Origin of the sequence: Paenibacillus sp. 22594 (assembly GCF_052044425.1) — a bacterium.
Taxonomy (GTDB): domain Bacteria; phylum Bacillota; class Bacilli; order Paenibacillales; family Paenibacillaceae; genus Paenibacillus_AQ.
This window is the reverse complement of the sequence record NZ_JBQENA010000004.1, coordinates 57,672-115,342: the sequence shown is the minus strand read 5'-3', so window position 1 is coordinate 115,342 and position 57,671 is coordinate 57,672. Positions and strand designations below refer to the sequence as shown.

Here is a 57,671-nt window from a genome sequence, read left to right as displayed (position 1 = left end):
AGACCGCAAGCTCCATTCCGATGGTAAGCAAGCGCTCCTTATGTATGGTCTGATCGTTTCCGAACAAGACCGGCCGCAGAATCCCCCCTGAGTCTGTGTCAAAGTCGGCCACCTGCAATACCAGTTCAGCTTCACCATCGACTGTGTTGAAAAATACTGGATAAGGAACAGCCCGGGCTGTGTATTCTTGTGCCTTTTCAGCAGGGAAGCCTGAGTGCCCTTCTGTCTTGCCGTTTACATAAAGGACTGAGGAAGAATTTATTTTGGGGAAAATCATCCCAATCCGCTGCTCCGGCTGCTCCGTCAGAATCTTCAGGCGATAAGTGCCATAGCTGTAAGCTCCATGGTCATGCTTCATCGCTTTTTTCCAACTGCCTGGAACGTGAATGTAGCTGCGTTTAGTCTCCGGAGAAATAACTGTATGGGTACGGCTGGCGGGAGCAAGCAGTGTACCGGGGTAGAGTTCCCACTCGCCACCCAAACTGTAAATTTTGTCGTCCGAGAACGGGGTGCCGCGCAAATCCAGTACACCCTGTAACGCCTTAAGCGGGACCGGGAGGGGATGAATGCCGATCCACAGGAAACGCAAGCCGGTAAGTCCTATCAGGAAAAGTACGATTACCACAATAAGTTTTTTCTTTGTCATAGTGTTACATAGTTCGACAAACTCAGGGGTATCCCTTCAAAAAAAGAGTATTCTTGTTGTAGGATATAGAATAGAGGATTTGAAATTACCGGGATTAAAAAAATAAAATAAGTTGCAGGGGTAGTCAGAGGCCCGGCGTCTAATATTATGAAGCTGAAGGAGGGGAGAACGACTTGGAAGAGGCAGAATGGATATCAGCCGTGCTAGACGGGCAGCATCAGGCATTTGGGCATTTGGTGTCGCGTTATCAAGGCATGGTGTATCGGGTATGTATCAAGATTACAGGAGAAGCCGAGTCGGCCAAGGATATGGCCCAGGAAGTCTTTATCAAAGCCTACAAGGCACTCCCTTCCTTCAGAGGGCAATCCTCATTCTCCACATGGCTATACCGGATTGCTTACCGGACCTGTCTGGACTGGAAACGGGCCAATGACAGGGAATGGAAGCACCGTAGTACGGCGGATTATACAGAGAATGATTGGGTGACATCGCAGACGCCTGAGCATGTGCTGCTCCGCAAGGAAGCTTCGGAGGAGCTGGGCGAGAATCTGAACCATCTCACAGAACCGTACCGGTCGGTCGTGCAGATGTATTATTTTCAGCGACACTCATATCAGGAGATTGCCGAGCAAAAAGGCGTTTCGGTAAAAACGGTAGAGTCACAGCTGTACAGGGCCAGACAGATGATGCGCAAAAACGGGGAGGAATGGCGATGAATTGTGCAACAGTCAAAGAATGGATGCCGCATTATATCGAAGGCTTGCTGTCTCCGGAAGCGGAGCTGAGAATCCGTCTGCACATCGAGTCTTGTCCCGATTGCGCACAGTGGCTGGAGGAAGCAAGAGAAATGTCTGCGCTGTGGAATGAAATGGAGAATGGACAAGAGTCCTTCGACACACTTGATTTTCCGGATATTACTGCCGGTGTTATGGGACAAATTGAACAACTGGAATCGGGTCGCCGGGAAAGGGCGGTCAGAGCAACTATGGCAAGACGCCGCACTGCTCCCAAAACCTCTTGGGTACACTATGGGGTCGCGGTTGGCTTGACCTTCCTGCTGCTGCAGCTTGGTGTGTTCAAGGATATGGCCTACGGTATTACTGAGATTAATGGACATATGTCCACATCGGTCAGCGCTTGGCTTAACCCTGACGGTTCAAATAAATAATTTATTTAATACATTAGCAATTCAAATAGGAGGATATGTTATGATCAAAAAAAGACGTTGGCTCACCTTTCTTCTGGCTATGATTCCGGGAATCGGACATCTGTATTTAGGCTTCAAAAAATTGGGGCTTGAGTATATGATTGGAGCAGCATTGTGTATTATCTTTATCCCCTCCATGCCAACGGTATTCCCGTTCGCTCTGGCTGCTCTGTGGTTCTATCAATTATTTGATGCCCTTCAGAAAGCAGCCTGGATGAAAATAGCCGCCGAAGAGCATGAGCGCATGATGTTCCACCCGGATAGCTACGGGGTGCCCTGGAGTATGGGGATGCCTGCCAGTCCGGCTTACCCGAACGATGAAGTGAGTCCGGTCTGGGTCGGTTTCGGCTGTGTAGCTGCAGGCATTCTGCTGCTGATCATTACCACCTTTCCGGGGCTCTGGGATTTACTCACCGATATGAATATCGGATCCATCCTACTGTCGCTGGCTCTGATCGGCTACGGGCTAAGAATGCTGAAGAAAAATCCAAAGGTATAGAGAAATGGGGAAATGAACGATGGCGAGATGGAAGATCGGCAGTTTTACCGCAGCCTTGGGCTGCATCATGTTGGGGGGGATTATTGCACTGGCCCAATTTGATGTGGTTACTTACCAGGCGCTTGCTTATCTCTGGCCTGCACTACTTATACTGTTCGGGCTGGAGACACTGCTCCGGATATTTATTAAGTCCGATGCCAAAACCCGTGTCAGCGGCTGGGCTATTGTCCTGATCGTGGTATTGGTCGCAGCAAGTGGAGCCCAGAGGGTGCTGGCCGACGGCTCGCTCAGCGGGATTTTTGGAGGAACACAGCTTGTGCCGGTAACTGGAACAGTGGATGTGCAGGCAGGGATCAAAAAAGTGAAGATTGAACTGCCACACGGTAAGGTTAAGCTGAGCGGTGTGGACGGAAATACGCTTGACTATGAGGGGAAACTGGAAGTGCCGGGGAAATCGGAAAGTGAAGGGTCAAGCGCACTGGAGCAGAAGTGGTCAGTTATAGCCGAAGGAGACACCTTGACCATGAAGCTTGAAGGTGATTCCGGCTGGCTCTCCAACATTCATATTGGATTTAATCTCAAAGATCCCTATATAAATGTCAACCTTCCCAGCAATCTTGCAGTAGAGGTTGAAACCAGTGACGGATCGATTGAAGCTGGAAACTTGAAGTCTGGTGTTGAAATGGACACTAGTAATGGAAGACTGGACATTCATGATGTAGCCGGCGGTGTAGATGCGCACACCAGCAACGGGACATTAACTGTGCAGAATGTGCAGGGTGAAGTGAAGCTGGTCAGCTCCAATGGTGCTCTGAATCTTGGCAATATCGACGGTTCACTATACGCCAAGAGCAGCAACGGCAAGATCACGATTAACTCGGCGATCACCGGCGAATGGGAGTGCTCCTCCAGCAACGGCAAGATTGTAGTGGGCCTGCCGGCTGTTACCGATGCAACAATTACAGCAGATACCAGCAACGGTTCACTCAAGGGGAATGTCAAATGGGATGGTGACGATAACAGTCACGGAACTGCTGTGCTCGGGAGCGGGACGCACAAAGTCTCCTTGTCTACGAGTAACGGATCAGTGACGGTAGATACGGCAGAATAACTGGGAGTTTAAGTTAAGTATTCGTGGTGCTGGAAAAGTAGACCGGATACGGATAAAAAGAGCTGTTGTGCATGGCAGAATGACTGCCATGCACAACAGCTTCTTTTTTGCGGTGTGAAGTGAGGGATCAGCGCCCCATATATTGCTTCTGCTTGTTAACCAGCGCTTGCTCCTGCGGTCGCGAGCGCGACTTGAACTCCATGGAATTCGGTCCTACCAGGCATAGGCCTTCGGTGCTGCGCCGCCCGGGCCAGGGAAAATCTCGTCCAGACGCTTCAGTACGGACTCGTCCAGAACGACTTCAAGGCTGCGCAGCGCGCTTTCGAACTGCTCCAGCGTTCGCGGCCCGATGATTGGTGCTGTGACTGCCGGATTCGCCAGCAGCCAGGCCAGAGCGATATTGTCCTGCGGTTCGCCAAGCTCAAGGCTGAGTTCGGCAAAAGCCTCAAGCTGGTTCTTGTACTGTTCGACCCGATCCGCGTTCCCGCCGCTGCGGCTGCCCTCAATTTTCTTGAGCGCATTGCGTCCCAGCAGTCCCCCGTCGAGCGGACTCCAGGGGATAATCCCCAGACCGAGGTTCTGGGATGCAGGAAGAACCTCCAGCTCCGGAAGACGGCAGGTGAGGCTGTATTTATGCTGCTCCGATACAAGCCCCAGGAATCCCCGGGCTTTGGCTTCCTGCTGGGCTACTGCGATATCCCAGCCGGCAAAGTTGCTGGAGCCGACATAGCCGATTTTCCCCTGGCTGACTGCGAGCTCAAAAGCGCTCCATAGCTCGTCCCACGAGACACTCCGGTCTACATGGTGCATCTGATACAGCTCAATGTGATCGGTCTGCAGACGCTGGAGCGAGCCTTCCAGGTGCCGCCGGATAATATAAGAGGAGAGACCGCTTTCATCATTAGGGCCGTCAAGCTTGTCGCTCATGGCGCCATAGACTTTGGTGGCCAGTACTACCTTTTCCCGACGACCGCCGCCCTGCTTGAACCAGCGTCCGATAATCGTCTCGGTAAGTCCGGAATTCTCACCCCAGCCATACACATTGGCTGTATCAAAAAAGTTAACCCCCGCATCCAGTGCGGCGTCCATAATGCGGAAAGCTTCCTTTTCATCCGTAATGGGGCCGAAATTCATCGTTCCGAGACAAAGACGGCTTACCTTCATACCGGATTTGCCAAGCTTTGCGTACTGCACCTCACAACAACTCCTCTAAATGTAATGGCCAAGCGGATTAGTTAATAAGTACATACTTATTGTAAACATCTTAAGAAACAAGAGCAAATGAACAGACAGGCCCAGCCGGAAGGGGAATAGCTAACGCACAGTCAGCTGGCCCGTCTTCATTTACATTGCGTTATAGGCTGGGCCTATCACTCCCATAGAATCTATATCTTTGTCCTTTGGGCCTAGGTATGATACAACAATATACAGAAGAACTATGTCTGCGAGCAGCAGAAATCAGAGGAGTGACGGGAATGAGCGAGGTCAAAAAAATCGCCGTAATAGCCGGGGACGGAATCGGACCTGAAGTTGTGGCAGAAGCATTGAAAGTATTGAAAAAAACGGAAGATTTGTTCGGCTATGCATTTGAAACCGAGCAGGCACTCTTTGGCGGAATCGCTATTGATGAACGGGGAACTCCGCTTCCGGAGGACACACTGGAGATCTGCCGCAAGGCGGATGCCGTGCTGCTGGGTGCGGTCGGTGGACCAAAATGGGATAACAACCCGAAGGAACTGCGTCCGGAAACTGGGCTGCTGGGTATCCGTAAAGCGCTGGGACTATTCTCCAATCTGCGTCCGGCTGTCGTTTTCGACTGCCTGAAGGATGCCTCAACGTTGAAACCGGAAGTGCTGGAAGGTACGGATCTTATGGTGGTCCGCGAGCTGACCGGCGGCATATATTTCGGAGACAAGCTGCGCCGTCAAGGTGAATTCGGCGAAGAAGCTGTGGATACTTGCGTATATAACGTTACGGAAGTGGAGCGCATCGTGCGCCAGGCCTTTGAAATTGCCGGCAAACGCCGCAACAAGCTGGCAAGTGTCGATAAGGCGAATGTTCTCGAGACTTCGCGCCTCTGGCGTGAGGTTGTGAACAGAATTGCTCCGGAATATCCGCAGGTAGAGTTAGAGCATGTGCTCGTTGATAACTGCGCTATGCAGCTGCTGCGTCGTCCTGCCAGCTTTGATGTTATTGTGACTGAGAATATGTTTGGAGATATCTTGAGTGATGAAGCAGCGATGCTGACCGGTTCGATCGGCATGCTCGCATCGGCATCGCTGGGCGAAGACAGCTACGGTCTGTATGAACCGGTACACGGCTCTGCGCCTGATATTGCCGGACAAGGCCTGGCAAATCCGATTGCTACGATTCTGTCGCTCGCTCTAATGTTCCGTATGACCTTTGGTTATGAGGCAGCGGCAGCGGCCATTGAAGCTGCAGTGGCAGAAGTGCTTGATGCCGGACACCGCACCAGTGATATCGCTGTAGACAAGAGTAAGGCTATCAGCACTACAGAGATGGGTGATCTCATTGTCGCCGCTATCCGTACAGCCTAGGATGTAATCCAGCGGTTCTCCTTTTGAAGCAGAAAAACAAAAAACTTCACAGAAAATTGCTTATTTATAATAATTATAAAAAAGTAATGACTGTAATATTGACTTTGATTTTGTACGATGATACCATTTGTTGTATAGCAACAAGTATTCACCAACTCATCCAATCAAGAAAAGCATATTGCACTGGAAGTGGATTTCAACAATTGTTTTTCTTACATACTCAAAGGAGGATTTAAGCAATGGCAGAACGTTTGGTAGGTAAACCAGCCCCAGATTTTACAATGGAAACCGTAACGGGCGACGGTAAAGATTTCGGTAAGGTAAGCTTGTCCGACTATCGCGGCAAATGGCTTGTATTCTTCTTTTATCCGCTTGATTTCACCTTTGTATGTCCTACAGAAATTACAGCATTAAGCGATGCAGCAGCTGATTTCACGGCACTTGATACCGAAATTCTTGGTGTTAGTATCGATTCGGTACACAGCCACAAGGCTTGGATCACCACACCTAAGGATTCGAACGGTCTTGGTCCCATCAACTTCCCGCTGGCATCTGATATCACGAAGAAGGTTGCCAGCGATTATGGCATCCTGATTGAAGAAGAAGGTATTGCACTGCGCGGCTTGTTCATCATTGATCCTGACGGTGAACTGAAGTATCAGGTAGTTAACCACAATGATGTAGGCCGCAGTGTAGAAGAAACTCTTCGTGTCCTGCAAGCCTTGCAGTCCGGCGGACTGTGTGCCATGAACTGGAAACCCGGCGACAAGAACCTGTAAGCAGCGGTTCAGTTAAGCACCGATCTTTGAGATATTTAAAGAACCTCCTTGCGGGAGTAATTCCCGGCGAGGGGGTTTTTTGCACCAAATCATCCATATCCAGCGGGACTCCCGTTTGAAAATGGGCGCAAAGGTTAATATATAGCTCCATGGAGAGGAATCTCCACTGCGATTGTGTAATATAATAGTAAATCAATGTAAAATACCAAGGAGGGTGAACAAAAATGAGCTTTTGCTGTGGAGCGAGTATGGTTGGAACGAAGGGAACCCTAAAGCATTATCGCACGCAAGTCCATAATGTTCCCCTGCTTTTTTGCCCGGTGTGCCATCGGGTAGAGGTACATTATAAAGTTGAAAATGAATATGAAATCTTGGCCGAATATGCCCATGGTGACGGTGTGACAGATGTTGATTTCCAGGATTATGTGATGGAAGACGAGGAAGCTATTTTCGAGAACGTCATCAATGTAGAAAGTGAAGATCCACTGCACATCGTGCGAAGCCAGATTGATATGGCCCTTGACCTGCTGGCCGTAGCCAAGCAGATCGAAGATACCAAATGGGAACGGGAGCTTAAGAAACGTCTGGCTGTTATGAGTCAGCGGCGCCACCGCTTGCAGCAAAAAGCCTGAAAGAAACAGACTGTTATTGCAGCAGCCTGATATGTAGATCCAAGAGCCTTCGCTTTAGCGGAGGCTCTTTTTGCAGTCACTGAAGCTAAAAGAGGAACGAAACTGGTTTCACAGTAGGAATAAGTGTGTCTTTAGAATCATTTTAGGAATAATTTTGCAATTCGACAGTTTCTCTGATTGCGTTGTCTGCTTCTCTTGGATATGATTGGAATATAGTTGAAACGGTTGGATAATATAATACGATTTCCGAATGTTCTGGCGGCTTCGTCATATACTCATATACATAGTAATTTGATGTCGCTTAAGCGTCTTCGTCAAATGCAGTAAAAGGGGGAACTTCGTATCGTGATAAGCCAATATCAGGAAAGCTTGCTTCTGCCGGCAAGAACGTTTCAAACTGGACCGATGAATTCTACATATGAGGATGTACTCGAGCAAATGGACAGCGGAATTATGCTTTTTGATGAAGAAGGGGTACTAACATTTGTGAATAAGCAAATGTATGCCATTCTGGGACTGAGCAGACATTCACTGTTAGGCTGCACTATGATTCATTTATTGTCAAATATCCAGATGAACCGGTTCAAGAAGAAACAGGTATTGCGCGGATATCGTGAAATGATGAAAAAAGGTAAGCCAAGCTATGAGTTTGTAGATGAATACGGCCGGTATTGGAAAGTTACTTTATGCAGTGGTGAGCAAATGAAAGGCTGCTATCTGTTCACGTTCAAGGAAATCTCCGATTACAAGCTGATTGAGCAAACAGCATATCAGAACGACAGTCTGGTGATGCTGGGCAAATTATCAGCCTCGATTGCTCATGAAATCCGTAATCCACTTACAGCGATCCGCGGTTTTATTCAATTGCTGCATCCCCATCTTCATCAACTGGGCAAGGAGGAATACGCCAAGATCATATTAGCGGAGATTGATCGGGCCAATGATATTATTCATGAATTTCTCATGTCCTCCAAACCCTCAGTGCCTCAGGTTGCCATGATTTCTGTGTCGGGGCTGCTTAAGGAAGTTGTCCTGCTTACCGAAAGTGAAGCATTAATGAAAGGCTGTGAGATCCAGCTTCAGCCGTTTCAGGAGGATATGATCATCTCTGGCGATATCAAACAGATGAAGCAGGTCGTTCTTAATATGATAAGAAATGCGATGGAAGCGATTACTGAAAAAGTTGATGACGCTATAGGCAGGATCGAGCTGGGTGCACGCAGAGAAGGTGCAGAGGTTCGCATTTTTATCTCTGATAATGGCAAAGGGATGGATATCTGCACCTTGGACAGGTTGTTTAATCCTTTTTTTACCACGAAGGAAAACGGGACTGGACTTGGTTTGTCTGTTAGCGACCGGATTATCAAAAACCATGGGGGATGCATTTCGGTCAGCAGCCGGGTTAACGAGGGGACATGTTTTGTCATTTCACTGCCGCTAATTCAGTAATTCAATAACACACTCGTTTACTATAAAATAGGATTCATGAGAGGCTGATTCCCGCGCAGCGCATCTGTGTGGGAGATCAGCCTCGCTGTGTTATTGTGGGATAACCATTATTGTGGATTATAGACAGGAGGGATTATTATCGAGATTCATTGGAGCAGTGGCATCCCGTCAAAGTCACTTCAGGGTGATGCCTTATGCATCATTATTTCAGAGGCAGAATGTGAAGGGGGCAATATGGCTGCTGGATGGTTCGGTCAGACAAGTATTCTGGCTAAAGCCGGGTTATTCGCCGGCAAGCTGAACCAAACCTATGCTATCCCGGTAGAAGGGTCGCCTGAGTTACCTGTTATCATTCTGGCAGGCAGCGGGAGCGGCCTTTTGCAAGCGGAGGAACTCCGTCTTCTAGCCGCGCAGGTCGCTCGTGTTGCACTCAAGCTAAAGGCTAGCAGACTCCTTATTCAGGTGCCTGACACCTTAAGCCTGCTGACTGCTATTGGAGCTGAAGAGGCCAGTCAAGCACTCGCGGAGGGGGTTATTCTAGGTGGCTACCTCCGGACGCATTATAAACGGGAACAGCCAGTCTACACCGGTCTTGAGTCTGCTGCGCTGCATATGGAACGGATAGCGGAGACCGCAGAGTCTGATGAATGGATTCGTGGGATTAAGCAGGGAAAGGCATTTGGTGAAGCGACCAATTTGGCACGCCGTCTTACCAATCTTCCGGGCAACCTACTGACTCCTTCAGCACTTGCAAGGGCGGCGATAGAAATTGCTGAACGGCACGGATTCCCTGCAGAAGTACTCGATGAACAGGAGATCGGACAAAAAGGCATGGGGGGCCTGCTTGCGGTCGGCAAGGGAAGCGTGCATCCACCGCGGATGATCGTAATCCGATACCAGGGGGCTAGCCAATGGGAGGATGTTACAGCAATTATAGGCAAAGGCGTTACTTTCGACACCGGTGGCATTTCTTTGAAAAGAGCGCCGGGTATGGAAGACATGATCAGCGATATGGGTGGGGCAGCAGCGGTGCTCGGGGTCATGGATGCGCTTGGGGCGTTGCGTCCCCGGATTAACGTGGTGATGGTTATTCCTTCCGCTGAGAACATGCCTGCACCTAATGCCTTCAAACCGGGAGATATCGTTACCTCGATGAGCGGACGAACCATTGAAATACTAAATACCGATGCGGAAGGCCGAATTGTACTGGCGGACGCACTCACCTATTCCCGGGAGTGGGGCGCAGTGCGGATTATCGATGTAGCGACCCTGACAGGTGCTGTACTATCGGTTCTAGGTGATATTGCCACAGGCGCTGTAACCAATAACGAGGCAATGATGGAGGAACTAGAGACGGCTTCGATTAGAGCTGGAGAGAGGATCTGGAAGCTGCCAGTGTATCCCGAGTTTCGGGAAATGTTGAGGAGCGAGGTGGCTGATATCCGCAATGCGGCTGGGAGATACGGTGGAGCCACAACGGCAGGATTGTTCATCGGTGAGTTCGCAGAGGGTCTGCCATGGATTCATCTGGACATTGCCGGAACGGCATTTCTCTCCAAGGAACGCGGAGTGAATCCTAAGGGAGCAACGGGGGTAATGGTGCGCACGCTTTTACAATATTTACTTCATTTAAACCCCTACGAAGCAGAACGTTCTGCAAATACAGTCGAAGGCTAGCCATTTCCAAATCGATTATAGCCAAAAGCCGCGAGACCTCGATTACAAGGTCTTGCGGCTTTTGGCAAAGATATAAGAATTCGCCTATTCTGCAGGGTAGCTATAATAACCTATAAGCGTTGTCCAATCTGTTCAACTTCCGGCTAGATGTTCTTTTTGGCTCTCATCTGGGAAGTGATGGTTTGAATGCCATTCATGACCTTGTTACGCGCATCCTTGTTTCTGAGCAGGTAGGCTGCTCCAAGTGCTGCTGTAGTCCATAACGTCTTTTTGGTATTCATGTGTATTCCCTCCTTGGGTGGTCTGGCTGTAGTTGCTTATTAGTAACATACCCGCATCCCAGGGATCCTAAACGAAGCTGCTTGCATTGGCTGGTCAAGCCTTGGCCGAATGTTTGGTATCTACAGGTCCTCCGCTGCAGGAGAAAGGAGAATCGGATGAAGCGGCTGCGCAGGTCTTGCTTTTATCACAGCCGGCGCAAGCGCCCTGTTTGCCCTTCTGCACGTGACGGTAGATCATCCAACCGGAGTAACCAAATACAAGCGCTATAATTAGTATATTAATAATCATTGCTGTTCCCCGCTTTCGCTCAAATTACTCTTGGTTAACCAGACTTTAAGACAATCCGAGTAAGCTGCCGCCTTGAAAAATGACCAGTGCAACAATATACGCCAGCGCAACGGAGTAACCTATGGAGAAAAAGGTCCATTTCCATGAAGCAGTTTCTTTCTTAATTACCCCCACAGTAGCCAGACAAGGAGTATAGAGCAGGATAAAGGCCATGAAGCTGACCGAGCTGAGCGGTGTGAAGACCTGTGAGATTTGGCCCTCCAGTCCGGCAGCATCCGGGGCGTGGTAGATGATATTCATGGTGGACACCACCACCTCTTTGGCCAGGAAACCTGGAACCAGCGTGGAACCGGCCTGCCATGTGCCAAATCCAAGCGGATGCAGCAGCGGCGCAATCATTCCGCCAAACTTAGCCAGGAAACTGTTGTCCATGTCCACATTGAATCCGGTAGGACCGGCATAGGACATCAGCCAGATGATAACCGAACCGGCGAGAATAATCGTTCCGGCTTTGCGCAGGAACCCTTTACCTTTTTCCCACGTGCTGCGTCCAAGGGTCTTCATTTGCGGCATGCGGTAAGGAGGCAGCTCAATGATGAATACGGAGGATTCATTCTTGAACAGATATTTTGAGAACAATTTGCACAAAATAAGTGCGAACACCACGCCCAGCACATACATCGTAAGCACTACAGTGGCCTGCTGGGCCGGGAAGAATACTGCCGCGAACAGCAGATATACCGGCAGCCGGGCGGAACAGGACATAAGCGGCATCAGGAGTGTGGTCAGCATGCGGTCTTTAGGCTGTTCGATACTGCGCGCAGCCATAATAGCAGGCACGTTGCAGCCGAAGCCGATAATAAAAGGAATAAAGGCTTTACCGTTCAGGCCCATGCGTTCCATCGTACTGTCCATCAGCAGGCAGACACGAGCCATATAGCCGGAGTCCTCAAGAAAAGAAATCATGAGGAACAGAATAAAAATCTGCGGGACGAATACCACTACGCCACCAACCCCGCCAATGATTCCGTCTACGATAAGCGCATGTGTAAATCCTGATGCACCAATCGTCTGAAGCAGTGAATTTGCTCCATCGCTGAGCGGGCCGGAAATAAAGCCATCCACCATATCAGACAAAGGACCGCCGATCCAGTCAAAGGTTGTCTTGAACATGGCGTACATGAAAACGATGAACAGCGGGAGGCCAAGGAAACGGTGAGTCAGGACAGCATCCAGTCGTTCGGTCAAATTATGCGGCTTAAGAAGCGTGGTATCCATTGCAGCTGCACATAGTGAGCGGATAAAGTCCATACGGACCGAACGAATCCACTGAGGCAGCGTCAACGCCAGCTTACGGCTTTGCAGTTCGCTCTGACAGCTGTCGCAGATAGCCATAAGTCGGGAAGTATCCATGCGCTTTTTGAGTAATTCAAGAACCACCGGGTTCTGCTCCATTAATTGAAGGGCAATCCAGCGCAGATTAGGCAGACCCTGAATAGCCTGTAATTCTTTTTCAATAGAAGTGATGGCTTCCTCGGCCAATTCACCGTATTCCAGTTTGAAGGTTACCCGGGGAATAGCCGAGGTTTTCTCCAGAATGCTGAGCACTTGTCCGCTACCTTTGCCGGTTCTGGCAATCAGCGGCAGGACGCTAATACCAAGACGTGATTGCAGCACCTCAGGATTGACCGAGATGCCACGGGCTTTGGCTACATCGATCATGTTGAGCCCCAGGACAGTAGGTTTGCCGTATTCAAGCAATTGAAGGGTGAGCAGCAGGTTCCGTTCAAGCTGGGAGGCGTCAACGATATTAATGAGGGCTTCCGGGGATTCCTCGATCAAATATTGCGTGGCCACACCCTCATCACGGGAGAGCGGGTGCAGTGAATATATGCCTGGAAGATCTATAAGCTTGCCGGCACCATTCTTCAGGCTTCCGACTTTTTTCTCTACCGTTACGCCCGCCCAGTTACCCACATATTCGTAGGAAGAGGTCAATGTATTGAAAAGTGAGGTCTTACCAGTATTAGGATTCCCCACGAGAGCTATTGAACTCATGAAACGTTCACCTCGATCATGGAAGCTTCCTTCCGGCGGATGGCGAACAGTTGACCGTTGCATTCTAAGGTAATGGGACCAAGAAAAGGCCCTTTTCCTTTCAGACGGATCATAACGCCTTCAGACACCCCGAGATCAGCCAAGCGGCGCCGCAAGATGGGATTCATTCCTTCAATTCGTTGGATGGAGCCCGTTGAGCCCGGTTCTAAGCGCAGTAAGGAGCAGGATGTAGAAGCCATTTGTAATCCCCCTGAGAGAGATTGATAATCAATCTCAATTGTTTTCTTGTACTGTAGCATTTTAGGCGACTTTTTACAGTGATATTTGTCATAGCGAAGACTTGGCTAAAAGGGTTATGTAGATAATCTGAAATTTCCTTTACAATTGTTTCTTTGCTCAGTATGATTGAACGATAATGACTGCATAGGAAGTTATCCTGGCGGGAAAATGAAGGTTATAGTTGAAGGGAGAACACAATGGTCAAGAGTAATCAGAGCAAAATTGTCGACTGCACCATCCGTGATGGCGGACTGGTAAACAACTGGGATTTCAGTGTTGAATTTGTTCAAAATTTGTATGCCGGTCTGAATGAAGCCGGTGTTGATTATATGGAGATCGGGTATAAGAATTCGCCCAAGCTGCTTAAAGGAGCTGAAGGGGCAGGGCCTTGGCGTTTTTTGAATGATGATTTTCTGAGAAAAGTTATTCCGCAGAAGGGTCATACCAAGCTCTCCGCACTCGTGGATATTGGACGGGTGGATGAGAATGATATTTTGCCCCGCAGTGAAAGTATGCTGGATCTGATCCGTGTAGCCTGCTACAGCAAGGATGTGGACAAGGCACTGCAACTGGTGCAGACCTTCCATGATCTAGGTTATGAGACTACCATTAATATTATGGCATTGTCGAATGTTATGGAGAACGAATTGCTGGAGGCTTTTGAACAGATTCGCGAGAGTGTTGTAGATGTCGTGTATATTGTGGATTCATACGGAAGCCTGGACCATAAAGACGTTCATTATTTGGTGGAGAAGTTCCAAACTCATCTGCCGAATAAGCGTTTGGGCGTACATACCCATAATAATCTGCAGCTGGCTTTCTCTAATACACTAGTAGCTGCCGAAAAAGGTGTAGAACTGCTGGATGCTTCCTGCTACGGGATGGGACGTGCTGCGGGCAACTGCCCAACCGAACTGCTGGTTACTCATTTGAAGAATACCAAATACACGCTCCGTCCTGTAATCGATATTGTTGAACGACTGATGATTCCTCTTCGTGAGAAGGAAGAATGGGGCTATATCATTCCGTACATGATTACGGGAACACTGGATGAGCATCCGCGTTCTGCAATGGCACTGCGTGCATCTGAAGAGAAAGACAAAGCCGTTGAATTCTATGACAAGCTGACCACGTCTGAAGTCAATTTTGGAGATAAATAAAGGCTTCATAAGGAGCACTGAACTCTTCAACAGGGTGAAGTGCTTTTTTCTTTGTTTTATTTGTTTTATAAGAAGCTGAATGTAACTTTAAGGAGCTATCAAACCGATATTTATACATAGGACATTACTATATCCATTCACTTATTATAGATATCAATTTCAGACGCGAGGGACCTATGAGACAAGAAGAGAAAAAGACCATTCATGCGGCGATTATAGGGGCCGTACTGTTCCTTCTGATTCAAATTTTTCGGACGCCGCTTGGGAATATAGAAGATAAAGATATGCTGTCTGCACTCTATCTTATCATTGGCTGCTGCAATGTGGCCTTCGCATTTGCGATTTTTGCCCAGGGCTGGCTGTTTTTTGCTAACCGGCTGTCCAAAGCAAGGCTGTACACTTCTGCTCTTTTTTTGGGTGTCTGCATTTTAGACTTTTTGCATACGCTAAGCTTTGCAGGCATTCCTGCGATATCTTCCTATATAAATGCAGAACAATCCCTATGGTTGCTCACCTTCTCCCGTTTAGCCAGTGCGCTGGGGATTTTACTCATTTTCAGCAGAGCGGATAAGCCGGTAGCCGCTGCAGACAAGTATAAGGTATTCCGGTTTTCTTTTATGATGATTTTGGCGGCTTTAGCTGTGTTTATTTTTGGCTACATGATCGCACCATGGATATCGGGATATTTATGGGTCTCAGGACTGCAGCATTTAACGGATTTGGTTGTTCTTTTTGTATACCTGCTTGCGGTGGGGCTTATTGTATACCCTGGCAAAGTCGACAAGTCGGCCTCCCTTCTGATTATTATCCGCTCCTTAATCTTTTTTGCCCTCGGACAGGTATTCTTCATGAATCCGCTTAGCCTAGGGGAAATGGATCACTTGTTTGGCATGTTTAGCAGTGGAGTCGCCTATTACCTTCTGTTAAAGGGCGTATACCGGCTTACAATTGAAGAGCCTTTTCAAGAAAATGAGGAGGCTGAAGCCCGGATTAACTATTTGGCATACCATGATGACCTGACAGGGCTGCCGAATAGACGCCGCCTTAAGCAGCGGATGGAAGAAATCGTGATCCAAGGAGAACAGGATAAAAGTCGCGGATTCGCTGCACTAGTGATTATGAATATTAACCATTTCAAGAATATCAATGACTCGCTTGGCCATTACGCCGGGGATCTTTTGCTTCAACTGGTCTCGAAGCGCATCGGAAATGATGTGAAGTTGAATGAAGAACTGTACAGCATGGGAGCGGATGAGTTTGCTTTTCTAATGTCCGACCGGACAGGTGTAGAGAATTGTCTGATTCGGGCGGATGAACTTTTGAAGTTATTTGAAACACCGGTAGAGCTGGAATCAGGAGAATACCACATTTCACTCAGTCTGGGCATGAGTATTTACCCTGGTGACGGAGATACGGCAGAACAGCTGATTCAGAATGCAGATACTGCTGTGCACAATGCCAAGGACCAGGGGGTTGAAATCCGCCGGTACATACCAGCTATGCAGATGAAAGCGAAGGAACGTTTGAAGCTGGAGAATGATCTGCGCCGGGCACTGGAGCGGGACGAGTTCTACTTGGTCTATCAACCGCAAGTTCAGCTCGATTCGGAAGAAATTGTGGGCATGGAAGCACTGCTGCGGTGGAATCATCCGAAGAGGGGACTGGTATCTCCCGTGGACTTCATTCCCATTGCTGAAGAGAGTGGACTGATTGTTCCGATCGGGGAATGGGTTCTAAAAACAGCATGCCTGCAGAACAAAAACTGGCAGAACGCCGGATACCGGCCGATTTGCGTCTCGATTAACCTGTCCATGCGCCAATTTTTGCAGCCGAATCTGGCCGGTAAAATCGATGCCATTCTAAAGGATATCGGGCTCGACCCGTGTTATGTTGATCTGGAGATTACAGAGAGTATGACACTGGACAAAGAAACTGCATTCGATCAATTGAACCGTTTGAAGAGACTCGGAGTTTTTATCAGTATTGATGATTTCGGGACCGGATATAGCTCCTTGCATTATCTGAAGGATATGCCGATTGACCGGCTAAAGATCGACCGATCCTTCGTATCAGAAGTTATGGAGGACAGCAATAACGCAGCTATCGTATCGACTATAACGTCTATGGCCCATCACTTGAAGTTGAAAGTAACAGCGGAAGGTGTGGAAAATAAGGAGCAGTTGCAATTCTTACGCCAGCAGCATTGCCATGAGGCGCAAGGTTACCTGTTCAGCAAACCGATTAAGGCTGCCGAATTCGAATTGTTTTTTCTGAAGTCCTCGCTGGGAATGCCCTCTTAACAAGTAGGTGAATTTTGAAGGGTTGCATTTTATTCTTGGGAATGATACAATATCTTTTGTCTTCACAACCCAATGCGGGTGTAGTTCAATGGTAGAACTTCAGCCTTCCAAGCTGATAGCGTGGGTTCGATTCCCATCACCCGCTCCAAATTTCAAACTCCGAAATCCTTGTTATGCAAGGGTTTTTTATTTGTGTATTTTTGGGTTAATGTTTAACTACTTCATACCGGTAAAGCAGAAAATGGGGCATATCAAAATAAAAAGCTAGGGTCTCCGCGAAATGCTGGAAGCCCTGGCTTTTATCATACCCGACTGGGCGTGCCTAGACGGTCTTCAGGAACTCGACAATGGTCAGCAGGCCTTTATCGAAGTTCTCGAGATTGAAGTGCTCATCCGGTGCATGAAGGTTCTCGTCATCCAGACCAAAACCCATCAGCACCACCGGTGCTTTTAGAATACGTGAGAAGCTTTCCATGATCGGTATGGACCCGCCGTCTTTGGTGAAGAGAGCGCGGGTGCCGTATACTTTGCCGTAGGCATCAGCCGCCGTCTGCAGGATTGGATGGGAAGGGTCGATGTTGAAGGCGCGGGCTTTCTCCATCTGCTTCACCTGGACCTTCGCTCCTGCCTGGATATTGGAAATAAGGTGAGCTTCGACAGCATCCAGAATATGCTGGGGGTCCTGGTCACCGACAAGGCGGCAGGTAATTTTGGCATGGGCTTCTTTAGGGATAACGGTCTTGCTGCCTTCGCCCTGAAATCCGCCGTAGACACCGTTCAGTTCAAGCGTTGGCCGGGCACCAACCCGCTCTACGAAGCTGAAGCCCTCTTCGCCATACAGCTGCTCCAGGCCAAGACTTGCTCTGATTTTGTCTTCATCTACGCCTTGCTTGGCAAATTCTTCACGCAGCAGCGGAGATAGCTCAGGAACACCCTCATAGAAGCCCTCAACGGCGACACGGCCCTTGTCATCATGAAGCGAGCTTAATAAAGAGACCAGCGCATGAAGCGCATTCGGCACCCCGCCGCCGTATGAACCGGAGTGAAGATCGGTCAATGCTGTGTTTACGATGACTTCCAGCGAGCAGAGGCCACGAAGGCCGGTGCAGATGGCAGGGCGTCCGCGTTCCAGCAGGGAGGTATCGGAGACCAGCACGGCATCCGCTGTCAGCTTGTCCTTGCTGGCTTCCAGGAAAGGCGGCAGATTGACGCTGCCGATTTCTTCCTCACCTTCAATACACAGCTTGATATTGACCGGCAGGGTGCCTTCCTGCTTCAGGATGGCTTCAATGGCTTTGATGTGCATGAATACCTGGCCTTTATCATCGGTTGCTCCGCGCGCATACAGCTTGCCGTCACGGATTTCTGGTTCGAATGGTGGTGTTGTCCATAAGTTAAGCGGATCGACCGGCTGCACATCATAGTGGCCGTAGACCAGAATGGTTGGTTTGCCGGGGGCATGAAGATAATCAGCATAGATCACAGGGTGGCCCGCAGTGGGATGAAGCTCAATATTCTCCAGCCCGGCGCGCTTTAGTGTGTTCAGAAGCCAGTGTGCTGCGGACAATACATCATCCTTGTGGGTAGAGAGAGCGGAAATGCTGGGGATCGTCAGCCATTCCTTCAATTCGGCAAGCTGAGCTTCACGCTCAGTCTGAAAATAAGTTTCGTAAGACATAGTGTATATGTACCTCCTTGGAGTTTCGCTGCGCAAAACAGGCAGTGCAAGCCCTGAGCCTGAGGCTCAGGGCAATGCATGGCAGTCTTTTTTTGGCAGTGTAATGCCTCCATTATACTGGAGAACTCACGATGGATCAAAGGAATCGGTTATCCCTACCAGAGGATGGTTGTGGGAGTAACACCTTGAGGGAAAGTATCTTCGGCTTGAGTCTTGTTTGTGTATAAGTCATACCAGGCATCGGCAATAAGTCCAGGGTCGGCAGCGGTGCCTGGCTTGATAAATGCGCCTATGGCCAGGTGTGCTACATAGATTCCCTTTGGAGCCAGATCGGTATGCAGATTGTTGGCGTAGTTGCGGAGGCCGCTAAGTGCAATTCCCATATTGCCCATCATCGGTATCGGGTAGATGGAGGACAGTCCGGTTGTAAATAGAATAGCACCGCTTTGTCGCTCCAGCATAGCCGGCAGTACCTGGTCTACGCTGCGGATGGCTCCTACAACCAGAGCCTGAAAGGCGTCAATCGCTATTTCTTCCGTTACCGACGAAGCAGGAGTTGGCGGGTAATTGCCGCTGACCGGGCTGAATTCGAGCACATCGATAAATCCGTATTTATCTTTGATCCCCTGAAAAGCGGAGATCAGCTGTTCCTTATGGTACAGATCGGCCGGAAATGCCGCCGCTTCGATACCTATCGCCTTGAGTTCATCTACAAGTATGTTCAATTTCTCTTCATTACGGGCGATCAAAGCGACTTGAAAATCGTTTGTACCAAACTTCTTGGCAATGGACAGACCGAGTCCTGGCCCTGCACCTACGATCGCTATTGTTTTAGGCATTCTTTATCAGTTCCCTTCAGGTTGTTGATTACTTTCAGTAACCATGATAGACTGAATGAGCTTGAGCGGCAAGAAGGCACTATTACTTGCTTAAGTTACATGGAGGTAACCATTTTGGACCATACAATGAGTCATCGGCTGGAGGATATCCGGCAGCTGCCCATGCTGGAAGAGTGCACGATTACACGGCAGATTCTAGACCGGGTTGGAGATAAATGGAGTGTGCTGATTATTGTCAATCTGGGGGTTGAATCCTTGCGGTTCAAAGAGCTTCAGCGGCGATCCGGCGGTATTTCCCAGCGCATGCTGACGCAGACGCTCCGCCATTTGGAGCGGGATGGACTGGTCTGGCGCAAAGCAACCCCTACGGTACCTTTAACCGTTGAATACGGGCTTACGAAGCTTGGGGAATCCCTGCTGCAGCCACTAGCCTCTTTGGTGGAATGGGTGAACGGGAATCGTGGAGAAATAGCCAAAGCACGCAGCGGCTACGACAGTGATCATCAAGATACGGAATTGGCGGGTTATCCCGCTGTAGAATAGGCAGAACCTGCGCATGACGCGGAAACGATAGGAGCGGAATAAGAGAGTGTCAGTGAATTCAAATACAAGAACTTACATCTATACCTACGCCTGTACCGGGGATGAAGAATCCTTATGCGGCATGGAGCTGCGGTGTCTATTTGGCCGGGAGATTCCGGCAGCGATTTTTGAGAGCGGGACTCGAGTTGATGTCAGCCGCAGCCCGTTTATCAAGGAACGGATTGACGTCATGTATGCCGGGGACAGCCTGGAGGAGATCTATAGTCAGACCGAGCAGGTTGAAGTGCAAGGGCAGTCATTCAAGGTGATTTTTGTGAAGACCAATGATTTGTCCCCGGCGGAAAAAATAGAGTATGATGAACGCAGAGTGATCGAGCGGGAAATCGGCCTGCGAATTGAGGGAGAAGCGGATGTCAATCATCCGCAGCTGGTGTATGGTATTGTAACATTGGGCGGACGCTGGTACTTCGGAGCCTATCATAAGAATAAGGCAACGTGGTTCCGTCAGATGAAAAAACCGCGCAGCTACTCGATTGCCCTAAGCACGCGTGTAGCGCGGGCGGCTGTCAATATGGCAATTCCTGATCCTGCCGGTGTACGGGCTATAGACCCTTGCTGCGGTATTGGCACGGTAATGGTAGAGGCGCTGTCAATGGGCATTGATATCGTTGGCCGTGACATTAATCCTCAAATTGTTGCCGGTGCACGCACGAATATCGCCCATTTTGGGTTCAGCAGCACCGTTACGCTTGGAGACATCGCGGATATTGAAGATCATTATGATGTAGCGATTGTAGATATGCCCTACAACTTATATTCGCGGATTACACCTGAAGAGCAGCTTGCAATCCTGGTTCATACCCGCCGCATTGCTGACCGGGTCGTCATTGTCGCCATTGAAGCGGTGGACGGGATGATAGCTGAGGCAGGCTTCACCATTATCGACCGCTGCATAGCGAAGAAAGGTGCGTTCTCCCGACATTTGATGCTTTGTGAGTAAACCGGTGATTTAATGTTGATATCTACTGAAGGCGGTGCTGTAATGGAACAGAAATGGTTAACCTGGGCCAAGGAGATACAGGCGATTGCCCAGACTGGACTTACATATGCCAAGGATGTCTATGATATTGAACGTTATCAGGCCTTGCGGGAATTGAGCGTGGATATTCTCGCGAACTATACCTATGAGGGCAAGGAGAAGATCAGACTCGCTTTTGCCAGTGAAGAGGGCTATACTACACCTAAAGTTGATGTGCGCGGCGTGATTTTCCGTGAGGATAAGATCCTGATGGTCCGCGAAAAGCTGGACGGCAACTGGGCACTTCCCGGAGGCTGGGCCGATATTGGACTTTCACCGAGTGAAGTCGTGGTCAAAGAAATTGCTGAGGAGTCAGGCTTCAAGGCTGAGGCTGCGCGTCTGCTGGCGGTGCTGGACAAGAAGTTCCATCACCATCCCCCTGAGCCGTATCACGTCTATAAAATGTTTATCCTCTGCCGGATTACGGGCGGTGAAGCGTCCGAAGGCGTGGAGACGAGCGGTGTGGATTTTTTTGGCGAGGACGAGCTGCCGGAGCTGTCGGAAGAACGGAATACAAAGGAACAGCTGCGAACAATGTTTCAATTTTTGCGGAATCCCGATAAATCGGTCATTTTGGACTAGAACGATGCATATAATGTATGAATAAATAAAATATAAGTTTTAATGGAGTAAAAAACTGGTTAATGATAATTATGTAAGCCTTTGCAAAACAAATCCGCTGAGCCTTTATATCTAAAAAATCACCGATAATTTTACTTTTTGGGCCAGGCGGTCTACATTTTTTCCTCTACTGTGACGATAGATATTTTAGGAGGGGATCGCATGGAACAAGAAGAATTGAGACTTCCGATTGCGCAGGAGAGCATGACACGTCCTGCAGAAGGCAACATTGCCAATGGCTTGGTATGGGGCATCCTCATCAGTATTCCTTTATGGATTTCAGTTATAGGCTGGGTTATGGGGTTTTTGCACTAGAGCTTACAACAGGGCTACTACTTCCAACAAATTGCAACTATACAATGAAGGCTGCCTCTTCGTGAAGAAGAAGCAGCCTTTTTGATTTGGGCTTTTGTATTTATTTGCGGAATACCAGTACGAAATTCTCGCAGACTATCCGCATATCTGGATTAAAGGTCATACCATAAGCCTTCATCTCTCTAGTAAAATACGCTTCATGATGAAACCGCCATGATTCCAGGGTTCGGTCATCCTCACCCTCAGAATAGGCAAATTCCGCTGTCACTTCGTGAAAGGGGATAATTTCACATTTTGTGGTTTTGATTATTCCGCGCGGGGCACCTTGGCTGTCCAGCAGGATGGAATGCCCGCCGACAAAAGGCAGAGGCAGTCCGCGTGTCTCATTCAGCTCATAATTCATGGCCGTTCCGGTCTTGACTCCCTCCAGCACTAGTGCAAGCAGCTCATCGGCCAGCCGGGCATTGTCTCCAAATGACCAGGCACTGTCGTACAACGCTGCCGCTTCAGGATATAACTCCAGATAAGCATTCCAGTATTCATCGATTGCCGGGCTTTCCAGCATGATCTTCACCAGTTCCTTTCCATAATTATTGCTCGGTTTCGCTCATCCAGCAGGCATACAATTCATCCAGTTTCTCCTGCACGGCTTCCCGGATGAGCTGGAGCTCTGCGAGCTTGTGTGCATCGCTGGAGATCAGCGGGGCAAGCATTTCAGTATCGATAGAGCCAATCTGCGCCTCCGTTTCGGCAATCATCTGCTCCCAGTATCCTGAAGGGCGTGACTTTCCGGAGGCTGCTGCAGAGGAAGAACTGCTGCGTCTGGCCTCGCCCTTCTCCATTGGCCTCGCCTCTGAAGTGATAGTTTTAGCGTCAGATGGGTTGCTGCTGGACCTTAGGGCAGGATACGGTTGTAGCTCCCCTTTACTACTGCTGTTCGAAGATAGCAAGCGTGCAGCCTTCTCTGCCTGCTTTTCCTTGAAATACTCGTAGTTCCCGGAGAAAGCGCTGAATCTTCCGTCCGCGATGGACCAGAGCTTTCCGAAGCAGCGGTTGATGAAATAACGGTCATGGGATACCGCCAGCACGGTGCCGGGATATTCCTCGAGTGCCTCTTCCAGTGCCTCGCGGGAATCGATATCCAGATGATTGGTGGGTTCATCCAGAATCAGCAGATTCGGACGGCGGTGCATCAACACAGCGAACCGCAGCCGTGTCCATTCGCCCCCGGAGAGACTTGCGATACTCTTGAACACATCACTTCCGTAAAAGAGAAACCGCGCCAGCTGTCCACGCGCTTCGCCCTCCTCGAGACCTGCCTCCTCGCGGAAGTACCGCAGCACTGACAGTGTTCCGTCTTCGGGAACAGCTTCCTGTGCCAGATAGCCGACAACCGCTCTGGAGGCTAATGTGCAGCTTCCCTCGTCTGGCAGTTCCTGGCCCAGAATGATCCGAAGCAGCGTACTTTTGCCTGCGCCGTTGCCGCCGATGAGTGCAGTGGTCTCACCATACCGCAGAACTTCACTGGCTTTGGAGAAGAGGGTGCGGTCTCCGTAGCTTTTGCCGATCCGGTCAAGAATGACAACCTGATTACCGGTACGGTCCTCTTGTTGGAGCTGCAAATCCATAGTTTTGCGCTCCAGAATCGGACGTTTGACCTTCACCATCCGGTCTAGTGCCTTCTGCATCGAGGCAGCCCGGCGGTGGAAGGAAGGATTCGGCGGATTGGAGCGGTTGCCCCATTCAATCAGCCGTTTGATGCTCTCCTGCATCTGCTTGATTTTCTTTTGCTGTTCCTGGTAGTCGGCAAATTGCCGCAGCAGCCGGGCTTCCTTCTCGATCTGGTATCCACTGTAATTGGTATGGAATGTGAAGGCTTCACCGTCTTCGATCTCAATCACTTTCTTCACTACAGCATCGAGGAAGTAGCGGTCATGGGAGATAGCTACTACCGTTCCGTCGTAATCCTGGAGGAACTGCTCCAGCCATTCAATGGCTTCCATATCCAGATGGTTCGTCGGCTCATCCAGCAGCAGAATATCCGGACGGCGCAGCAGCAGCTCCGCCAGGCCGACTTTGGTCTTCTCGCCGCCGGAGAGGGAAGAGAAGCGGCGGTCATATTGTCCGGTACCGATGCCGAGGCCTGTGGCTACACGCTGGATAGAGGATTCAATTTCATAGCCTCCAGCGGCTTCAAATTTCTCCTGAAGCGTACCGTATTCCTTAAGCAGCCGATTCCAGCTCTGCTCGCTTGCGGCGGCATCCGGTACGGACATTTCCAGCTCGAGCTCCCTTAGGCGTACCTGCCACTTCAGTGGTTCAGCAAAACTCCGCTGAAGGACTGCATATACGGTTTCTTCGTCATTCACTTCCTGAATTTGGGCCAGCAATCCAACGATGCTGCCTTTACGGATGGAAATTTGCCCCTGCTCGGGACGTTCTTCGCCGCTGAGCAGGTGGAAGAGGGTAGTTTTGCCGCAGCCGTTGCGGCCGATTAGGCCGATCTTTTCGCCTTGGTGTATATCAAAGGTAATATCGCTCAGCACGAGCTGGGCACCATGGTATTTTTGAACATTTTGACATGAGATGATCATAGGTATTCTCCTTTTATAGGAATGCCCTATCGCTGCGCTGGTTCCATCTTCAAAAACAAAAAGACCGCAGGGAAATTTCCCCGCGGCCTTTATCGTTCTCCGGTCTTAAAGCATCCGTTGAAGCGTAGGCAGGAAAGGCATTTCACAATGTTGTAGTGTTATTGAATTCTTGTAAATGGACAGACTTCTCCCGTTGTCGGCATTTACATGAACGATGCCAGCCATAATATAATCTAGCCGGCTAATAACACCATTGGTCTGATTGTGATCCATTCCTCCTACACCTCCTTCATACAAATTCAGGAATAGTGTAACCAATATCGGCTGAATATGCAAGAGCAAAAGTAGAGCGCCTGTGCATATCTGATGGAATTCTTAAGTAGTATGAGTATATGGCAGAGGAAGATTTGCCAAATCAAACTAGGAAACGGGGACTTGGCGATGGCGATTTTTAACGGATTGCTGGGCAATGCCACCCAGGTGGCGCTGACGGATGTTCAGCGGGAATACGCACAGATTCTTGCGCCGGAGGAAAAAATCGAGCGGGCCTATAAATTGGTCAGAGATATGTTCATATTTACGGATAAACGGCTGATTCTCGTGGATAAGCAGGGGGTAACCGGCAAAAAGACAGAATATCATTCCATCCCTTACAAGAGCATATCGCATTACTCCGTGGAGACGGCCGGTCACTTTGATCTGGATGCGGAGCTATGCCTGTATGTCTCGGGAAGCGCACTGCCGCTTAAGAAGACCTTCAACAAATCAGTTAATATTTACGAGGTTCAGGCGGTGCTGTCCCAGTATATTTTAAAGTGAGCTCAGGGTGGCAAGGCTGCTAAACCGTATAACGGAGCACCAGTCCGCCATAGGCAAATGCAGCCAGGATCACCAGGGCGGGATGCAGTTTAAGCTTCTGTATCGCCCAAAAGGCGATTGCGGAAATGATCAGCGTCTGCCAGATGCCGATGGTTTCGGCGGGGCCTTTGGCCATTTTCAAGGTAAGCATAATCATCATAATAGCGATTACTGGCTGTACAAGCAGGGTCATGCCTTTCACTACGGGCGACTGCTTGTATTTTTGCATAACGCCCAGCAGAATGATTAGTGCCGCCGCGGAAGGAACCACAGTAGCGATCAGCGCTGCGGTCATTCCCAGCCACCCGTAGACATCATAACCGACGAAAACAGCGATTTTGGTGGCGATCGGACCGGGCAGCGCATTGCCAAGTGCCAGCATATTTGAGAATTCCTGATCGGTAAGCCAGCCATAATGCGGCACGATTTCCTCATACATCAGCGGGATGGAAGAGGGGCCGCCGCCATACCCTAGCAGATTAGCCATAAAAAAGCCGTAAATCAGTTTTAGCCATTCCATTTAGGCGGTCCCTCCTTTTTGTTTTTTCGCGAGTATCCGGTAGTGAACGGTTCCATAACCGAGGAACAGCACGATCACAATCGCCGGATGGATATGCAGTACTTCAAGCAGCACCAGGGCGAGCAGCAGAAAAGCGGAGCCGATCCGCTTGCCCAGGCCTTTAAAGGCCTTTTGGGCAAATTCGTAAGCCATGAGTCCCAGCATCACCGCGATGACAGGCGAAACGGCGGCGATCATTCCGCCCACTACCTTGGAACCGCTCAAATAGTTGACTGCGGAGAGGAGGGCGATCATGGCGATCCCGCTCGGAAGGATATGAGCCAGCACAGAGAGGATTGCACCTCTGACTCCCTTCAGCTTATAGCCGAGATAGGCAGCCATCTTGGTGGCGATGGGGCCCGGCAGGGCATTCGCGATAGCCAGCGTTTCTCCGAATTCATCATCTGTCAGCCACCCGTAACGGGTCACGGCATCATGGCGGATTAAGGGAATCACGGAGGGGCCGCCACCGTAACCGAGTATGCCCGTTCTGCACATGGCGACAGCGAGCTGTATATATGGGTTGTCTTTGTTGTTCACGTAACTCCTCCTAGTAAATGTGGTGAGTGATACTAAAGTTGGCTTCATTCTATACAAAGCGGGTAGCGCAAGTGCAGACGGATCAGTTGGCATCGGATAGCTGCGTTGATTGCATGTCGTCCATACTCACGTCGGAAGCGAAAGTCTGTTTTTTTGAGCTTATTCTATACAATTCATCGGTTCCCAGCTACCTGGAGGAAGGCGGTTCCACGAAACTTTGTGCACAGCTCACAAAAAACAGAAGCGGCTCGTGCGTTTTCTTTTGCCCGGATTGACAAAGGTTTTTGCGGTGCTGTTAAATGACACTAACTTGAACGACAGGAATGGGAGATGGGTAGCATGACGACAGGTCCTGTAATCGGCACAAAAACGATGGTGGTCAGCCCCCATTATCTGGCTTCTGCCGCCGGAGCGCGAATTCTGCAAAACGGCGGCAACGCCTTTGATGCGGCAGTAGCGGTCAGCGCCACGCTCGCTGTGGTCTATCCGCATATGACGGGACTGGGCGGCGATGCTTTTTGGCTCACTTACAGCGCCGGTGAAGGGCGCGTCCGGGCTTACAACGGCAGCGGACGTTCCGGCTACGGGGTCCGCAGAGACTGTTACGCCGGCGAGGATGCGATTCCGAGACGCGGGGTGCGCAGTGCCATTACGGTACCCGGAATGGCGGACAGCTGGTCAGCCGTCCAGCGCGAGTATGGACGCCTGACCCTGGGGGAGGTGCTGGAGCCGGCGATCGGCTACGCCGCGGGCGGTTTTCCGCTGTCGCCGGACCAGTACGGCAACAGCGTGCTGGCAGGAGCGGCGCTGTCCCCGGCGGCGTCCGCGATCTATCTTCCCGGCGGCGTGGTTCCGGCAGCCGGAAGCAGGTTTGTGCAGAAGCAGCTGGCTGTGTCGCTGCGGGTCCTGGCAGAAGGGGGCAGGGACACCTTTTATAAGGGAAAGATTGCCGATGATATAAGTCAATATATGCGGGCTTCCGGCGGGTATCTCACCCGGGAGGATTTTGCCGATCATGAGGGGAACTGGGACGAGCCGATATCTACGGATTATCACGGTCACACGGTCTACCAGGTTCCGCCGAACTCCCAAGGGTTCACAGCGCTGATGGCGCTGAATATCCTGGAACACTACAATTTTGGAGACATCCCGCATGGCTCCTATGAATATTACCACTTGCTGGTAGAGGCTTTAAAGCTGAGCTTCCGCGACCGGGACCGGGTACTCACGGATCCGGCATTCAGCCGGATTCCGCTGGAGCAGTTGCTGGATAAACAGTATGCGGAGCAACTGGCCGTTTCGATTTCACTTGCAAAGGCAGCCGCGCGTGGCATTGAACCGGTGGGACGGGATACCGCCTTTGCGGCGGTAGTAGATGATGAAGGAAACGCGGTTTCCTTCATTCAAAGCCTGTACTTTGAATTTGGCTCAGGCGTCGTAGCTGGCAATACGGGGATTCTGCTGCAGAACAGGGGCTCATTTTTCTCGCTGGACCCCGGGCACATCAATACGCTGGAGCCGCATAAGCGAACGTTTCACACGCTGATGCCGGCGATGGCCTGCCGTGACGGCAAGCCGGCCTATCTTTACGGCACCCAGGGCGGGGAAGGCCAGCCGCAGACTCAGAGTCTGCTTCTGACCCGTATGCTGCATTACGGGATGGACCCCCAGACGGCGGTGAATGCGCCGCGTTTTGTGTGGGGCAGAACCTGGGGCGAGCCTACCCAGGAGCTGAAGGTGGAAGGCAGAGTGGCACCCGGGGTGCTAAGCCAGCTATCCGAAGCTGGCCATTTGGTGCGCACCGTGGGGGACTATGATGGAATTGTGGGGCATGCCCATGCGATTGCTATCGATGGCAACGGCTATCGGAGCGGAGGAACAGATCCTCGCTGCGATGGGGCCGCTATTGGCTGGTAGGCCGGGGAGAAGGCTGGATTTTGTTGGCAGAGGCAGATATCGGCTGATCACTCTATGCTCTTCACTTTGAAGCTGAAGTTCAGTTGATGATGTCGGGGAAAAGCCTTCTATTGCACTTTCAGCAACAGATTGCTTCTAGATTGACCGCAAAGTAGAATCTGTTGCACTTTGTACAGTAACTTCTCGGATAAAGTGCCTTTGGATCTGAGATCCCGGAAATCAACTGTACGAAATACAGTAGAATGCGATTTGCCTTAGCAGTATGGGAATTCTATTGCAGATAATGCAATCATACTGGTTATGAGGCTAGAGGCTAGCAGAGTTGATTGAGACTTGAGAGCTTGACGAACGTAATGAAGCTCCTATGAACTTAAGCTAAGTGGAAAAAGGTAAACTAAATTGGCTGTGACCCTGGCTACAGAAGGGGAAAATGGGATTTTGTACACCTAATTCAAGCATGTTCACAGCAAACGACCGCTGTCAGTGGAATTAGTGATCCTTTTTCCCACATAGGATCTTCCATTAGCCGAAAGAGTTAAATTAGTGATCCTTTCTTTTCCACTAAGGATAACGCCCCCCTTCATCAAATTTTTATGTTCAATCTGTAGAGGTTAGGGCTAAAGGTTAGAGGCTAGATGAGAGAGGCTTACATGCACAGGTAGAGATAGCCCGGGTTGTCCGGGAGGAGAGGAGGGGAACTGATGGGCCTGGATAATCAGAATGGTGCATTTATAGACCTGGAGCTTGAGATAAAGGGTTCGGCAAGCGGCAAGCTGGCTGGACTTAACTTTGCTGTAAAAGATGTATTTGCAGTGGCCGGGCACCGTTCTTCTGCCGGCAACCCAGATTGGCTGCGCAGCCATCCGCCGTCAGCTGCCCATGCGTCAGCGGTCCGCAGGTTACTGCAGTCCGGGGCTAGCCTGCGGGGGGCCGCGCATACCGATGAGCTGATGTACAGCCTCGGCGGGGAGAATTACCACTATGGCACACCGGTCAATCCGCGTGCCGAAGGCCGTATCCCTGGCGGCTCTTCCAGTGGTTCGGCGGTGGCAGTGGCCTCAGGCTATGTGGATTTTGCCCTGGGAACAGATACGGGCGGTTCCATTCGTGTGCCTTCAGCGTACTGCGGCGTGTACGGCTTCCGCCCGACGCATGGTGCGGTGGAGATGGAAGGCGTGATTCCGCTCGCGCCGGGCTTCGACACTGTAGGCTGGATCGCCGACAGCCCGGAGCTGCTTCAGCGGGCGGGTGAGGTCCTGCTCGGAGCAGCGGCCCCGGGCAGCGGGGAAGGCGCGATGGACATGCTGCACATCGCGCCGGAGGCTTGGGCGCTGGCCAGTGCGGACAGCGCGGCCAGCCTGAAGCAGGGCCTGCGCCAGCTCCAGGCCGGTGCAAGGCGGTCCGGCGTGACGGAGATCGCGCCGGAGGGGCTGAAGACATGGATGGATGTCTTCAGGGAACTGCAGGGCGCCGAGATATGGGCGACCCACGGGGCATGGATTGAGCATGCGCAGCCGCTCTTCGGCCCGGATATCGCCGCCCGCTTCGCGTGGGCGGCGGGCCTGGCCGGGCAGGATCACAGCCGCGCACAGTCGGTGCGCGCGGAGATAGCAGCCCGGCTGCGGCAATTGCTTGGAGAGGACGGTTGCATCGTCCTCCCGACCGTGCCCGGCCCCGCACCGCTGCGCGGCGGGGATCTGGCACAGCTGGAGCAGAACCGCAGCGGCGCGATGATGCTCAGCTGTATCGCCGGCTTAGCCGGATTGCCGCAAGTGACGCTGCCGGTGCCGGGACCCGGCGGCCTGCCGCTGGGCTTGTCCGTGATAGGCGGTCATGGTCAGGATATGCGGCTGCTCTCATGGGTCCGGCGTATATGGAAATGAGCAGTTCTTTGAGACGACAGAACTCCTGGTTCGCATACCCTGCGAGTCAGGAGTTCTCTTATTGTATAGGAAATTATACTGTGTCAAAAAACTGTGGATCACTCTGAATGAAAGGTGAGAGGGATAAACGTGAAGAAACAGACTGGAGGAAACGAAATGAACTAAACAACCAAGTCGATAAAGAAATTCAATATTATTATTGACGGAAATCAAGAGTGAGCTCGGTAAGAAGTGGGTGTGTCATTACCGTTTCTTAGGCCCCGTGATTCATACGTTTGGACGGATTTGAAGTTCAACCAGCATAAGTACCTTTGAATTCAGCGCAGGCAGGAAAATTGGCGAAATGAGAGGTAGGGGCCCTAAGAGGAAATACCTCGGATCTCACCGTAAACGGCTAGCGGGCAAAATGAGAGGTAGAACTACCTCTGATCTCGCCGTAAACGGGCTAGCGGGCAGAATGAGAGGTAGGAATACCTCTGATCTCGCCGTGAATGGGCTAGCGGGCAGAATGAGAGGTAGAAATGCCTCTGATCTCGCCGTAAACGGGCTAGCAGGCAGAATGGGAGGTAGAAACACCCTTGATTTGGGAGCAATACCGTAACCTGCGGCAATGAGATGCTGGATTCACCCGTTCAGGTGAGTTTGATCTTGTCAGGAGTTTGGCGAATGAGACAAAGCAAAAACTGTTTGGTGAGAAAAGAAGAGCCAGTGGAAGAGTAACCGCTCGCTAGAAAATGTATTTACCCGCCAGGGTGATGTTTTAAGCGGGGAGTAAAAGTACCTTTGAAATGGGCGTACTGGGGTTACCTGCTGCAATGAGAAAGTGTATTCACCCGCCAGGGTGATGTTGTTCGGTGAACATGTATGGGCATTCCCTTGATTTACCATAAATAACGCAGAAACGGATGCCGTCCTTACTTAAGGGGGATCCGTTTCTGCGTTATTTCGGCTTACTGTTCTGAGCCCGATCGTTAAGATTATGTGACATGTGTAATGTTACCTGACATAATTATCAGATATCTGCATTTTCCTCTTTCCATCATAGGTATCTTTATCTATAATGTTACATAACATAACATTAAGAGCGAATGGATTTCCAATACATGATTTTAATAGAAGGAGGAGTGGCCATGCATCTTACGGTCGAAGAAGCGTTGTCCATTTATCCTTTGTCCGAAGCGAGGCTGATCGCTGGCTCGAAGGGCAAACACCGAATTATCAAATCTATCAATGTGATGGATGCCCCGGATATTTCCGATTGGATCAAAGAAGGAGAGATGCTGCTTACGACAGCTTATCTAATTAAGGATAGTCTGGAGGATGCATCGGCGTTGCTTCAGACCCTGAACCGGCGCGGCTCTGCGGGCCTTGGCATCAAGCTGGGCCGATTCTGGGACGCCGTTCCGGAGAAGCTGATTGCTGAAGCGGAGACGCTGAATTTTCCGCTGATTGAGCTGCCGTTCCAGTTTACTTTCTCCGACCAGATGAACGGACTGTTCCGTGCTGAGCTTACGCGCAGCACCAGTGTGCTCCAGAGCATCATGGATAAGCAGCGTAAGCTAATGCGTTTCGCTTTGCGGTCCGGGCGCAGCCGCCCGCTGTTCGAATCGGTATCGGAAGTGATTGAGACTCCGCTGGCTGTCATCAGCGCCCGTGGAGATGTGGTGTTCAATAATTCAGACAACGCAGCGCCGCAGCTGCTGGAAGGCTGGCCTTGGCAGAACCGGAACCAGCGCTTCCGCATCGGTGACAAAACCGGGTTTCGGATTCCCTTGCTACAGGGCGACAAGTGCTCCGGTTATCTTTTATACTGCTCCATTGACCCTTTATTGCTGCCTGTCGAAGAAAGCTTGTTTGTTCAGGGGGGCGAGCTGATATCCTACCATATTCATTCCGGTTATGAAGATTATTTCGAGCATGCCGAACACAGGGAGTTCAGCGGACTCTTACGGCGCTTCCTAAGCGGTGGAATGTCCGGCGGTGAAATGGCCAAGGCTGCAGCCAAGCTGGAGGTGGAGCTGCTGCAGGCTCCGTTTCAATTGATGCTTACCGATACTGCCGCTTCAGGAGAAACGCGCCTCGGAGAACTGCTTCGCTTAAAGGAAGAATATCTGGAGCAGCCGGAGTTGCATGGGCTAAATAGCATCCATGTGATGATGGACGAAGGTCTGTTATCGCTGTATCCGGCGGGTCCGCACAGCCCGGAACAATTTCGGGAATGGGTAAATACCTGTTTCGATAATTTGAAATTTGATAAAGGCTATTATCCTCGTGCTGCACTCAGCAGCTCCAAGATGAAGCCGGAGGGTCTGAAGGAAGCTTTTGCCGAGATCAAGGAATGTATGGGGATGTCCCAACACTGGGGAGGGCACGGAAATGTTGTGCATTACCGTCAGCTTGAACTGAACCTGCTACTGCGCCAGATACCGGCTGAAACCATGGAGAAATACTGCAGTAGCAGTCTGCGCGGCCTTCAGAGCCGGGAACCGGAGTATGTCAGGGAGATGCTGCATACCCTGGAGGTCTATCTGGATAATGACGGACATGTGAATGAGACTGCAAAGAAGCTGTTTATTCACCGCAATACCGCCACCTACCGGATTGAGAAGCTTAGCGAACTGCTGGATGTTGATTTCAAAAAGATCAATGATCTCATGCGCCTCAAGCTCGTGTTTCTTTTCCGCAGCATGTTAGAGCAAGGTTGAAGTATTCACCCTGGCGGTTTCAAATATGTGATAGATAAACTGACTTCATATAATGTGAACTGACATGAAAATCATCGATATCAAGTTTTGTGTTATGAATTATCACATATTTTAAGGATGATTCGAGATATCCTAGTGCGTTTAGCACAAAAAAAACATCAGTTCTTATAAAATGGCACAAACGTATGTTATATAAATTTACGCGAACGCTGCGTCTCAGTATAGTAGAGATACATTAATGGCTTGTGCTATTATGAGAGATTTACTGGAGGAGGAGAATTATGAAAAGAAGGGGTCAAGCGTTTACTTTCAGCTTCGCATTAATGTTCCTGTTAGCGGTGGTTTTGGCAGGGTGTGGAAGCAACAATAATTCCGGCAACAACGCCAGCAGCACGAAAGCACCGGCAGCATCGAATGCGGGCACAACAACAGAGGCGGCGGCAACAACAGAGCCGGCAGCGAAGAAGCCGACGGTTGCATTTGTCTACATTGGACCTCCGGGTGACGGCGGATATACCTACCAGCATGATCAGGGCCGCCAGTATATGGAGAAGGAGCTCGGCATTAAAGCGGACACTGTAGAAAATGTTCCGGAAAGTGCCGATGCCGAACGTATCATCACCGAGCTTGCCCAGAGTCATGATATCGTATTTACAACGAGCTTCGGGTATATGGACTATACCCTTAACGTAGCTAATAAATTTCCAAACGTGAAATTCATGCATGCTTCCGGCTACAAAACAGCCGCCAACATGGGAACCTATTTCGGTAAAAACTATCAAGGCAGCTACCTGGCGGGCATTGCAGCCGGCAAAATGACCAAGAAAAATCACCTTGGTTATGTAGGAGCCTTCCCGATCAGTGAGGTTATCTATAACCTCAACGCCTTTACACTGGGCGCACAGAGCGTCAACCCGGATATTAAGGTGGACGTGGTTTGGACGAATACCTGGTATGACCCTGCAACGGAACGGCAGGCGGCGATCAGTCTTTTGGATAAAGGCGCAGATGTGCTGCTCGCCTACCAGGATTCTCCTGCAACCCTGCAGGCTGCAGCAGAACGCGGTGCTTTTGCCGGGGGGAATGACTCGGACATGGGAAAATACGCTCCGGATAATTATCTGACCAACCCTGTATGGAACTGGGGACCTTATTATGTGAAGGCTGTTCAGTCCGTAATGGACGGAACCTGGAAGAACGAACAGTATTCCGGGGATATGGCTGACGGTATGATCGACATTGCGCCATTCGGCAGCAAAGTTCCGGATGATGTAAAGAAGCTTGTAGAAGATGCCAAGGCCAAAATCATCAGCGGAGAGCTGGATGTATTCACCGGCCCTATCACTGACAACCAGGGCAAGGTTCAGGTACAGGAAGGCCAAAAGCTGACCCTTGAAGAAGTTCTGTCCATGAACTGGCTGGCCAAAGGCATTGAAGGTACCATCCCAAAATAAGCGCTGCAACCAAGTGAATAGTGCAAGGCCTTATGGGTGGGGCGGGTTCCGTACAGGCGGAGCCTTCCCCACCCGTACTACAACTATAAGGAAGGGAGCGTCCCATCATGCAGGACCCTTCGGTTGAGATGCGCGGGATCGTGAAGAAATTTGGTTCTGTGACGGCAAGTGATCAAGTCGATTTTTCGGCAAATGCGGGTGAGATTCACGCGCTGCTTGGTGAGAACGGAGCAGGTAAAAGCACGGTCATGAGTATGCTCTCAGGGGTATACAGAGCGGATGAAGGCGAGATTTTCGTTCACGGCCAGCCGGCCAAAATCCGTTCCCCCAAAGATGCTGCCCTCCTTGGCGTCGGCATGGTATTTCAAAACTTCCGACTGGTGCAAAGTCTCACGGCAGCGGAAAATATCGTGCTTGGCGAAAAGTCGTCTTTCTGGCGTGGCAGCAAATGGATTAAGAATAAACACAGGGAAATTGAAGGTCTGGCGGAGCGGTTCGGACTCAAGTTCCCGGTGGACCGTCCGATCTGGCAGCTGTCCGTGGGCGAGCAGCAGCGTGTGGAGATCGTCAAGACACTCTACCGTGGCGCAGATATCATCATTCTGGATGAACCCACCTCGGTGCTGACTCCCGGTGAGGTGGAGCAGCTGTTTGCGACCCTGCAGGTCATGAAGCAGGCTGGCAAGACGGTCATCATGACTACGCATAAAATGAAGGAGGTTATGGCCTCCTCTGACCATATCTCCGTCATGCGCAAAGGGAAGATGATTGCAACGCTGGCCACAGCAGAGACGGATGAACTGGAGCTGGCCCGTCTGATGGTTGGACGTGAGGTTGAAATCTCCCGGCAGGAGCGCGATGCCTCCGTTGGAGAACCTCTGCTAGTGGTCAATAATCTGGAGGTCACTGCCGATCACGGCCGCAAGGCGCTTGATGGCTTATCCCTCAAGGTATGCGAAGGCGAGATTGTAGGGGTTGCCGGGGTTGCCGGCAATGGACAGAAGGAATTGGCAGAAGTACTGACGGGGCTACGAACCTGGAAGAACGGCGACATCGAATTTGATGGCAAGCCGGTAAAATCGGCTTCGGTGCGCGGTGCTATTGATTCGGGCATCTCCCATGTGCCGGAGAATCGGATGAAGAGCGGCTTGGCCGGACGTCTGGGCTCTGTAGATAATCTGCTGTTCAAGTCTTACCGCAGTGACGAACACTCCAAATTCGGATTCCTGAAGGTGGCTAAAAACCGTTCCTGGTCGCAGGCTCTGGTCGAACGCTTCAATGTCAAAACGCCAGAGCTGGATACCCCGGTACAGCAGTTGTCAGGCGGCAACCAGCAGAAGCTGTTATTCGCCCGTGAGGTGAGCCACCAGCCGAAGCTGATGGTAGCGGTCCATCCTACGCAGGGGCTGGATGTAGGCGCTGCTGCCGGTGTGCATGATTTATTGATGGAGCTGCGGAGTACGGGCAGCGGAGTGCTGCTGATATCCGAGGATCTGGATGAACTGCTTCAGTTGTCTGACCGGATTCTGGTGATGTACAACGGTTCGATCATAGGTGAGAGTGATCATGAGTATGCGGACCGGGAGCACATCGGCCTGCTCATGGCCGGAATCCGGAACAAGGAGGCGAGCGCCATATGAGTCCCAAAAATACAAGTGACGCCGTATTGATAAACTCCGCTCCGGCCAAACCCGGCAAATGGTTCCCCATGCGTCTGGAGTATGACGTAAGCCGCACGCGTTCCCCCTGGTGGTCACCGGTTCTGTCTATCATTCTGGCGCTTCTGCTCTGTGCGGTGTTCATTGCCGCTAACGGCATGAGCCCGATTACTGTATACGAAAAAATGTTCCGCGGGGCTTTCGGCACCTCCTATGGCTTCACCGAAACGATGGTTAAAGCGATACCGTTGCTGCTTTGCGGACTGGGGATTGCGGTTGCATACCGCATCTCCGTATGGAATATCGGCGCGGAGGGACAGCTTACTGTGGGGGCAATGGCTGCTACGGCGGTAACCATCTATTTTCCCGATCTGCCTTCCTTCTGGTCTATTACACTGATGCTGGTATTCGGAACAGCCGCCGGAGCTCTCTGGGGACTCATGACCGCGATTCCGCGGACCCATTTCGGCGTTAATGAGCTGATTACCTCTCTGATGCTGAATTATGTAGCACTGCTTGCGCTGGATTACGTAGTGTTTGGTCCATGGAAAGACCCTAAGGGCTTCAATTTCCCGGGCTCACCGATGTTCACCGTCGCCCAGTCGCTGCCGGTGCTGGGAACCACGAGACTGCATATCGGGCTGATCTTTGGTCTGGTGGCGGTAGCCATCTATTATCTGATGATCAAATTCACCCGCTGGGGTTATGAGCTGAGGCTGATCGGTGCCAATCCGACCGCTGCGCGTTATGCAGGAATTCACATCAAGAAGCATATTATTATTGTCATGCTGATCAGCGGCGGTTTGGCCGGCATTGCAGGCATGGCCGAGGTGTCTGGGGTCACGCACAAGCTGATGCAGGGAATCTCGCCGGGTTACGGCTACACCGCTATTATCGTCGCCTGGCTTGCCAAGCTGAATCCGCTAGGTCTGATCGTCACTTCGATCCTGTTCGGCGGTCTTATTGTTGGCGGCTATAGTGTGCAGACCATTGGACTGCCTTCGTCCATTTCGGAAATGCTGCAGGGTGCAATCTTGTTTTTCCTGATTGCCGGCGATATGATCCACCGTTTCCGCATCCGCCGGAGTGCATAGCAGCATCCTCTTAGAGAAGGGAGTTTACCCATGGATTTCACTACACAGTTACTAATAGCCGCCATATCTGCCGGAACACCACTGCTGCTAGCTACACTCGGGGGCATCCTGAATGAACGGGCAGGTATTATCCAACTGGGTGCGGAAGGATTGATGCTGATGGGGGCGGTCACCACCTGTATCGTCTATATCCGCACAGAAAATTTGCTGCTGGCTCTCCTAGCGGCCATGGCTATCACTGCTGTACTTGGCATCGTTCATTCCTTCCTGTGTGTCACACTGCGCGCCAACCAGACCATGTCCGGCCTGGCGATGACGCTGTTCGGCAGTGGCCTAAGTGCTTATCTGGGCAAGTCTATCAGTGGGATTCCGCTGCCGGGTCCTTCGCCCAAGCTGGATCTGGGCTGGGTCAAGTCGATTCCGGTGGTCGGTGATATCTTTGGCCGGATGGATGTTCTGACATGGTTAAGCCTGCTGCTGGTGCTCGCGCTGCATCTGCTGATTCACCACACCTCCTGGGGTCTGCATTTGCGGGCTGTTGGAGACAGCCCGGCGACAGCTGACGTTATGGGCATCCGCGTACAGCTGATCCGTTACAGCTATGTCACTGCCGGGACGGTGCTGATTGGCCTTGCGGGTGCCGACATGGTGCTGTCTTACGCGCCTACATGGAATGAAGGGCTTACGGCAGGCCGGGGCTGGATCGCCGTCGGTCTGGTGATTTTCGCCAGATGGAATCCGCTTCGCGCATTGTTCTGTGCCTATTTATTCGGAGCGCTTGATTCACTCGGATTTCGCATGCAGTTGCTCGGCAGTACGATTCCACCCTATTTCCTCAAGATGATTCCATACGTTGTAACGATTCTGGTACTGATGTACCTCGGTTACCGCAACCGCAACAAGCCCTCCGGCACACCGGAATCACTGGGAACACCGTACGTTAGGGAGCAGCGTTTCTGAATGTATAAATATGCGGCGATTAAGCTATGAAACGTACCTTGAAGAAGTTAAAATTAAAAACAATCGGGAATGAGTTAACTAGAGAAAGAAGGAAAGCCTGTGACGACGACACCGCCTATATTTCTGACACTGGAAGATATAAACCGTATGAGCAAAGCGGAATTTGTAGTGAGTCTTGGGGGAATCTTCGAACATTCGCCTTGGGTAGCGGAGGGGGCGTATACGCATAATCCGTTTCACTCCATCGCAGAATTGCATAAGATTATGGTACATACGGCGCGTAATGCGGAGCAAGAACAGGTAGAGGAACTTTTGCGCGCACATCCGGATTTGGCGACCCGGCTTCAGGTCAGTCCGTTATCGGCAGCGGAGCAGCAGGGGGCTGGGTTGGACCGCCTGACTCCGGAGGAATTCACCAGACTTACCGCGCTGAATGCGGCATATACGAAACAATTCCGCTTTCCTTTTATCCTGGCTGTGCGCGGCAAGAATAAGGATGATATCATCCAGTCTATTGAAGAACGTGTGAACCGGACACTGGAGGAAGAGTGGGAGCAGGCGCTTACAGAGATTGGCAAAATCACCGCTTTCCGGCTGAATGATCTGATTCAGGAGAAGGCTCCAGAGCTATAAAGCGAGAGTAAATTGAAACAGAAGATATAGGACCAATAGAACCAGCGGAGGTGCTCTATCATGACTGGAGTGGGGATAGTTGGTATAGCCTGTGAATTGGGGAATTCGGGAAGCACACTTGGGATTGCTGATGACTTGGAAATGAATGCGGGAACGGTTCAGCGGTCTGTGAGCATCCGCTTGATAGATAGACATAGCTGGAAAAGAGGGCCTGGAGCATGAGCGGCCGTCTGACAACTCATGTGCTGGATCTGTCACGTGGAATGCCGGCTGCAGGGATGAAACTACAACTTTGGAGCCTTGTAGAAGGCTCAGGCGAGCTGTTGCGTGAGGCAACCACGAACCATGACGGCAGACTGGATGCTCCGCTGCTGGAAGGAGTGGAGCTAGTCCCGGGCTGCTATGAGCTGCTGTTTTTGGCTGGAGATTACTTTCGGGATAGCGGACAGGAAGGAGTCTTTTTTCTGGAACAGGTCCCGATCCGGTTCAATATCCTTAAGACAGAAGATCATTATCATGTTCCGCTGCTTGTTGCTCCCGGAGGCTACAGTACATACCGGGGCAGCTAAATAGAGCAAGAGTTAATGACCGGAGGTGACCGATTCATGGAGGAATCATACGAGGTTATTATCAAAAATGGAGATGTCGTGCTGCCCGGAGAAGTACGGAAGCTGGATATTGGGGTTAAGGACGGGAAGATCGTTGCACTGGGCCAAGGGCTTCAGGCGGCGGCAGATACCACGCTCATTGATGCGGAGGGGCACTATGTACTGCCGGGAATGATCGATATGCATGTGCACTTTAATGAACCGGCGTTTGGCCACTGGGAAGGATTTCGTTCCGGTTCGGCAGCATTGGCGGCAGGAGGATGTACCTGCTATGCGGATATGCCGCTGAATGGGAATCCGCCTACGGTAAATCAGGCTGCACTTCAGCTCAAGACAGAAGCTGCCTCCGGGAATTCTGCAGTGGATTATGTATTGTGGGGCGGTCTTGTTCCTGGAAATCTAGGGGATTTAGAGGATCTGGCGAAGGCCGGCGTGACTGGCTTCAAGGCCTTTATCTCTAATCCTGGCGGTGAAGGAGAAGGGCGTTTTCGTGAGGTGGATGACGAGACGCTGTATTTGGGAATGCAAAAAATCGCCGCACTCGGCGGTATTCTCGCCCTGCATGCGGAGAGTGAAGATATTACGGCCGTGTTATCGGCGGATGCTGTTCACAGCGGAAAGACTGGAGCGCGGGACTTCGCTGCTTCCCGCCCTGCGATAGCGGAGCTTGAGGCAGTATCACGGGCGCTGCTGTACAGTGAACGTACCGGCTGCCGGCTGCATTTCGTGCATATCAGCACGGCTGCCGCGATTGAGATGATCCATGCTGCCAAGCAGCGCGGACTGGATGTGACGGCAGAAACCTGTCCGCATTATCTGATGCTGAGTGAAGACAGCATGGAACAGCTGGGGCCTGTAGCCAAATGCGCTCCGCCTCTCCGAAGCCCAGAAGAGCAGGAAAAGCTGTGGGAGGTGCTGGCTGAGGGCAAAATCGATCTGATCGCCTCAGATCATTCGCCTTGTCCGCCTGAGCTTAAGCTGAATCCTGATTTAACATTTTTTGAAGCCTGGGGCGGGATCTCGGGGGCTCAGAGCAGCCTGGAGCTAATGTTCCATGAAGGAGTTCATGTGCGCGGACTGCCGGTTACCCTAGTCTCGGCTTTATTGTCGGAGAAGCCGGCGCGGCGATTCGGACTTGACCACCGCAAAGGCTCTATCGCGCCGGGGCTGGATGCCGATCTGGTGCTGCTGAATCCAAGGGCCGATTACACACTGGCTGCGGCGGATCTGTTCTATCGGCACAAGCACAGCCCCTATACCGGAATGACTTTATCCTGCAAGGTTACAGCCACGATCTGCCGGGGGAATGTGGTATATACCGCTGAACAAGGTGTGGTGTCGCCGGACAAAGGAAAATGGCTGCAAATTAATTATGGGCAGCCGGCTCTATGAAGAGGCCGTTCCTGCACGCCCCGGCTGCAGACATGCTGGAGCTGCTCGAGGAATTGGCAGCGTTCAGCACCCCGGGACCGGGTGTTACCCGTCTGCTATATACGCCGGAGTGGAGCGGGGCACAGCATTTTTTGCAGGAAAAAATGGCTGTGCTCGGGCTGGAGGTTCATACGGATCCAGTAGGTAATGTCTTTGGGCGGCTGAGCGGATCACAGGATTCTGATAAAGTAATCCTTACCGGCTCCCATATCGACACCGTTGTGAACGGCGGCAAATATGACGGAGCTTATGGAGTAGCGGCTGCTGTCACCGCGATGCACTATTTGGCAGAGACTTTCGGGCGTCCGCTGCGGACGCTGGAGGTTGCTGCGTTCTGTGAGGAGGAGGGGAGCCGCTTTCCGCTGACGTTCTGGGGTTCCGGGAATGTGACGGGCCTATACAACGGAAGCATGGCGGAGTCTGTCTCTGATCTGGAGGGGATTACACTTATGGCGGCAATGGAGTCCTGCGGTCTACTTAACCAGGGGAGCCAGCCAAACCATGATGATCACGCTGACCGCCTCATGATTTCCGCCCGGAGAGACGATATCGGGACGTATGTCGAGCTACATATCGAGCAGGGCATCATTTTGGAGCAGTCCGCTCAGCAAATTGGGGTGGTGCAGGCGATTGTTGGCCAAAGACGATTCACTGCCAGAGTCATTGGAACCGCGAATCATGCCGGAACAACGCCGATGAGGCTGCGCCAGGATGCGCTTGCCGGTACAGCGGAGATGCTGTCTGCGCTTGAGCAGTTTGCTGTTGAAGAGGGGGAGCCGCTGGTAGCCACCACTGGCAGGCTGGAAGTCTTTCCGGGAACATCGAATGTGATCCCGGGCGAAGTGCAGTTCACGCTGGATATCCGCCACAGTGAGACAGAGCGGCTGGAGAGCTTCTGTTCCCGGGTCATGGCAAAGTTTAGAGAGATTGCGGCCCGGCGCGGGCTTAAGCTTGAGCTTGAGCAGACGCTGGCTACGTCTCCCGCTCCGATGAACCAGGCGCTATGTGAAGCCCTTGAACATATCTGTCAGGAGCAGGGGAGAGACTTCCGCAGTATGGTGAGCGGGGCGGGGCATGATGCTCAGCTGTTCGCGCCAAGGTGTCCGACGGCGATGATTTTTGTGCCCAGCCGGGCGGGGATCAGCCATTCTCCGGAGGAATATTCCTCGCCAGGGGAGCTGGCGGCTGGGCTGGATGTTCTGACAGCATTACTATATAAGCTTGCCTACGAGCAAAACTGAACTTATAGAGGGAGAGATAATCATGAAGCGGTACGAAGATTTGTCACCGTCCCTGCGGTGCATTATGACCCCCGGACCGGTGGAGGTCGATCCGCGTGTGCTGCGGGCAATGTCTTTTCCCGTACTTGGACAATTCGATCCTGAATTTACAGACATTATGAATGAGACGATGGGAATGCTGCGCGAGCTGTTTGCAACGGAGAATAAATGGGCTTATCCCGTGGACGGTACCTCACGCTCCGGTATTGAAGCAGTAATGGTCAGCCTGATCGCTCCGGGTGACCGGGTGCTGATCCCGATCTATGGGCGGTTCGGCCATTTGCTGCATGAGATCGCCGAACGCTGCGGTGCCGAGGTATTCACGATCGAGAAAACCTGGGGCAGTGTATTTACGCCGGAGGAGGTCATCACCGCGATCAAGAGCGTCAACCCTGACGTGGTTGCCATGGTTCATGGCGAGACCTCGACTGGACGGGTGCAGCCGCTGACCGGGATTGGGCGGGCCTGCCGTGAGCACGATGCGCTGCTGATTGTGGATGCTGTGGCGACTATTGGCGGGGTACCGGTGGAGACAGATGCCTGGATGCTGGATGCCGTTGTCGGCGGCACTCAGAAATGCCTGTCCATTCCTTCAGGCATGGCGCCGGTAACCTATAATGAGCGCGCCGAAGCCAAACTTATGAAGCGTAAACAGGTAGAACGCGGACTGCGCACAGGCGGAGCTCAGAGCAGTGAGCTGCCAGTGGTTCGCAGCAATTATTTTGATCTGGGCATGCTGCAGGATTACTGGAGCGAACAGAGGCTGAATCACCATACTGAAATGACCTCCATGCTCTATGCACTGCGGGAGGGGGTGCGGCTCGTGCTGGAAGAAGGGCTTCGGGAGCGGCATACCCGGCATGCCTTGCACGAACGGGCTCTGGTCGCTGGACTTACGGCAATGGGCCTAGAGCTGTATGGAGACCCGGAGAGCAAGCTGACGGTTGTGACCTGTGTACTCATTCCGGAAGGGGTGGACGGCGAGTCGGTGCGGGAGATGCTGCTTAGCCGCTTTGGCATTGAGATTGCCAGCTCTTTCGGTCCATTAAAAGGGCTGATCTGGCGCATTGGCACCATGGGCTTCAGCTGCCGCGAGAATAATGTGCTGCGTGTGCTGGGTGCACTGGAGGCTGCCCTGCTGCGGCACGGCTATGCGGTTCCTTGCGGGCTTGGCGTTCAGGCAGCATTAGATGAATATGAGGCAAATGCGGAATAAAGCTATCCTATCCGGTATAATGCTGTTTGTATATGTCAACGGGAGGAGAGAAGTATATGTTATTTGAAAGAAAACCGCTTGCCGATTGTGTCCCCGATCTTGTGGCCACCGCGCGAGGCGATCTGCCGGCTACCCTGGTTATTACTGGCGGCAAACTTGTCAATGTATGCTCTGGTGAAATTCTGGAGGGAATGTCTGTCGCCGTTCAGGGCGGACGTATCGCATATGTGGGCAAGGACGTCTCACACATGACCGGCGAAAGTACTCGGGTCATTGAAGCCGCCGGTAGATATCTGGCTCCGGGTCTGCTGGACGGACACTGTCATATTGAGAGTACGCAGCTGACGGTGACGGAGTTTGCCCGCGCTGTGCTACCGCTTGGTACTACAGGCGGATTCTTCGACGCGCATGAGATTGCCAACGTGTTCGGACTGAAGGGTATTGAGCTGATGCTGGAGGAGATGCGCGGAACACCGCTCGCTGCATATATGCAGGTAGCCTCCTGCGTGCCTTCGGCGGGTGCCGAATTTGAAACGACCGGCGCTTCCATAGGACCGGATGAGGTAGCGGAAGCCTATACCTGGGGCGACGACGTTATTGCCCTGGGCGAAGTGATGAACTTCCCCGGTGTGGTTTACGGCGATGCAAAAATGCTCGGGGAAATTCAGGCGACATTGCGCGCAGGCCGGGTGGTGGATGGGCATTTCACCTGGCCTTCGAATGATTGGAGGCTGCCTGTGTATGCGGCCGCTGGCGTAACCGGCGATCATGAGTGTGTTACGGCCGAGGATGTAATCGAACGCGTCCGTCTGGGTATGTATGCCAAAATGCGGCGCGGCTCCGCCTGGCATGATGTGGCGAAGACGATTACCGCACACACGGAGCATGGGCTGGACCCGCGCCGGATGCTGCTCGTGACCGATGACCGCAGCTCGGAATCCTTGCGCGACGAAGGTCATATGGATTTTGTGGTGCGCCATGCCATCTCGCAAGGGGTGAAGCCGGTGACAGCCTTTCAAATGGCGACGATCAACACCGCTGAACGCTTTGGGGTTGCCCGTGATATCGGCTCGATTACACCGGGGTCCTGTGCCGATATGATTTTGCTGGACGGCAATCTGGCGGATGTTCATGTAGTGACGACTATAGCGGCAGGTGTTGTGGTGGCCGAGAATGGGTTCATGACTGTTCCCCTTGAGACGTATACGTATCCTGATGAGGTGCTGACTTCGGTTCATTTGCCGCAGCTCCCAGTGGCTGAGGATTTTGTGATCCGTACCCCCATTGAATCTGGTAGTCTGCCAACACGGGTCATTCGGGTTATTGAGAACCATGTGGAGACGGAGGAGCTTATTCTACAACTGCCCGTAGAAGCAGGAAGACTGCAGTTAGAGAACGGCCTTTGCAAAATAGCTGTCTTTGAGCGTCACAAAGGAACCGGCAACAAATCGGTTGGTGTTGTAGCAGGAATCGGCTTCCATGAGCCTGCGGCCATAGCCATGACCGTGGCCCATGACAGCCACAATGTGCTGGTGATTGGCAATGATGATGAACTGATGGCGGCAGCAGCAAGGGCGGTAGCGGAAACTCAGGGCGGTGTGGCTGTATTCACAGCCACCGGAACCACGCTTTTTCCGCTGGCTATCGCCGGACTGATGTCCGTAGAGCCGTTCGAAATTGCAGCGGCACAATCTGCGGCGATCAGCAAAGCGCTTTATGATTCGGGGTGTACGTTGAATTATGCCTTTATGACCTTGTCCTTGCTTGCGCTGGCCGTGATTCCGACTCTGCGCATCTCCGATAAAGGCTTGGTCCGCATCTCACCGGAAGAGGGAATTCAACTCGTTTCCTTGTTTGTATAGTTCAAAATAGCCAATTCAAACGATGGGGTGTCTACAGTCATTCATTTGACTGGGATACCCCATTTTTACTATGGAAATAATCGCTGGACGTAGTACTTTTAGACTCCTCGGGCCGTAAAAAGTAACGATATTGTAATCAAAACATATAAATTAACCATTTCATCACATTAAGAAACATATTTTTTTAAAATTTTTATGAAAAAGATTAACAAACAGCAGGAAATAGACGATAATACTTTTAAATTAGTTAAAATTATTGCCTTATTGTGATGATGACAAGGTACGGAAAGCCCAAATATGAGGAACGGGGTGTATGAAATGATGAGATTGGATACGCAAGACATCGTGAATATCACCAGAAAGCAAATCGCGGCCATTTTTAAAATGGAGCCGCTTGAACTGAGGTTCGTCAATGATTTTCAAGGTGAGCAGTATCTGTTAACCAATGACAAGCTGCATCTCAACAACCAGCACTACTGGGCCAAGGTTATGGAGTGTGTCTTTGACAACCATACCCGGCCGGTTCTGATGTGTGAGGTGCTGTACTTCCTGAGGAACGAATTTTTGGAGAGTGATATCAAGCTTCGTTTTTCTTATGATTTTGCAGAAGGTGCTGATGGAGGGGCTGTGGCGTGGGCTGAGGTGAGTTTCAATGATTCACCTGAATTGCAGCCGGGAGAAATCGCCGAATTAATCGATTTTGCACTGTCGTTGCAGGATAAGCAATGGTTCGAGGAATTGACTTCCAAATACAAACAGTTGACTGCATGAGTCTAACTTTCATTCATAGAGTCCTTACGGAATCAGACTGACAAGCCGCTCTACTCGCATGTTTTTATGCGGATAGGCGGCTTGTATTATTTTTGTCCGCATATGGAGGGGACTTTCACCTCCAGCCTTGACCATGCCTTTCTACCAGCTGGGCCAGAAATTTAATCCATGCCTCATTCTCATTCAGACAAGGAACAGCGATGAGGTTGTCTGCTTGCCCGCCGCCCTCTTCGAACAGCTCCCGGCCTTCGATGGCCAGCTCATGCAGTGTTTCAAGGCAATCGGTTACAAGCCCGGGAGAGAAAATCAGCGGTCGGCAGACTCCACGGCTGGCGAGCTCCTTAAGAACATCAGAGGTAGAAGGGCCAATCCATTCCTCCCGTCCGAAGCGGGATTGAAAAGTAGCCTGCCAGCATCCTGGCTTCCAATCCATGGCTTCCGCAAGCAGCCTTGCCGTTTCCAGACACTGCAGCGGGTAGGGATCTCCTGTATCAGCATATCTGCGGGGAATGCCATGAAAGGTCAGCACAAAATAATCCGGCACTGAACTTAAGCGGGTTATGTGCTGCTGAAGATGCATCTTCATCGCCGAGATGTAGCCGGGTTCATTATAGTAGGCTTCCACAAATCGCAGGGCCGGGACAAATCTTTTGGTTACCGGACCGCTGGCGCTGCGACGTCCAAGAGCGGCAAAGCTCGCAGCATCATAGACGGAAGCGGTTGTAGTAGAAGAATATTGCGGAAAAAGGGGAATGATGATCATCCGTGTTACACCGGCCGCTTCCAGCTTAGCGATCGCCTGCTCCATGCTTGGCGTACTATAGGCGAGCCCGAGCTCTACCTGGTAACACCTGCCAAGTATCCGCTGAAGCGCGGCACACTGGGCTAGTGAATGAATCAGCAGTGGTGAGCCGTCCTGATGCCAGATCTGGCTGTACAGCAGGGCTGAACGGCGCGGCCTGACGCGTAGAATGATTCCCCTTAGCAGCGGCTGCCAGAAGAGCGGCGGATAATCAACAATTCTTCGGTCTGATAAGAAACGGAGCAGATAGGGCCGGACGGCCTTGGCATTGGGGGCTTCGGGAGTTCCAATCTGAGCAAGAATGACTCCGATAGGAGGGGGGGACAGCATGGTTAGGACTCCTTTCTATCCAATAGACATCGTTTTAAAATATCACATCCATTATTGAGAATACAGTATAAAGAATCACATGATTATCATAACCCGGAGTAAATGGGAGGAATTGAGAGAGATAAAAAGTATCTATTTTGAATTAATTGCGAAATAGTGATGTTTCTTATAGGGTATGTGATTTTGTATACAGAGAATCAAAGGATAAATTTGATACCATCAAGCCAGAAATTACCGCTGGCAGGCTTGAATCCTTTTGTGAATTAATTCACCTTTTGTATAGACCATATAAAATGGATGTATTCTTTCGTACACGGGATGGGTCGCGCACGAACTGGAGAGGGGGGATGAACTCTTATGTCTTATGAAGAGAAAGGAGGATCTTCATAAGAACAGAAGAGAGATAAGCATGTTGAAGCTTGTATTTGAAATGCTACATATTACTGGGGATATGGTAAAGGAGAATACTCATTGAAAAAGCTAATTTCTTTGACAGTCACCGCAGCTTTGCTGCTCGCACCACTTGCGTACACGATTAATGCACCTGCTCTGAACCTGAAGGTGGATGCGGTTTCAGCAGCATCGGAAGAAGCACCAGCAGCCACAGCCAAACCGGCAGCCACAGCCAAACCGGCCGCTACGGCTAAGCCAACACCGAAAGCAACAGCAAAACCAAAACCAACGGCAAAACCAAAGCCAACAGTGAAACCAACGCCAAAAGCGACAGCCAAGCCAGTTGCGACAGCAAAACCGGCTGCAACGCCAAAAGCGACAGCCAAACCAGCTGCGACAGCCAAACCAGTTGCCACAGCCAAACCAGTTACTACAGCTAAACCAGTTGCCACAGCTAAACCGGTAGCAACTGCTAAACCCGTAACAGTAAAACAAGCTGTGTATCAGGATGGAGTGTACGTTGCTTATGGCAACGCTTACTCCAAAGGCACAGAAGGTGCTAAAATAACAATCAAAGATGGCAAGATTACGGCTATCGAGCTTATGAGAACCAATCCGAAAATCATCGATGCCAACGCACGCGACAATTACAGCGGCGTATGGGTGGCTTACGGATTAATGAAAAACAGACTGCTTGGCCAAACCAGAGACAGTGCAGCAGCAGTTGATGCTGTTTCCGGCGCAACACGCTCCAGCAACGGCTGGAAACTGGCGGTAGACAGAGCGTTTGAAAGATCGCTTGAGGTAAAACCTGCTGATGCTACTTATTTTGCCGGAGATCACATGGGTGTGGATCCAGAAGGCAAATATGCAGTATTCGCCAGCTATGATGCGAACAAGCTTACTGCTGTTAAGCTGTATCCGCTGAATGCCAATGGAAGTTTCGTGGATGAGAAGGCGTACACTGCAGAACAGACTGCTGCGATTACGGCAATTACACCTGTACTGCTCGCTAACGGTTCTTCCGCTCAGCCAGTTGCCGGCTACGAAGCGGATTCCAAGGCTGCTATCAAGGCTTTCTGGGATGCTGAACAAAACGCTACCATCAACAACACTTCCGCTTACATTGACGGATTCTATTCTTCTTACGGTACTGCAAGAAGCGTAGGCGTAGAAAGAGCAGATGTTATTATCCGCAACGGCAAGCTGGTAGATGTAAAGCTGTACAGACTGGGTACCAACCTGATCGACAGAGGCGCAACTGCCTATGCGGAAGTGGTTAAAGCCAATGCACCAATGACTGCAAAATTGCTTGCTAATGGTTCTTATATCGCTAATTATGATGAGAAGGTAGACGGCATTTCCGGCGCTACTGAAAGCAGCCACGGCTGGAATCAGGCTGTAGAAAGAGCTTTCGAAAAGGCTCTGAAAGTTCCAACAGCCGGCCAGTATTTTGACGGAAAATTTGCCGGTGTAGACAATGCTTCCAAAGTCCTGCTGCTTGTTGATGTAGCAGCAGACCAGGTAACTGGTATTAAAATGAGCTTGTTTGGAACCGACGGCAAGCTGATTGCTGACGACAAGCTGACTCCAGAACAAAAAACGCTGGTGAACCAGCTTACAGCAGCTATGCTGGACAAAGGCGTAGAAATGGATTATGTAAACGGTCAAGAAACCTTGTCTGCAGCAGCAAAGGCAGCTCTGGTTGACGCTTTGACCAATGCTTCCAAAGTTCAAGGCACTTATAAAGACGGTACATTCACCGCCTATGGTGATGCTTATGATAAAGGAACCAACAAAGCTGATGTTACCCTGCGTAATGGTAAAATCGTAAATGTAACGCTTACCCGTGTAGGCATGAACATGGTTGACCTGGGTAAAAACGCTTATGTTGAAGTACAAAAAGCCCTTCCTCAGCTGACAGCCAGCTTCCTTGCCGCAGGCACCAGAGAAGGCGTTCAGCAAGTAGATGCAGTATCTGGCGCAACCAGCAGCAGCAAGGCACTAAAGGCTGCTGTGGACAGAGCTTACGGCAAAGCCGAAGTTACTGAAGCGAACAAAGCAGCTTACTTTGACGGAACCTTCATTGGTGTAAGTACTGACAAGTCGGTAAATGTTATGGTCTATGTCAAAAACGGTGTTCCTGTGAACATGGTTCTCTACTTCCTGGACTATGCAGGAAAAGTAAAGGGACTCAATCAATTGACCGACGCTGAAAAAGCAGTAAAAGCTGAAATTGAGACTACCTCGTCCGGTTCTGGTCTGCACAAGTACGGATATCGTCCGGCTGCATTCGGTTCCAACGATGATGAGAAAACAGTCTCTGCCAAAGTGGTAGAAGCGATCAAAGCCGCTCTGGAAACAGCAGGTAAGTAATTTCCTAATAAGCATTGAAGGGGTTGTCCTTGGTCATTTGCAATTGGCCTGGGATAACCCCTTTTTATATCGATGAAGAACGGGTTATGATGGGATGGGACATAAATTGCGATGGCAATCGTATAGTAATTTAAAGGGTTTTTGGAGGTGAATGTCTAAAGTTTAATATACACAACAGGTGACAGCCTGTTAGTAATGGGAGGCTCCAAAATGACACTTATTAAACAGCTATCTCCGCAGGATGAATTTGTCGGCTTTTATCTGTTACGGGAGCTGGCAATCAAACAAACAAACGGTACTCCTCCGAAGGATTATTTTGATATTGTTCTGGGTGATTCCAGCGGCCAAATATCCGCTAAATATTGGGATGCAAGTACGACCGATAAAGAAACCTTTTTCCCGATGGCGCTTGTGAAGGTACGCGGGGTTGCGCATACTTACCGCGAGAAGCTTCAAGTGAAGATTACCAAGATCAGACTGGCAAGTGATTCGGATAATGTTTCACTCACTGATTTTATAAGGTCCGCACCCATCCGTCCGGTGGATCTGATTCATACCATCAAAGGGGTGATGAATAGCATCACCGACCCGGAGATTGCGACCATTGTATCGTTTTGTGTGGGCAAAGTGGAAGAGAAATTAATGCATTATCCGGCGGCCAAAACCCATCATCACGCGTATTTCGCCGGTCTTGCTTATCATATGGTGCGGATGCTGGAAATCGGCGAGTTCCTCTGCAAGCAGCGGCCGTTCCTGAATCCCGATCTGATGAAGGCGGGGATTATTCTGCATGATATCGCCAAGCCCGAGGAAATGATCTCGCAGTTCGGGATTGTATCTGACTACAGTGTGCAGGGTAAGCTGATCGGCCATATCTCTATGGCGTCCAATTGGATCACCGAGGCTGCGATCCGCTCAGATATTGATTTGGAATCGGAAAAAGTGCTCGGCTTGCAGCATCTCGTATTATCTCACCATAACCTGGGTGAGTGGGGAAGCCCGGTTCAGCCGCAGACGGCAGAGGCCGTGGCTCTTCACCATATTGATGCGATGGATGCGAAGCTGCAAATGGTGGAAGATGCGCTGGATACGACACCGGAGACAGAAGAGTGGACGCCGTTCATCCGGGGGCTGGAGAATAAGGCTGTGTATCGGATGAAGATATAGTTCTATCTCCATTAAAATGAAAGTTTTCTATTTAGGGTTTGCCGTGACTCCAGAGAATGTTTGGACTTCCGGCCGCTGTTATATTTGGATTTCCTGATTGAAACCGCTGGACGCGGTAGAAATCCAAATATAAAGGCGGACGCGTTCGCTCCTCCAGTTCCAAACTTCTCCTCCGTCATTTACCCTTTTTAGTAGTTTTCAAGTTCAACGGATATAGATAGGGTTGTGTAGCAAGAAGAAGCAGGAAGAACCCCCGATCCGCTAAATGGATCGGGGGTTCTGTGTGCTGGGGGAAGCGCTGTGGTCAGGGCAGAATTAAAAGAAACTGCTAAAGTTAGATGAACCGCCGAAATCTTTCCGGCCCAGGGAAGCAGAAGAGGATGAAAGACCCGGAGCACCGGGAGCACCGGAAAGCTTGTTGGTGGCAGATTTTTTGGCAGCAGGTTTCTTGGCAGTTTTCTTAGGCGGAGACTTGAAAGGGGTATAGCCGCCGGCATACATCGTTCCGGCCTTATAGCCTTGACTCCCGGCCAGATGTAAGGGATCAGTGTGCTGCTCTCGTTCCATCAGCTTGAGTAGAATGGCGGCTGCAGCCCTGGCATCATCCAGTGCATCGTGATGCTTCAGGCTGATCCCGAAATACTGGGATATCACATTCAGTTTATGGGAGGGCAGCTCCTGCAGCATCTTTTTGCCAAGCAGGTAGGTGCACATGTATTGAAAATCCGGATAGCTGAAGGCCGAGCGGTCCAGACAATAACGCAGGACACTCATATCAAAGGCAGCGTTATGCGCTACCACAACCTCTCCCTGCAGCAGCGGTTCAAGCGTTGGCCACAGTTCATCAAACGTAGGCTTACCCTCAACCATCGAGGGGGTGATCCCGTGAATCGCAATATTCATGCCGTCGAACCGCTGCTGCGGATCAATCAGCCATACATGCTCGGTGCTCACAACTCCTTCTCTCACTTGAACAAGCCCCAAAGCGCAGGCGCTGGAGCGGCTGGAGTTGGCAGTTTCAAAGTCAATCGCTGTAAAATTCATAGGTAAAGCCCCTTATTCATCATATAAGGTAATTTTAAAGGAGCGGATGATCAATTACAATCTATTCAATTTACAAAGGTTAGTTAATATGGTATCTCTTATCTATAAGGATTGGTGAAGGTTTCCAGATCAAGGCAATAGCCCTTGACCAGGGTATTTCCGTTCATAATATCGGTGTCATAGGCCCGCTGGAAACCTAGTCTGTCGTAGAGCCTGATCGCTGAAGCCATCATATCCGAGGTGTGGAGATTCAAGGTAGTGGCTCCAAGCTCCTTGGATCTTCTGGCTGCTTCACGGATCAGTAATGCTGCGATCCCGCGGCCCCGGGTACCCGGAGAGACGGCCAGTAGACGGATAATAGGGGAATGGATGCCCAGTTCCGGTCTCCCGTACGCTTTCTCGGAGGAGAGGAAGAGCAGCACACTTCCGACAATCCGGTTGTCCATTTCAGCGATGATCCGCGCATATGGAGCAGTTCCGTCTACAGAATCAAGAATGGAATGACGGTATTCAGCCCAAAAGGGCTCAGGCAGTTCGGCTGCATATTGACCATAGGCCTCCAGGAGCAGTTCGGCAATGGCATCACGGTCTGAATCCGCTGCGTTGCGGATATGGATCTTTTTAAAGCTGGACATAGTATGCCTCCTGTTCCTAATCCAAATGATTGAGATTAATTATAATTGACAAATCCGATGAATATAAGAGGGATTTAACAATTCTGATAAAAGGATAGAAAAGTTCTATTTATAAGAGTGATTAGTTGACAAGAAAAGGAGCTGTGAATAAGATATAAACTAAATCTATAGGTAAGTACTGCTTTAATTCCTTGTTAATCGATTGGAAAAGTGAATATTATATGTGTGAGATGGAGGGGAAGGCAATTGAACATCGAAAATATTGAGGCCTTTGTATATATCAACCACTATGGGAGCTTCAATAAGGCCGCAGATGTCCTGTATATTTCCCAGCCTACAGTGACTGCCCGTATTCAGTCGCTCGAACGGGAGCTGGATTGCAGAGTATTTGACCGGCTCGGCAAACAGATACATCTCACAGAAAAAGGCAGGCAGTTCCTCCCCTACGCTCAGCAAATTCTGCAGGTCTACCAATCAGGCAAACATCAAATCCAATCGAAGGGACTTGTTCCGGATGAGCTGAGAATCGGGAGTACGGTATCAGTCTCCAATTATCTGATGCCGCATCTTCTGCTGCATTTGAAGAGCGCTTATCCAAACCTGACGCTCAAACTGACAACAGCGTCTACCGAAGCTTTGATTGACAAGCTGAAAGCGAAGGATATTGACCTTGCCTTTATCCGAAAAGTAGTGAATCCGGCGATCCAGGCCTATCCATTCTGTGAAGACCCCATCTCATTATATGTGTATGAGGGACATCCTCTGGCACAGTCCGGGCCGGGCCGCACTTCCATTCAGAGTATTCGCGAGGAGACGCTTGTTTTCTTTGAATGCGGTTCTTTGGATTGGTTGCGGCTCCACCGCGTATTTGAGAGCATGGAGCAGCCGCCGAATATTGTGTATCAGGTAGATAATCTGGAGACAGCCAAGAAGCTGGTGATCAGAAAAGCGGGTATTTGCTTTCTCCCGGCCCTGAGTGTTCAGGATGAAGTGAAAGCCGGAACTTTGATTCGGGTGGATATTGCCGAGACGGAGGGCATCTCATTACGGACCAGCCTGATCTCTCTGAATGGGGAGCATGCCGGATTTATTGAAAGCCTGCTGGAGATCGTGCCGGGCAAAACGCCTAATCGACTTATTGTATAAATGGATTAAAAAACTCTATTAGCGCATGATTGCATGCAGTGATAAAGTTAATTGCATATAATCACCACTAATTCTATAGGGATTATATAATATTATTTGCTGGAGGGATAGGAGATGGGGGAGGTCTACCGGCTTGCAGAGCTTAAAGATGCGCAGCGATTGCAGGATATTACATATCGCGCCTATGCCATGATTCGTGAACTCGGGCTGCAATGGCCGGCAGCTACAGCCGACGTGGCCCTGATCGAAGATAATATAGCCACTAACGAGTGTTATGTGCTTGAAATTGACAACACCGTGCAGGCGACGGTCACGCTGTCAATGGGCGAGGAGATCAAGGCACTCACTGAGCTTCCTTTTGTCAAGTGGTTTGCGGTCAATCCGGACTCCCGCGGAAAAGGGTATGGCGGCAAGCTGCTGGATTGGGTGGAGGAGAATATCATCCTCGGCAAGCTGGGAGCATCTGCTGTTACTTTGGCTACAGCACAAAAACATCCCTGGCTGGTTTCTATGTATGAACGGCGGGGGTACGAAAAATTTGTGGAGCTGGACCCCCGCAATGGCGACGGGATTATGGTTCTGATGAGAAAGAAGCTTGCAGACCAAACAACTTCCATTCAAAGGGGATATAAAAGATGAAGAAGACGAAGAAGACAATCTCGCTAGCCTATGCTTTGATTTTAACGCTCGCGATTGCGGGCTGCGGTAATAATAGTGCGAGCAGCAATCAGGGCAACAATGTAGCTGAAGCAGCACCACAAACTACGGCAGAAACAACTGCCGCAACAGAAAAGCCAGCCCAAGTGACCAAGATCGTCGTCGGTACAGGAACTGGTTTTCCCAAGGTATGCTACATCGATGAGAACGGCAAGCTGACAGGCTTTGATGTGGAACTGATCAAGGAAGTTGACAACCGTCTGCCGGAGTACGAATTTGAACTGCAGACGATGGATTTCAGTAATCTGCTGCTGAGTCTGGACACCAAAAAAATCGATCTGGTCGCTCACGTCATGGAGAAAAACCCGGAGAGGGAGCAAAAGTACTCCTTTAACAAAGAAGCCTACGCCCATTGGAGAAACCGCATTATTGTTTCCAAGGACAATAACGATCCAATTCAGTCGCTGGATGATCTGAAAGGTAAAAAGGTGTTGACCAGTGCGACCAGTGCGCAGTCCACCATTCTGGAGAACTATAACAAGGAGCATGACAATGCGATTACGATCGTCTATCAGAACGGAGCCGCCAATGATACGGTAAGCCAAATTAGCTCAGGACGGGTGAATGCAACGCTCGCTGCAGATTTTGTACTGCCGATCATTGATCCGCAGGGCAAGCTGAAGGCCGTAGGCGGTGAACTGTCCTCCGCAGACATTCTGTATGTCTTCCGCAAAAATGAAGCTGAATCGCAAAAGCTGTCAGATGCTATTGACGGTGCTATCAAGGAATTGAAGGCAGACGGCACGCTTGGCAAGCTGAGCACAGAATGGCTGGGAGCGGATGTTACCGATGCATCGGTGAAGTGAACAGAACTATAGATCGGGGGAAGGGGGTGCTGTATGGGCGCACCGTTTGATATCAGCTATGTATTCTCATTTTTGCCCAAGCTGTTGACTACACTGGGTACCACGCTTTTGATTGTCGCCTGCTCTTTACTGGCGGGTGTCCTTGTCGGATTCCTTATTGCCCTCCCCCGCCTGTACAAGGTGCCGGTCCTGAAGACCTGCGCGGAGATCTATATCTCATTTTTCCGGGGGACCCCGATTTTAATCCAGCTGTTCTTGTTCTATTACGGCCTGCCGGAAATTTTGAAGCTTGTTTCTGTGGATGTGACGCGGACGCCTGTACTGTTCTTTGTAATTCTGACCTACGGGCTGCATACGGGAGCCTTCATGTCCGAGATGATCCGCGCTTCTGTAACGGCTGTGGACAGAGGGCAGGTAGAAGCGGCATATGCGACAGGAATGACATCCTTTCAGGCTTTCTCACGAATTGTGCTGCCTCAGGCGTTAGGAATTGCCATTCCTGTATTCTCCAATCTGGTCATCGCGCTGCTTAAAGATACCTCACTTGCCTTTACCCTTGGGGTGATGGAGATGACGGGAAAGGCACAGACGCTCGGCAGCATCAGCCAGCATTTTATTGAGACCTATATTGCGCTCGCCCTTATCTATCTGGTGATCAGCTTTACGATTGAGAAGCTGCTGCTGGTGGCGGAACGGCGCCTCTTGCGTCATGAGGAACGGAGCAGTCCCGTGAAAAAAATGTTCAGACTGCAAAAAAACGGTTCTTACCGGCGGATCATTGCAGAGCTGGGACCGGGTAAAGGAGGTGGCGGATTGTGAAGCTGGACCCTTCGTTTATATGGACGGCGTTCGTACAAATGCTGAGTGCAATCCCTACCACGCTGTACATTACATTGGTCTCTGTTGTGGCCGGGTTCGTGATCGGAGTGGCCGTGGCTCTAATCCGGATTTACAAAGTCCCGCTTCTGTATCCCGTGGCAGTAGGGTATGTCACTTTTATCCGCGGGACTCCGATGCTTACCCATTTGCTGCTGATCTATTTCGGGCTACCGGTGATGATTGACGGGCTGGCTGTCCATTTTGGCTGGGCCTTCCGGTCGGTATCGATTCCAATGATCGGTTTTGCCTATATTTCCTTTTCAATAACAGCAGGAGCTTATATGTCCGAGGTGGTACGCTCCGGTCTGCTTGCTGTCGACCGCGGCCAGATCGAAGCTGCCTACTCCGTGGGCATGACCACACCCCAGGCACTGCGGCGGATTGTCTTCCCCCAGGCGCTGGCGGCTAGTCTGCCGAATCTGTCCAATTCCGTCATTGGGATGCTACACGGATCAACCCTTGCTTTTACCGTATCGGTTGTGGACATCAACGCCAAGGCCCAGATTGTGGCTTCGACGAACTGGAAGTTTTTTGAGGCCTATCTGGCGGCTGCGCTTATCTTCTGGGGGCTTACGCTCCTGATTGAACGGGCCACTGCCCTGATCGAGAAACGGATCAACCTATACAATCGGGGGGGAGTCGTATGATTAAGATTGAGCATCTATCCAAGTCCTTCGGCCGCCATCAGGTGCTGAACAATATTGATCTAACCGTTACCAAGGGTGAGGTGGTTGTTATTCTAGGACCCAGCGGCTCAGGCAAAACCACTCTGCTACGCTGTGTGAATTATCTGGAAAAGCCTGGCGACGGAGAGATCTCGATCGGTGACTTCCGGTTGAACTGCAAGCATGCCCGCAAAAAGGAGATTCATCAGCTGCGGCAAAAAACAGCGATGGTGTTCCAGCAGTACAATCTGTTTCGCCATAAAACAGCACTTGAGAATGTGATGGAAGGGCTGTTGATTGTAAAAAAGCTTCCGAAGGAGGAAGCGCGTAACCGAAGCATAGCACTGCTGGAAAAGGTCGGTCTCGGTGCCAAACTGGATGCGTATCCGAGCCAGCTCTCCGGGGGCCAGCAGCAGCGCGTCGGCATCGCCCGTGCGCTGGCGCTGGAGCCGGAAGTGATTCTATTCGATGAGCCTACGTCCGCGCTGGACCCGGAGCTGGTAGGCGAGGTGCTGGCAGTTATCCGCAAAATTGCCAAGGAAGGTATCACGATGATTGTGGTGACGCATGAAATGGGCTTTGCCCGCGATGTGGCGAATCACGTGGTGTTTATGGATGGCGGAGTTATTGTCGAAGAGGGGACACCAGCGGAGGTGTTCAACCATCCACGGGAAGAAAGAACCAAGCAG

54 protein-coding genes and 1 tRNA gene (2 of these 55 cut by a window edge) are annotated in these 57,671 nt (G+C 50.9%); 39 read left to right on the top strand and 16 right to left on the bottom strand.

Going from position 1 to position 57,671, the window contains the following annotated elements; genetic code table 11:
• Positions 1–646: the start of a hybrid sensor histidine kinase/response regulator gene (locus ACTJKB_RS14585; protein WP_440834892.1), read on the bottom strand. The gene continues 2,459 nt to the left of window position 1, outside the view; the window shows 646 of its 3,105 coding nt (coding positions 1–646); the start codon lies at positions 644–646; the stop codon falls past the left edge of the window.
• Between the two features lie 173 nt (positions 647–819).
• On the opposite strand from ACTJKB_RS14585, the gene ACTJKB_RS14580 reads away from it, so the two are divergent.
• From ACTJKB_RS14580 to ACTJKB_RS14565, 4 genes are read left to right on the top strand one after another with little or no spacing between them, the layout of a single operon-like run.
• The gene (locus tag ACTJKB_RS14580) at positions 820–1,362 is read left to right on the top strand and encodes an RNA polymerase sigma factor (RefSeq protein ID WP_074112340.1); all 543 of its coding nucleotides are present in this window, start codon (positions 820–822) and stop codon (positions 1,360–1,362) included.
• A complete protein-coding gene (locus ACTJKB_RS14575; protein ID WP_440834891.1) occupies positions 1,359–1,814 on the top strand; it encodes an anti-sigma factor family protein in 456 nt (151 codons plus the stop codon). The genes ACTJKB_RS14580 and ACTJKB_RS14575 overlap by 4 nt, the downstream gene beginning before the upstream one ends.
• 40 nt (positions 1,815–1,854) lie before the next feature.
• The gene (locus ACTJKB_RS14570; RefSeq protein WP_440834889.1) at positions 1,855–2,352 is read left to right on the top strand and encodes a hypothetical protein; all 498 of its coding nucleotides are present in this window, start codon (positions 1,855–1,857) and stop codon (positions 2,350–2,352) included.
• A gap of 19 nt (positions 2,353–2,371) precedes the next feature.
• The gene (locus ACTJKB_RS14565; RefSeq protein WP_440834888.1) at positions 2,372–3,463 is read left to right on the top strand and encodes a DUF4097 family beta strand repeat-containing protein; all 1,092 of its coding nucleotides are present in this window, start codon (positions 2,372–2,374) and stop codon (positions 3,461–3,463) included.
• A 213-nt stretch (positions 3,464–3,676) separates the two neighbouring features.
• Here the strand turns inward: ACTJKB_RS14565 and ACTJKB_RS14560 are convergent, their stop codons facing one another.
• Complete coding sequence (locus tag ACTJKB_RS14560; protein WP_440834886.1) at positions 3,677–4,657, bottom strand: aldo/keto reductase; 981 nt, start codon at positions 4,655–4,657, stop codon at positions 3,677–3,679.
• 281 nt (positions 4,658–4,938) lie between these two features.
• On the opposite strand from ACTJKB_RS14560, the gene leuB reads away from it, so the two are divergent.
• The 5 genes from leuB to ACTJKB_RS14535 all read left to right on the top strand — a co-directional run bounded on the left by leuB (position 4,939) and on the right by ACTJKB_RS14535 (position 10,558).
• Complete coding sequence (leuB, locus tag ACTJKB_RS14555) at positions 4,939–6,021, top strand: 3-isopropylmalate dehydrogenase (protein ID WP_440834884.1); 1,083 nt, start codon at positions 4,939–4,941, stop codon at positions 6,019–6,021.
• A 239-nt stretch (positions 6,022–6,260) separates the two neighbouring features.
• Complete coding sequence (locus tag ACTJKB_RS14550; protein ID WP_074085834.1) at positions 6,261–6,800, top strand: peroxiredoxin; 540 nt, start codon at positions 6,261–6,263, stop codon at positions 6,798–6,800.
• 224 nt (positions 6,801–7,024) lie between these two features.
• The gene (locus ACTJKB_RS14545; protein ID WP_074085833.1) at positions 7,025–7,432 is read left to right on the top strand and encodes a hypothetical protein; all 408 of its coding nucleotides are present in this window, start codon (positions 7,025–7,027) and stop codon (positions 7,430–7,432) included.
• Between the two features lie 345 nt (positions 7,433–7,777).
• Positions 7,778–8,881 carry an ATP-binding protein gene (locus ACTJKB_RS14540; protein WP_440834882.1) on the top strand — a complete coding sequence of 368 codons (1,104 nt, stop codon included), beginning with the start codon at positions 7,778–7,780 and terminating at the stop codon, positions 8,879–8,881.
• 234 nt (positions 8,882–9,115) lie between these two features.
• Positions 9,116–10,558, top strand: coding sequence for a leucyl aminopeptidase (locus ACTJKB_RS14535; RefSeq protein WP_440834880.1), 1,443 nt, complete (start codon positions 9,116–9,118; stop codon positions 10,556–10,558).
• A gap of 143 nt (positions 10,559–10,701) precedes the next feature.
• On the opposite strand, the gene ACTJKB_RS14530 is transcribed toward ACTJKB_RS14535, so the two are convergent.
• The 4 genes from ACTJKB_RS14530 to ACTJKB_RS14515 form a co-directional block, all read right to left on the bottom strand.
• Positions 10,702–10,839 (bottom strand): hypothetical protein, encoded by a 138-nt coding sequence (locus ACTJKB_RS14530; protein WP_440834879.1) that lies wholly within the window; start codon positions 10,837–10,839, stop codon positions 10,702–10,704.
• Positions 10,840–10,933: 94 nt separating this feature from the next.
• Positions 10,934–11,128, bottom strand: coding sequence for a FeoB-associated Cys-rich membrane protein (locus ACTJKB_RS14525; RefSeq protein WP_074112334.1), 195 nt, complete (start codon positions 11,126–11,128; stop codon positions 10,934–10,936).
• Between the two features lie 45 nt (positions 11,129–11,173).
• Positions 11,174–13,186: a ferrous iron transport protein B gene (feoB, locus tag ACTJKB_RS14520; RefSeq protein ID WP_440834877.1), complete on the bottom strand. Its 2,013-nt coding sequence runs from the start codon at positions 13,184–13,186 to the stop codon at positions 11,174–11,176.
• Entirely contained in the window at positions 13,183–13,425 is a 243-nt protein-coding gene (locus ACTJKB_RS14515) for a FeoA family protein (RefSeq protein ID WP_440834876.1), read from the bottom strand. Before ACTJKB_RS14515 ends, feoB begins: the two co-directional genes overlap by 4 nt.
• A 237-nt stretch (positions 13,426–13,662) precedes the next feature.
• Between ACTJKB_RS14515 and ACTJKB_RS14510 the strand changes: the two genes are divergently transcribed.
• From ACTJKB_RS14510 to ACTJKB_RS14500, 3 genes are all read left to right on the top strand, one after another.
• Positions 13,663–14,625, top strand: coding sequence for an aldolase catalytic domain-containing protein (locus ACTJKB_RS14510; RefSeq protein WP_440834874.1), 963 nt, complete (start codon positions 13,663–13,665; stop codon positions 14,623–14,625).
• A 176-nt stretch (positions 14,626–14,801) separates the two neighbouring features.
• Positions 14,802–16,925, top strand: a complete 2,124-nt coding sequence (locus ACTJKB_RS14505) for a putative bifunctional diguanylate cyclase/phosphodiesterase (protein WP_440834873.1) — start codon at positions 14,802–14,804, stop codon at positions 16,923–16,925.
• Positions 16,926–16,999: 74 nt separating this feature from the next.
• A tRNA-Gly gene (locus ACTJKB_RS14500) sits at positions 17,000–17,073 on the top strand.
• A gap of 174 nt (positions 17,074–17,247) precedes the next feature.
• Here ACTJKB_RS14500 and ACTJKB_RS14495 read toward each other — a convergent pair.
• Positions 17,248–18,603, bottom strand: a complete 1,356-nt coding sequence (locus ACTJKB_RS14495; protein WP_440834871.1) for a dipeptidase — start codon at positions 18,601–18,603, stop codon at positions 17,248–17,250.
• Between the two features lie 155 nt (positions 18,604–18,758).
• A complete protein-coding gene (locus ACTJKB_RS14490; protein WP_440834870.1) occupies positions 18,759–19,442 on the bottom strand; it encodes an SDR family NAD(P)-dependent oxidoreductase in 684 nt (227 codons plus the stop codon).
• A gap of 114 nt (positions 19,443–19,556) precedes the next feature.
• Here ACTJKB_RS14490 and ACTJKB_RS14485 point away from each other — a divergent pair, with 114 nt between their 5' ends.
• From ACTJKB_RS14485 to ACTJKB_RS14470, 4 genes are all read left to right on the top strand, one after another.
• A complete protein-coding gene (locus ACTJKB_RS14485) occupies positions 19,557–19,985 on the top strand; it encodes a winged helix-turn-helix transcriptional regulator (RefSeq protein WP_440834868.1) in 429 nt (142 codons plus the stop codon).
• A gap of 46 nt (positions 19,986–20,031) precedes the next feature.
• Positions 20,032–20,985, top strand: a complete 954-nt coding sequence (locus ACTJKB_RS14480) for a TRM11 family SAM-dependent methyltransferase (protein WP_440834867.1) — start codon at positions 20,032–20,034, stop codon at positions 20,983–20,985.
• A gap of 42 nt (positions 20,986–21,027) precedes the next feature.
• The gene (locus ACTJKB_RS14475) at positions 21,028–21,645 is read left to right on the top strand and encodes an NUDIX hydrolase (RefSeq protein WP_440834866.1); all 618 of its coding nucleotides are present in this window, start codon (positions 21,028–21,030) and stop codon (positions 21,643–21,645) included.
• A gap of 201 nt (positions 21,646–21,846) precedes the next feature.
• On the top strand, positions 21,847–21,999 hold the full coding sequence (locus ACTJKB_RS14470) for a hypothetical protein (RefSeq protein WP_440834864.1): 153 nt from the start codon (positions 21,847–21,849) through the stop codon (positions 21,997–21,999).
• A 100-nt stretch (positions 22,000–22,099) separates the two neighbouring features.
• Here the strand turns inward: ACTJKB_RS14470 and ACTJKB_RS14465 are convergent, their stop codons facing one another.
• From ACTJKB_RS14465 to ACTJKB_RS14455, 3 genes are all read right to left on the bottom strand, one after another.
• On the bottom strand, positions 22,100–22,564 hold the full coding sequence (locus tag ACTJKB_RS14465; RefSeq protein WP_440835606.1) for an ASCH domain-containing protein: 465 nt from the start codon (positions 22,562–22,564) through the stop codon (positions 22,100–22,102).
• Positions 22,565–22,589: 25 nt separating this feature from the next.
• Complete coding sequence (gene abc-f, locus ACTJKB_RS14460) at positions 22,590–24,593, bottom strand: ribosomal protection-like ABC-F family protein (protein WP_440834863.1); 2,004 nt, start codon at positions 24,591–24,593, stop codon at positions 22,590–22,592.
• Between the two features lie 105 nt (positions 24,594–24,698).
• On the bottom strand, positions 24,699–24,866 hold the full coding sequence (locus ACTJKB_RS14455) for an RAxF-45 family protein (RefSeq protein WP_440834861.1): 168 nt from the start codon (positions 24,864–24,866) through the stop codon (positions 24,699–24,701).
• 168 nt (positions 24,867–25,034) lie between these two features.
• On the opposite strand from ACTJKB_RS14455, the gene ACTJKB_RS14450 reads away from it, so the two are divergent.
• The gene (locus tag ACTJKB_RS14450; RefSeq protein WP_440834860.1) at positions 25,035–25,412 is read left to right on the top strand and encodes a PH domain-containing protein; all 378 of its coding nucleotides are present in this window, start codon (positions 25,035–25,037) and stop codon (positions 25,410–25,412) included.
• Between the two features lie 19 nt (positions 25,413–25,431).
• Here the strand turns inward: ACTJKB_RS14450 and ACTJKB_RS14445 are convergent, their stop codons facing one another.
• Entirely contained in the window at positions 25,432–25,971 is a 540-nt protein-coding gene (locus ACTJKB_RS14445) for a chromate transporter (RefSeq protein WP_440834859.1), read from the bottom strand.
• On the bottom strand, positions 25,972–26,550 hold the full coding sequence (locus tag ACTJKB_RS14440; protein WP_440834857.1) for a chromate transporter: 579 nt from the start codon (positions 26,548–26,550) through the stop codon (positions 25,972–25,974).
• Positions 26,551–26,889: 339 nt separating this feature from the next.
• On the opposite strand from ACTJKB_RS14440, the gene ggt reads away from it, so the two are divergent.
• From ggt to ACTJKB_RS14370, 14 genes are all read left to right on the top strand, one after another.
• Positions 26,890–28,467: a gamma-glutamyltransferase gene (gene ggt / locus ACTJKB_RS14435; RefSeq protein ID WP_440834855.1), complete on the top strand. Its 1,578-nt coding sequence runs from the start codon at positions 26,890–26,892 to the stop codon at positions 28,465–28,467.
• A gap of 701 nt (positions 28,468–29,168) precedes the next feature.
• A complete protein-coding gene (locus ACTJKB_RS14430; protein ID WP_440835605.1) occupies positions 29,169–30,350 on the top strand; it encodes an amidase in 1,182 nt (393 codons plus the stop codon).
• Between the two features lie 1,130 nt (positions 30,351–31,480).
• Complete coding sequence (locus ACTJKB_RS14425) at positions 31,481–33,055, top strand: PucR family transcriptional regulator (RefSeq protein ID WP_440834854.1); 1,575 nt, start codon at positions 31,481–31,483, stop codon at positions 33,053–33,055.
• 281 nt (positions 33,056–33,336) lie between these two features.
• Positions 33,337–34,509 carry a BMP family ABC transporter substrate-binding protein gene (locus ACTJKB_RS14420; protein WP_440834852.1) on the top strand — a complete coding sequence of 391 codons (1,173 nt, stop codon included), beginning with the start codon at positions 33,337–33,339 and terminating at the stop codon, positions 34,507–34,509.
• Between the two features lie 107 nt (positions 34,510–34,616).
• Positions 34,617–36,149 carry an ABC transporter ATP-binding protein gene (locus ACTJKB_RS14415; RefSeq protein ID WP_440834850.1) on the top strand — a complete coding sequence of 511 codons (1,533 nt, stop codon included), beginning with the start codon at positions 34,617–34,619 and terminating at the stop codon, positions 36,147–36,149.
• On the top strand, positions 36,146–37,261 hold the full coding sequence (locus ACTJKB_RS14410) for an ABC transporter permease (RefSeq protein WP_440834848.1): 1,116 nt from the start codon (positions 36,146–36,148) through the stop codon (positions 37,259–37,261). The genes ACTJKB_RS14415 and ACTJKB_RS14410 overlap by 4 nt, the downstream gene beginning before the upstream one ends.
• Positions 37,262–37,291: 30 nt before the next feature.
• Positions 37,292–38,221, top strand: coding sequence for an ABC transporter permease (locus ACTJKB_RS14405; protein WP_440834847.1), 930 nt, complete (start codon positions 37,292–37,294; stop codon positions 38,219–38,221).
• A 99-nt stretch (positions 38,222–38,320) separates the two neighbouring features.
• The gene (uraD, locus tag ACTJKB_RS14400; protein ID WP_440834845.1) at positions 38,321–38,854 is read left to right on the top strand and encodes a 2-oxo-4-hydroxy-4-carboxy-5-ureidoimidazoline decarboxylase; all 534 of its coding nucleotides are present in this window, start codon (positions 38,321–38,323) and stop codon (positions 38,852–38,854) included.
• A 218-nt stretch (positions 38,855–39,072) separates the two neighbouring features.
• On the top strand, positions 39,073–39,423 hold the full coding sequence (gene uraH, locus ACTJKB_RS14395; RefSeq protein ID WP_440834843.1) for a hydroxyisourate hydrolase: 351 nt from the start codon (positions 39,073–39,075) through the stop codon (positions 39,421–39,423).
• 36 nt (positions 39,424–39,459) lie between these two features.
• The gene (locus ACTJKB_RS14390) at positions 39,460–40,854 is read left to right on the top strand and encodes an allantoinase (RefSeq protein WP_440834842.1); all 1,395 of its coding nucleotides are present in this window, start codon (positions 39,460–39,462) and stop codon (positions 40,852–40,854) included.
• Positions 40,851–42,134 carry a M20 family metallo-hydrolase gene (locus ACTJKB_RS14385; RefSeq protein ID WP_440834841.1) on the top strand — a complete coding sequence of 428 codons (1,284 nt, stop codon included), beginning with the start codon at positions 40,851–40,853 and terminating at the stop codon, positions 42,132–42,134. The genes ACTJKB_RS14390 and ACTJKB_RS14385 overlap by 4 nt, the downstream gene beginning before the upstream one ends.
• Positions 42,135–42,156: 22 nt before the next feature.
• Entirely contained in the window at positions 42,157–43,389 is a 1,233-nt protein-coding gene (locus tag ACTJKB_RS14380) for a pyridoxal-phosphate-dependent aminotransferase family protein (protein ID WP_440834839.1), read from the top strand.
• 56 nt (positions 43,390–43,445) lie between these two features.
• Entirely contained in the window at positions 43,446–45,251 is a 1,806-nt protein-coding gene (locus ACTJKB_RS14375; RefSeq protein WP_440834837.1) for an adenine deaminase, read from the top strand.
• A gap of 345 nt (positions 45,252–45,596) precedes the next feature.
• Positions 45,597–46,022 carry an IDEAL domain-containing protein gene (locus tag ACTJKB_RS14370; protein ID WP_440834836.1) on the top strand — a complete coding sequence of 142 codons (426 nt, stop codon included), beginning with the start codon at positions 45,597–45,599 and terminating at the stop codon, positions 46,020–46,022.
• Between the two features lie 115 nt (positions 46,023–46,137).
• Here ACTJKB_RS14370 and hemH read toward each other — a convergent pair whose 3' ends face one another.
• A complete protein-coding gene (gene hemH / locus ACTJKB_RS14365; RefSeq protein ID WP_440834834.1) occupies positions 46,138–47,154 on the bottom strand; it encodes a ferrochelatase in 1,017 nt (338 codons plus the stop codon).
• Positions 47,155–47,625: 471 nt separating this feature from the next.
• On the opposite strand from hemH, the gene ACTJKB_RS14360 reads away from it, so the two are divergent.
• Together ACTJKB_RS14360 and ACTJKB_RS14355 are read left to right on the top strand one after the other, a co-directional pair.
• Entirely contained in the window at positions 47,626–49,923 is a 2,298-nt protein-coding gene (locus ACTJKB_RS14360) for an FMN-binding protein (RefSeq protein ID WP_440834833.1), read from the top strand.
• A 210-nt stretch (positions 49,924–50,133) separates the two neighbouring features.
• Positions 50,134–51,090: a 3'-5' exoribonuclease YhaM family protein gene (locus tag ACTJKB_RS14355; RefSeq protein WP_440834832.1), complete on the top strand. Its 957-nt coding sequence runs from the start codon at positions 50,134–50,136 to the stop codon at positions 51,088–51,090.
• A 315-nt stretch (positions 51,091–51,405) separates the two neighbouring features.
• Here the strand turns inward: ACTJKB_RS14355 and ACTJKB_RS14350 are convergent, their stop codons facing one another.
• Complete coding sequence (locus tag ACTJKB_RS14350; RefSeq protein ID WP_440834830.1) at positions 51,406–52,134, bottom strand: 3'-5' exonuclease; 729 nt, start codon at positions 52,132–52,134, stop codon at positions 51,406–51,408.
• Positions 52,135–52,232: 98 nt separating this feature from the next.
• Entirely contained in the window at positions 52,233–52,769 is a 537-nt protein-coding gene (locus tag ACTJKB_RS14345; RefSeq protein WP_440834829.1) for a GNAT family N-acetyltransferase, read from the bottom strand.
• A 246-nt stretch (positions 52,770–53,015) separates the two neighbouring features.
• Between ACTJKB_RS14345 and ACTJKB_RS14340 the strand changes: the two genes are divergently transcribed.
• The 6 genes from ACTJKB_RS14340 to ACTJKB_RS14315 all read left to right on the top strand — a co-directional run.
• The gene (locus ACTJKB_RS14340; protein WP_440834828.1) at positions 53,016–53,915 is read left to right on the top strand and encodes a LysR family transcriptional regulator; all 900 of its coding nucleotides are present in this window, start codon (positions 53,016–53,018) and stop codon (positions 53,913–53,915) included.
• A 114-nt stretch (positions 53,916–54,029) separates the two neighbouring features.
• Positions 54,030–54,554, top strand: coding sequence for a GNAT family N-acetyltransferase (locus ACTJKB_RS14335; protein ID WP_440834826.1), 525 nt, complete (start codon positions 54,030–54,032; stop codon positions 54,552–54,554).
• On the top strand, positions 54,551–55,438 hold the full coding sequence (locus ACTJKB_RS14330) for a transporter substrate-binding domain-containing protein (protein ID WP_440834825.1): 888 nt from the start codon (positions 54,551–54,553) through the stop codon (positions 55,436–55,438). Before ACTJKB_RS14335 ends, ACTJKB_RS14330 begins: the two co-directional genes overlap by 4 nt.
• A gap of 33 nt (positions 55,439–55,471) precedes the next feature.
• Entirely contained in the window at positions 55,472–56,257 is a 786-nt protein-coding gene (locus ACTJKB_RS14325; protein WP_440834824.1) for an amino acid ABC transporter permease, read from the top strand.
• The gene (locus tag ACTJKB_RS14320; protein WP_440834822.1) at positions 56,254–56,964 is read left to right on the top strand and encodes an amino acid ABC transporter permease; all 711 of its coding nucleotides are present in this window, start codon (positions 56,254–56,256) and stop codon (positions 56,962–56,964) included. The genes ACTJKB_RS14325 and ACTJKB_RS14320 overlap by 4 nt, the downstream gene beginning before the upstream one ends.
• Positions 56,961–57,671: the 5' portion of an amino acid ABC transporter ATP-binding protein gene (locus tag ACTJKB_RS14315; protein ID WP_440834821.1), read on the top strand. It continues 42 nt past the right edge of the window; only the first 711 of its 753 coding nucleotides appear in the window; the start codon lies at positions 56,961–56,963; its stop codon lies off the right edge, out of view. Before ACTJKB_RS14320 ends, ACTJKB_RS14315 begins: the two co-directional genes overlap by 4 nt.

What these genes read in the sequence shown, in the direction of transcription:
- ACTJKB_RS14575 (WP_440834891.1), top strand. Translation starts at nt 1,359, where the DNA reads ATGAATTGTGCAACAGTCAAAGAATGGATGCCGCATTATATCGAAGGC.
- ACTJKB_RS14570 (WP_440834889.1), top strand. Translation starts at nt 1,855, where the DNA reads ATGATCAAAAAAAGACGTTGGCTCACCTTTCTTCTGGCTATGATTCCG.
- ACTJKB_RS14565 (WP_440834888.1), top strand. Translation starts at nt 2,372, where the DNA reads ATGGCGAGATGGAAGATCGGCAGTTTTACCGCAGCCTTGGGCTGCATC.
- leuB (WP_440834884.1), top strand. Translation starts at nt 4,939, where the DNA reads ATGAGCGAGGTCAAAAAAATCGCCGTAATAGCCGGGGACGGAATCGGA.
- ACTJKB_RS14550 (WP_074085834.1), top strand. Translation starts at nt 6,261, where the DNA reads ATGGCAGAACGTTTGGTAGGTAAACCAGCCCCAGATTTTACAATGGAA.
- ACTJKB_RS14545 (WP_074085833.1), top strand. Translation starts at nt 7,025, where the DNA reads ATGAGCTTTTGCTGTGGAGCGAGTATGGTTGGAACGAAGGGAACCCTA.
- ACTJKB_RS14535 (WP_440834880.1), top strand. Translation starts at nt 9,116, where the DNA reads ATGGCTGCTGGATGGTTCGGTCAGACAAGTATTCTGGCTAAAGCCGGG.
- ACTJKB_RS14530 (WP_440834879.1), bottom strand. Translation starts at nt 10,839, where the DNA reads ATGAATACCAAAAAGACGTTATGGACTACAGCAGCACTTGGAGCAGCC.
- ACTJKB_RS14525 (WP_074112334.1), bottom strand. Translation starts at nt 11,128, where the DNA reads ATGATTATTAATATACTAATTATAGCGCTTGTATTTGGTTACTCCGGT.
- feoB (WP_440834877.1), bottom strand. Translation starts at nt 13,186, where the DNA reads ATGAGTTCAATAGCTCTCGTGGGGAATCCTAATACTGGTAAGACCTCA.
- ACTJKB_RS14515 (WP_440834876.1), bottom strand. Translation starts at nt 13,425, where the DNA reads ATGGCTTCTACATCCTGCTCCTTACTGCGCTTAGAACCGGGCTCAACG.
- ACTJKB_RS14510 (WP_440834874.1), top strand. Translation starts at nt 13,663, where the DNA reads ATGGTCAAGAGTAATCAGAGCAAAATTGTCGACTGCACCATCCGTGAT.
- ACTJKB_RS14505 (WP_440834873.1), top strand. Translation starts at nt 14,802, where the DNA reads ATGAGACAAGAAGAGAAAAAGACCATTCATGCGGCGATTATAGGGGCC.
- ACTJKB_RS14495 (WP_440834871.1), bottom strand. Translation starts at nt 18,603, where the DNA reads ATGTCTTACGAAACTTATTTTCAGACTGAGCGTGAAGCTCAGCTTGCC.
- ACTJKB_RS14490 (WP_440834870.1), bottom strand. Translation starts at nt 19,442, where the DNA reads ATGCCTAAAACAATAGCGATCGTAGGTGCAGGGCCAGGACTCGGTCTG.
- ACTJKB_RS14475 (WP_440834866.1), top strand. Translation starts at nt 21,028, where the DNA reads ATGGAACAGAAATGGTTAACCTGGGCCAAGGAGATACAGGCGATTGCC.
- ACTJKB_RS14470 (WP_440834864.1), top strand. Translation starts at nt 21,847, where the DNA reads ATGGAACAAGAAGAATTGAGACTTCCGATTGCGCAGGAGAGCATGACA.
- ACTJKB_RS14465 (WP_440835606.1), bottom strand. Translation starts at nt 22,564, where the DNA reads ATGCTGGAAAGCCCGGCAATCGATGAATACTGGAATGCTTATCTGGAG.
- abc-f (WP_440834863.1), bottom strand. Translation starts at nt 24,593, where the DNA reads ATGATCATCTCATGTCAAAATGTTCAAAAATACCATGGTGCCCAGCTC.
- ACTJKB_RS14455 (WP_440834861.1), bottom strand. Translation starts at nt 24,866, where the DNA reads ATGGATCACAATCAGACCAATGGTGTTATTAGCCGGCTAGATTATATT.
- ACTJKB_RS14450 (WP_440834860.1), top strand. Translation starts at nt 25,035, where the DNA reads ATGGCGATTTTTAACGGATTGCTGGGCAATGCCACCCAGGTGGCGCTG.
- ACTJKB_RS14445 (WP_440834859.1), bottom strand. Translation starts at nt 25,971, where the DNA reads ATGGAATGGCTAAAACTGATTTACGGCTTTTTTATGGCTAATCTGCTA.
- ggt (WP_440834855.1), top strand. Translation starts at nt 26,890, where the DNA reads ATGACGACAGGTCCTGTAATCGGCACAAAAACGATGGTGGTCAGCCCC.
- ACTJKB_RS14430 (WP_440835605.1), top strand. Translation starts at nt 29,169, where the DNA reads ATGGGCCTGGATAATCAGAATGGTGCATTTATAGACCTGGAGCTTGAG.
- ACTJKB_RS14425 (WP_440834854.1), top strand. Translation starts at nt 31,481, where the DNA reads ATGCATCTTACGGTCGAAGAAGCGTTGTCCATTTATCCTTTGTCCGAA.
- ACTJKB_RS14420 (WP_440834852.1), top strand. Translation starts at nt 33,337, where the DNA reads ATGAAAAGAAGGGGTCAAGCGTTTACTTTCAGCTTCGCATTAATGTTC.
- ACTJKB_RS14415 (WP_440834850.1), top strand. Translation starts at nt 34,617, where the DNA reads ATGCAGGACCCTTCGGTTGAGATGCGCGGGATCGTGAAGAAATTTGGT.
- ACTJKB_RS14410 (WP_440834848.1), top strand. Translation starts at nt 36,146, where the DNA reads ATGAGTCCCAAAAATACAAGTGACGCCGTATTGATAAACTCCGCTCCG.
- ACTJKB_RS14405 (WP_440834847.1), top strand. Translation starts at nt 37,292, where the DNA reads ATGGATTTCACTACACAGTTACTAATAGCCGCCATATCTGCCGGAACA.
- uraH (WP_440834843.1), top strand. Translation starts at nt 39,073, where the DNA reads ATGAGCGGCCGTCTGACAACTCATGTGCTGGATCTGTCACGTGGAATG.
- ACTJKB_RS14390 (WP_440834842.1), top strand. Translation starts at nt 39,460, where the DNA reads ATGGAGGAATCATACGAGGTTATTATCAAAAATGGAGATGTCGTGCTG.
- ACTJKB_RS14385 (WP_440834841.1), top strand. Translation starts at nt 40,851, where the DNA reads ATGAAGAGGCCGTTCCTGCACGCCCCGGCTGCAGACATGCTGGAGCTG.
- ACTJKB_RS14380 (WP_440834839.1), top strand. Translation starts at nt 42,157, where the DNA reads ATGAAGCGGTACGAAGATTTGTCACCGTCCCTGCGGTGCATTATGACC.
- ACTJKB_RS14375 (WP_440834837.1), top strand. Translation starts at nt 43,446, where the DNA reads ATGTTATTTGAAAGAAAACCGCTTGCCGATTGTGTCCCCGATCTTGTG.
- hemH (WP_440834834.1), bottom strand. Translation starts at nt 47,154, where the DNA reads ATGCTGTCCCCCCCTCCTATCGGAGTCATTCTTGCTCAGATTGGAACT.
- ACTJKB_RS14355 (WP_440834832.1), top strand. Translation starts at nt 50,134, where the DNA reads ATGACACTTATTAAACAGCTATCTCCGCAGGATGAATTTGTCGGCTTT.
- ACTJKB_RS14350 (WP_440834830.1), bottom strand. Translation starts at nt 52,134, where the DNA reads ATGAATTTTACAGCGATTGACTTTGAAACTGCCAACTCCAGCCGCTCC.
- ACTJKB_RS14345 (WP_440834829.1), bottom strand. Translation starts at nt 52,769, where the DNA reads ATGTCCAGCTTTAAAAAGATCCATATCCGCAACGCAGCGGATTCAGAC.
- ACTJKB_RS14335 (WP_440834826.1), top strand. Translation starts at nt 54,030, where the DNA reads ATGGGGGAGGTCTACCGGCTTGCAGAGCTTAAAGATGCGCAGCGATTG.
- ACTJKB_RS14330 (WP_440834825.1), top strand. Translation starts at nt 54,551, where the DNA reads ATGAAGAAGACGAAGAAGACAATCTCGCTAGCCTATGCTTTGATTTTA.
- ACTJKB_RS14325 (WP_440834824.1), top strand. Translation starts at nt 55,472, where the DNA reads ATGGGCGCACCGTTTGATATCAGCTATGTATTCTCATTTTTGCCCAAG.